At 40.9% G+C, this 57,671-nt stretch carries 55 protein-coding genes (2 of these 55 cut by a window edge); 22 read left to right on the top strand and 33 right to left on the bottom strand.

Annotation, left to right across the window (positions count from 1 at the left end; all coding sequences use genetic code 11):
• Positions 1-184: the 5' portion of a hypothetical protein gene (locus tag BLQ87_RS28560; protein WP_074612312.1), read on the bottom strand. 56 nt of this gene lie to the left of the window's left edge; only the first 184 of its 240 coding nucleotides appear in the window; it begins with the start codon at positions 182-184; the stop codon falls past the left edge of the window.
• A 127-nt stretch (positions 185-311) separates the two neighbouring features.
• Here BLQ87_RS28560 and BLQ87_RS28555 point away from each other — a divergent pair, with 127 nt between their 5' ends.
• The 3 genes from BLQ87_RS28555 to BLQ87_RS28545 all read left to right on the top strand — a co-directional run bounded on the left by BLQ87_RS28555 (position 312) and on the right by BLQ87_RS28545 (position 2,844).
• Positions 312-947: an ABC transporter ATP-binding protein gene (locus tag BLQ87_RS28555; RefSeq protein WP_074612311.1), complete on the top strand. Its 636-nt coding sequence runs from the start codon at positions 312-314 to the stop codon at positions 945-947.
• Positions 947-2,059, top strand: coding sequence for a hypothetical protein (locus BLQ87_RS28550; RefSeq protein ID WP_074612310.1), 1,113 nt, complete (start codon positions 947-949; stop codon positions 2,057-2,059). The genes BLQ87_RS28555 and BLQ87_RS28550 overlap by 1 nt, the downstream gene beginning before the upstream one ends.
• 164 nt (positions 2,060-2,223) lie before the next feature.
• Positions 2,224-2,844 (top strand): hypothetical protein, encoded by a 621-nt coding sequence (locus BLQ87_RS28545; RefSeq protein ID WP_074612309.1) that lies wholly within the window; start codon positions 2,224-2,226, stop codon positions 2,842-2,844.
• On the opposite strand, the gene BLQ87_RS28540 is transcribed toward BLQ87_RS28545, so the two are convergent.
• The 3 genes from BLQ87_RS28540 to BLQ87_RS28530 form a co-directional block, all read right to left on the bottom strand.
• Entirely contained in the window at positions 2,792-3,265 is a 474-nt protein-coding gene (locus tag BLQ87_RS28540) for a hypothetical protein (protein ID WP_074612404.1), read from the bottom strand. The genes BLQ87_RS28545 and BLQ87_RS28540 overlap by 53 nt on opposite strands.
• Positions 3,266-3,341: 76 nt before the next feature.
• Positions 3,342-4,655 (bottom strand): gluconate:H+ symporter, encoded by a 1,314-nt coding sequence (locus BLQ87_RS28535; protein ID WP_074612308.1) that lies wholly within the window; start codon positions 4,653-4,655, stop codon positions 3,342-3,344.
• Positions 4,656-4,661: 6 nt separating this feature from the next.
• Complete coding sequence (locus BLQ87_RS28530; RefSeq protein WP_245723948.1) at positions 4,662-6,980, bottom strand: beta-N-acetylhexosaminidase; 2,319 nt, start codon at positions 6,978-6,980, stop codon at positions 4,662-4,664.
• 143 nt (positions 6,981-7,123) lie between these two features.
• On the opposite strand from BLQ87_RS28530, the gene BLQ87_RS28525 reads away from it, so the two are divergent.
• Positions 7,124-9,721 (top strand): family 20 glycosylhydrolase, encoded by a 2,598-nt coding sequence (locus BLQ87_RS28525; protein WP_074612307.1) that lies wholly within the window; start codon positions 7,124-7,126, stop codon positions 9,719-9,721.
• Between the two features lie 59 nt (positions 9,722-9,780).
• Positions 9,781-10,557 (top strand): DeoR/GlpR family DNA-binding transcription regulator, encoded by a 777-nt coding sequence (locus tag BLQ87_RS28520; RefSeq protein WP_074612306.1) that lies wholly within the window; start codon positions 9,781-9,783, stop codon positions 10,555-10,557.
• Here BLQ87_RS28520 and BLQ87_RS28515 read toward each other — a convergent pair.
• The 3 genes from BLQ87_RS28515 to BLQ87_RS28505 all read right to left on the bottom strand — a co-directional run bounded on the left by BLQ87_RS28515 (position 10,554) and on the right by BLQ87_RS28505 (position 13,949).
• Positions 10,554-11,666 (bottom strand): D-TA family PLP-dependent enzyme, encoded by a 1,113-nt coding sequence (locus BLQ87_RS28515; protein WP_074612305.1) that lies wholly within the window; start codon positions 11,664-11,666, stop codon positions 10,554-10,556. The two genes, BLQ87_RS28520 and BLQ87_RS28515, sit on opposite strands and share 4 nt — an antisense overlap.
• A gap of 41 nt (positions 11,667-11,707) precedes the next feature.
• Positions 11,708-12,730, bottom strand: coding sequence for a sugar kinase (locus tag BLQ87_RS28510; protein WP_074612304.1), 1,023 nt, complete (start codon positions 12,728-12,730; stop codon positions 11,708-11,710).
• A gap of 397 nt (positions 12,731-13,127) precedes the next feature.
• The gene (locus tag BLQ87_RS28505) at positions 13,128-13,949 is read right to left on the bottom strand and encodes a universal stress protein (RefSeq protein WP_074612402.1); all 822 of its coding nucleotides are present in this window, start codon (positions 13,947-13,949) and stop codon (positions 13,128-13,130) included.
• A 166-nt stretch (positions 13,950-14,115) separates the two neighbouring features.
• Between BLQ87_RS28505 and BLQ87_RS28500 the strand changes: the two genes are divergently transcribed.
• The 4 genes from BLQ87_RS28500 to BLQ87_RS28485 are packed head-to-tail and all read left to right on the top strand — an operon-like array spanning position 14,116 to position 16,967.
• On the top strand, positions 14,116-14,805 hold the full coding sequence (locus BLQ87_RS28500; RefSeq protein ID WP_074612303.1) for an HAD family hydrolase: 690 nt from the start codon (positions 14,116-14,118) through the stop codon (positions 14,803-14,805).
• Positions 14,805-15,431 (top strand): chloramphenicol acetyltransferase, encoded by a 627-nt coding sequence (locus BLQ87_RS28495; RefSeq protein WP_074612302.1) that lies wholly within the window; start codon positions 14,805-14,807, stop codon positions 15,429-15,431. Before BLQ87_RS28500 ends, BLQ87_RS28495 begins: the two co-directional genes overlap by 1 nt.
• 3 nt (positions 15,432-15,434) lie before the next feature.
• Positions 15,435-16,004, top strand: a complete 570-nt coding sequence (locus BLQ87_RS28490) for a Crp/Fnr family transcriptional regulator (protein ID WP_074612301.1) — start codon at positions 15,435-15,437, stop codon at positions 16,002-16,004.
• Positions 16,005-16,061: 57 nt separating this feature from the next.
• Entirely contained in the window at positions 16,062-16,967 is a 906-nt protein-coding gene (locus BLQ87_RS28485; RefSeq protein ID WP_074612300.1) for a DMT family transporter, read from the top strand.
• A 1-nt stretch (position 16,968) separates the two neighbouring features.
• On the opposite strand, the gene BLQ87_RS28480 is transcribed toward BLQ87_RS28485, so the two are convergent.
• Entirely contained in the window at positions 16,969-17,733 is a 765-nt protein-coding gene (locus BLQ87_RS28480) for a DUF1269 domain-containing protein (protein WP_074612299.1), read from the bottom strand.
• Between the two features lie 139 nt (positions 17,734-17,872).
• On the opposite strand from BLQ87_RS28480, the gene BLQ87_RS33910 reads away from it, so the two are divergent.
• The 3 genes from BLQ87_RS33910 (at position 17,873) to BLQ87_RS28465 (ending at position 18,900) form a co-directional block, all read left to right on the top strand.
• Complete coding sequence (locus BLQ87_RS33910) at positions 17,873-18,013, top strand: hypothetical protein (protein ID WP_172664983.1); 141 nt, start codon at positions 17,873-17,875, stop codon at positions 18,011-18,013.
• A 211-nt stretch (positions 18,014-18,224) separates the two neighbouring features.
• Positions 18,225-18,422 (top strand): DUF5808 domain-containing protein, encoded by a 198-nt coding sequence (locus tag BLQ87_RS28470; RefSeq protein WP_074612297.1) that lies wholly within the window; start codon positions 18,225-18,227, stop codon positions 18,420-18,422.
• Positions 18,423-18,429: 7 nt separating this feature from the next.
• Positions 18,430-18,900 carry a GNAT family N-acetyltransferase gene (locus tag BLQ87_RS28465; RefSeq protein ID WP_074612296.1) on the top strand — a complete coding sequence of 157 codons (471 nt, stop codon included), beginning with the start codon at positions 18,430-18,432 and terminating at the stop codon, positions 18,898-18,900.
• Here BLQ87_RS28465 and BLQ87_RS28460 read toward each other — a convergent pair whose 3' ends face one another.
• Complete coding sequence (locus BLQ87_RS28460; protein ID WP_074612295.1) at positions 18,901-19,482, bottom strand: helix-turn-helix domain-containing protein; 582 nt, start codon at positions 19,480-19,482, stop codon at positions 18,901-18,903.
• A gap of 58 nt (positions 19,483-19,540) precedes the next feature.
• Positions 19,541-21,004: an APC family permease gene (locus tag BLQ87_RS28455; protein WP_074612294.1), complete on the bottom strand. Its 1,464-nt coding sequence runs from the start codon at positions 21,002-21,004 to the stop codon at positions 19,541-19,543.
• A gap of 417 nt (positions 21,005-21,421) precedes the next feature.
• On the opposite strand from BLQ87_RS28455, the gene BLQ87_RS28450 reads away from it, so the two are divergent.
• The 3 genes from BLQ87_RS28450 to BLQ87_RS28440 all read left to right on the top strand — a co-directional run bounded on the left by BLQ87_RS28450 (position 21,422) and on the right by BLQ87_RS28440 (position 26,274).
• Positions 21,422-23,716: a sodium-translocating pyrophosphatase gene (locus BLQ87_RS28450; protein WP_074612293.1), complete on the top strand. Its 2,295-nt coding sequence runs from the start codon at positions 21,422-21,424 to the stop codon at positions 23,714-23,716.
• Positions 23,717-23,846: 130 nt separating this feature from the next.
• Positions 23,847-25,550: an amino acid permease gene (locus BLQ87_RS28445; protein WP_074612292.1), complete on the top strand. Its 1,704-nt coding sequence runs from the start codon at positions 23,847-23,849 to the stop codon at positions 25,548-25,550.
• 157 nt (positions 25,551-25,707) lie between these two features.
• Positions 25,708-26,274: a MarC family protein gene (locus BLQ87_RS28440; protein WP_074612401.1), complete on the top strand. Its 567-nt coding sequence runs from the start codon at positions 25,708-25,710 to the stop codon at positions 26,272-26,274.
• 157 nt (positions 26,275-26,431) lie between these two features.
• Here BLQ87_RS28440 and BLQ87_RS28435 read toward each other — a convergent pair whose 3' ends face one another.
• The 5 genes from BLQ87_RS28435 to BLQ87_RS28415 form a co-directional block, all read right to left on the bottom strand.
• The gene (locus tag BLQ87_RS28435; protein ID WP_074612291.1) at positions 26,432-27,595 is read right to left on the bottom strand and encodes an RsmB/NOP family class I SAM-dependent RNA methyltransferase; all 1,164 of its coding nucleotides are present in this window, start codon (positions 27,593-27,595) and stop codon (positions 26,432-26,434) included.
• A complete protein-coding gene (locus tag BLQ87_RS28430; RefSeq protein ID WP_074612290.1) occupies positions 27,592-28,821 on the bottom strand; it encodes an ABC transporter substrate-binding protein in 1,230 nt (409 codons plus the stop codon). The genes BLQ87_RS28435 and BLQ87_RS28430 overlap by 4 nt, the downstream gene beginning before the upstream one ends.
• Positions 28,778-30,307 (bottom strand): glutamine-hydrolyzing GMP synthase, encoded by a 1,530-nt coding sequence (guaA, locus tag BLQ87_RS28425; protein WP_074612289.1) that lies wholly within the window; start codon positions 30,305-30,307, stop codon positions 28,778-28,780. The genes BLQ87_RS28430 and guaA overlap by 44 nt, the downstream gene beginning before the upstream one ends.
• Positions 30,308-30,350: 43 nt before the next feature.
• Positions 30,351-30,815 (bottom strand): deoxycytidylate deaminase, encoded by a 465-nt coding sequence (locus BLQ87_RS28420; protein ID WP_074612288.1) that lies wholly within the window; start codon positions 30,813-30,815, stop codon positions 30,351-30,353.
• Positions 30,816-30,880: 65 nt separating this feature from the next.
• Positions 30,881-32,311, bottom strand: a complete 1,431-nt coding sequence (locus BLQ87_RS28415) for an MFS transporter (protein ID WP_074612287.1) — start codon at positions 32,309-32,311, stop codon at positions 30,881-30,883.
• A gap of 250 nt (positions 32,312-32,561) precedes the next feature.
• Here BLQ87_RS28415 and BLQ87_RS28410 point away from each other — a divergent pair, with 250 nt between their 5' ends.
• Positions 32,562-33,188 (top strand): LysE family translocator, encoded by a 627-nt coding sequence (locus BLQ87_RS28410; protein WP_074612286.1) that lies wholly within the window; start codon positions 32,562-32,564, stop codon positions 33,186-33,188.
• Between the two features lie 77 nt (positions 33,189-33,265).
• Here the strand turns inward: BLQ87_RS28410 and BLQ87_RS28405 are convergent, their stop codons facing one another.
• From BLQ87_RS28405 to ubiE, 15 genes are all read right to left on the bottom strand, one after another.
• On the bottom strand, positions 33,266-35,167 hold the full coding sequence (locus tag BLQ87_RS28405) for an amidophosphoribosyltransferase (protein WP_074612285.1): 1,902 nt from the start codon (positions 35,165-35,167) through the stop codon (positions 33,266-33,268).
• 219 nt (positions 35,168-35,386) lie between these two features.
• On the bottom strand, positions 35,387-35,929 hold the full coding sequence (locus BLQ87_RS28400) for a GIN domain-containing protein (protein ID WP_074612284.1): 543 nt from the start codon (positions 35,927-35,929) through the stop codon (positions 35,387-35,389).
• Positions 35,930-36,123: 194 nt separating this feature from the next.
• Positions 36,124-36,954: a glutamate racemase gene (gene murI / locus BLQ87_RS28395; protein ID WP_074612283.1), complete on the bottom strand. Its 831-nt coding sequence runs from the start codon at positions 36,952-36,954 to the stop codon at positions 36,124-36,126.
• A gap of 63 nt (positions 36,955-37,017) precedes the next feature.
• Entirely contained in the window at positions 37,018-37,572 is a 555-nt protein-coding gene (locus tag BLQ87_RS28390) for an OmpH/Skp family outer membrane protein (protein ID WP_074612282.1), read from the bottom strand.
• 41 nt (positions 37,573-37,613) lie between these two features.
• Positions 37,614-38,144 (bottom strand): OmpH/Skp family outer membrane protein, encoded by a 531-nt coding sequence (locus BLQ87_RS28385; RefSeq protein WP_074612281.1) that lies wholly within the window; start codon positions 38,142-38,144, stop codon positions 37,614-37,616.
• A gap of 13 nt (positions 38,145-38,157) precedes the next feature.
• Positions 38,158-40,707: an outer membrane protein assembly factor BamA gene (gene bamA / locus BLQ87_RS28380; protein ID WP_074612280.1), complete on the bottom strand. Its 2,550-nt coding sequence runs from the start codon at positions 40,705-40,707 to the stop codon at positions 38,158-38,160.
• 62 nt (positions 40,708-40,769) lie between these two features.
• Positions 40,770-41,510, bottom strand: a complete 741-nt coding sequence (locus BLQ87_RS28375; protein ID WP_074612279.1) for an isoprenyl transferase — start codon at positions 41,508-41,510, stop codon at positions 40,770-40,772.
• An 18-nt stretch (positions 41,511-41,528) separates the two neighbouring features.
• Positions 41,529-42,359, bottom strand: a complete 831-nt coding sequence (gene porG, locus BLQ87_RS28370) for a type IX secretion system protein PorG (RefSeq protein ID WP_074612278.1) — start codon at positions 42,357-42,359, stop codon at positions 41,529-41,531.
• Between the two features lies 1 nt (position 42,360).
• Positions 42,361-43,242 carry an NAD kinase gene (locus BLQ87_RS28365; RefSeq protein WP_074612277.1) on the bottom strand — a complete coding sequence of 294 codons (882 nt, stop codon included), beginning with the start codon at positions 43,240-43,242 and terminating at the stop codon, positions 42,361-42,363.
• Positions 43,243-43,251: 9 nt separating this feature from the next.
• The gene (locus tag BLQ87_RS28360; RefSeq protein WP_073232545.1) at positions 43,252-43,914 is read right to left on the bottom strand and encodes a CBS domain-containing protein; all 663 of its coding nucleotides are present in this window, start codon (positions 43,912-43,914) and stop codon (positions 43,252-43,254) included.
• Positions 43,914-44,678 (bottom strand): alpha/beta fold hydrolase, encoded by a 765-nt coding sequence (locus BLQ87_RS28355; protein ID WP_074612276.1) that lies wholly within the window; start codon positions 44,676-44,678, stop codon positions 43,914-43,916. The genes BLQ87_RS28360 and BLQ87_RS28355 overlap by 1 nt, the downstream gene beginning before the upstream one ends.
• A gap of 115 nt (positions 44,679-44,793) precedes the next feature.
• Positions 44,794-45,240: a GatB/YqeY domain-containing protein gene (locus tag BLQ87_RS28350; protein ID WP_074612275.1), complete on the bottom strand. Its 447-nt coding sequence runs from the start codon at positions 45,238-45,240 to the stop codon at positions 44,794-44,796.
• A 19-nt stretch (positions 45,241-45,259) separates the two neighbouring features.
• A complete protein-coding gene (locus tag BLQ87_RS28345) occupies positions 45,260-46,015 on the bottom strand; it encodes an SDR family NAD(P)-dependent oxidoreductase (RefSeq protein WP_074612274.1) in 756 nt (251 codons plus the stop codon).
• 123 nt (positions 46,016-46,138) lie between these two features.
• Positions 46,139-46,900, bottom strand: a complete 762-nt coding sequence (gene porT, locus BLQ87_RS28340) for a type IX secretion/gliding motility protein PorT/SprT (RefSeq protein WP_074612273.1) — start codon at positions 46,898-46,900, stop codon at positions 46,139-46,141.
• A gap of 37 nt (positions 46,901-46,937) precedes the next feature.
• Positions 46,938-47,669 carry a bifunctional demethylmenaquinone methyltransferase/2-methoxy-6-polyprenyl-1,4-benzoquinol methylase UbiE gene (gene ubiE / locus BLQ87_RS28335; protein ID WP_074612272.1) on the bottom strand — a complete coding sequence of 244 codons (732 nt, stop codon included), beginning with the start codon at positions 47,667-47,669 and terminating at the stop codon, positions 46,938-46,940.
• A 52-nt stretch (positions 47,670-47,721) separates the two neighbouring features.
• Here ubiE and yihA point away from each other — a divergent pair, with 52 nt between their 5' ends.
• From yihA to BLQ87_RS28315, 4 genes are all read left to right on the top strand, one after another.
• A complete protein-coding gene (yihA, locus tag BLQ87_RS28330; protein WP_074612271.1) occupies positions 47,722-48,351 on the top strand; it encodes a ribosome biogenesis GTP-binding protein YihA/YsxC in 630 nt (209 codons plus the stop codon).
• A gap of 10 nt (positions 48,352-48,361) precedes the next feature.
• Positions 48,362-49,231, top strand: a complete 870-nt coding sequence (locus tag BLQ87_RS28325; protein WP_074612270.1) for a UbiA-like polyprenyltransferase — start codon at positions 48,362-48,364, stop codon at positions 49,229-49,231.
• A 169-nt stretch (positions 49,232-49,400) separates the two neighbouring features.
• Complete coding sequence (locus tag BLQ87_RS28320; RefSeq protein WP_074612269.1) at positions 49,401-51,116, top strand: M3 family oligoendopeptidase; 1,716 nt, start codon at positions 49,401-49,403, stop codon at positions 51,114-51,116.
• Positions 51,117-51,173: 57 nt separating this feature from the next.
• Positions 51,174-53,129, top strand: coding sequence for an amino acid permease (locus BLQ87_RS28315; protein ID WP_074612268.1), 1,956 nt, complete (start codon positions 51,174-51,176; stop codon positions 53,127-53,129).
• Between the two features lie 597 nt (positions 53,130-53,726).
• Here BLQ87_RS28315 and BLQ87_RS28310 read toward each other — a convergent pair.
• On the bottom strand, positions 53,727-54,476 hold the full coding sequence (locus BLQ87_RS28310; RefSeq protein ID WP_074612267.1) for a DUF1223 domain-containing protein: 750 nt from the start codon (positions 54,474-54,476) through the stop codon (positions 53,727-53,729).
• A gap of 10 nt (positions 54,477-54,486) precedes the next feature.
• Positions 54,487-54,987: a hypothetical protein gene (locus tag BLQ87_RS28305; protein WP_083362095.1), complete on the bottom strand. Its 501-nt coding sequence runs from the start codon at positions 54,985-54,987 to the stop codon at positions 54,487-54,489.
• Between the two features lie 221 nt (positions 54,988-55,208).
• Between BLQ87_RS28305 and BLQ87_RS28300 the strand changes: the two genes are divergently transcribed.
• Together BLQ87_RS28300 and BLQ87_RS28295 are read left to right on the top strand one after the other, a co-directional pair.
• On the top strand, positions 55,209-56,276 hold the full coding sequence (locus tag BLQ87_RS28300; RefSeq protein WP_172664982.1) for a sensor histidine kinase: 1,068 nt from the start codon (positions 55,209-55,211) through the stop codon (positions 56,274-56,276).
• The gene (locus tag BLQ87_RS28295) at positions 56,263-56,973 is read left to right on the top strand and encodes a LytR/AlgR family response regulator transcription factor (RefSeq protein WP_074612265.1); all 711 of its coding nucleotides are present in this window, start codon (positions 56,263-56,265) and stop codon (positions 56,971-56,973) included. Before BLQ87_RS28300 ends, BLQ87_RS28295 begins: the two co-directional genes overlap by 14 nt.
• Before the next feature lie 25 nt (positions 56,974-56,998).
• Here the strand turns inward: BLQ87_RS28295 and bamA (BLQ87_RS28290) are convergent, their stop codons facing one another.
• Positions 56,999-57,671 carry the 3' portion of an outer membrane protein assembly factor BamA gene (gene bamA, locus BLQ87_RS28290; protein WP_074612264.1) on the bottom strand. 1,871 nt of this gene lie beyond the right edge of the window, so the window shows 673 of its 2,544 coding nt (coding positions 1,872-2,544); the start codon falls outside the window, past its right edge — the gene reads right to left on this strand; it ends in the stop codon at positions 56,999-57,001.

Below are 57,671 nucleotides of genomic sequence, written 5' to 3'. Positions count from 1 at the left end.
AATTCCCAGCTTCAATTTCTGCATCGGCCTGGTCGATCTCCTTATTGTATTGATCAAGGAAAGCCTTATTAATTTGCTCGGCTTTATCACCCACATCAGATTGGTATTTATAACGCAAGCTGTCCAGAAAAGCCAATAAAACTTTTTCTTCCTGTTCATTCTGTGTGTTTACTAATACGCTCATACTTCAAATTTAAATATTATTTTCTACAAAGATCTCATGGAAGCGTAAATCATTTACTGTAACAAGACTCCGGAATTTCTATCTTAAATTCAATAAATGCTTTACCTCATCAGCAACCAAAGCCTTCATGTTACAATTCCAGCAATTCAAAAAATCATACGCCGGGCACCTTGCTCTTGAAATAGATAAAATGACCATTGACCCCGGAATTTATTGGCTGAAAGGTACAAACGGATCAGGAAAAAGCACGCTGTTAAAAGCCATAGCTGGTCTCCTCTCTTTTGAAGGACAGATCAGCCTCAATCCTGGAATCGACTTGAAAAAGCAAAGTGTGGCTTACCGTAAGGTGGTCAACTTTGCAGAGGCAGAGCCGATCTTCCCTGAATTCCTGACCGGACAGGAAATGATCCGGATGTTTGTAACGGCCAAAGAAGCCAGCCCTGGTCAAGAACAATACTACCTCGAAAGCATGCAGATGCAGCATTATATAGGCCTGCCAATCAGCACCTACTCCAGCGGAATGCTAAAGAAACTATCCCTCCTTCTTGCCTTCATTGGCCAGCCCAAACTGATCTTATTGGATGAGCCCTTAATCACCATTGACAGTGATTCCCTACAGGTCCTTTACTCCTGGATCGTAGAAAAGTATCAAAACGATGGAACAAGTTTCTTACTGGCCTCTCATCAGGCACTGGAGCATAAAATCCTTTCCAAAGCACAGGTGTTTTGGGTAGAAAACCGGACTTTAAAAGCAATCGTCTGATGACCGGCTCTTTAACGCAATTGCTGATAAAAACTTTCTCAAGAGGGTTCTTTCGAGTACATTCGGGAATGCTGCTGTTTTTATTCGCAGCGGTTTTCAGCTATTGTTTCTTTATCCTGACGGCAGGCACGATCACGCCGGACAAAGCACTGGTATTCAATATTATTTTCATGCTCAGTTTTGCAAGTGCCCCGATTATGATGATCCTCGTTTTCATCGTCTGGCTGGTCTATACCGTCAAAAGCTGGCAATATGTAGCTGCACAACTAAAAATGGATCAATACCAGTTCCTCTATTACAGCAGTACGTCACTGAGTAAAACCAAACAGTTTAAAAGCTGGTTTTTCGCTCAGTTATTTATTTCGGTACCACTAATCGTTTATGGATTGTTCAGTGTAATTGCGGGTGCCATTTACGGACATTACCTCATCCCAGTTCTAATCGTCATTTACCTGTTGTTTTTAAATAGCATCAGTGCCTTTCTTTATCTTCAACTGATCAACCGCATCATGCGGAACGAAGAATCAACCACACTAAACAAACTCATAAACAGCTGGAAAAAGCCGTTCTCGATTTTGTTTCTTTATGATATTATTCACCGGAAAAAACTAGCTTTTTTAATCACCAAAATACTTTGCTGGGCAATTCTATCGGGTGTATTTTTGCTTTTTGCTGATTTAAGAAACGACCTCAGAATTGCGGGAATGGCAATATTGGGTGTTGCGGTTGCCCATACATTTCTGATCTATCAGGGCCAACGTTTTGAGCTTCAATATCTGAGTTTTTCCAAAAACTTCCCCTATTCCAGAAACAAACTTTATGTGCAACTCCTGCAGTTATATGTTTTGCTTTTATTACCCGAAGGAATTTGGTTGTTCATTCGTTTTGATGCGGTAACAGCATCGGGTTTATTTCTTCTGATGCTGAGCATTACCCTATTGTTCCGGAGCTTATTGTATTGGCTGGGACTCCATATGAACAGTTACCTGCCCTGGGTATTTGGGCTTTTTATTCTGTTCTTCTGGATCATTATGTTTCAATGGATCTGGTTCCTTATTCCCATAAACCTTATTTTATCCTACCTGTTGTTTTACAAGAACTACTACCGGTAAAATATTGGATTGAAGGATGCGTTCCCTGCCTAAACGATAACGTTCTTTATTGCCATGCCGATACTTCTAACTCATAAAAACCTTGCAACTTATTGATTTGGAAGTGCTTTGCAATTAATGTAATTTTGCGACCTGCTAAAGGGGAAATAAAAAACAACACATACATGAGGAGTAGGAAAGAGAAAATGCCTGTATTTATACAGGCGATGTACGGTACTGTGATCGGTTTAAGCTTTTTCCAACTGGCGCTTAAAACTCCTGCCGAACTGGATATGATTGGTTCCGGTCATATCTTAACCAATTTCCTAACCAGTTCTTCTTTCTTCCGTTTGCTGTTTCTGATATTAACCATCCTCATGGTTGCCCAGGAATGGGTTGCTCAAGAGCAGACAAAAAAAGCGAAGCGGCCGCTTTACTGGCACTATATCCCACAATTTCTTGCCCTGTTCTGTCTCTCCCAGATGTTTGCAGCCCTGGAAACACTTCAGCTTAAATACTGGTATGCCAATGCACTGGGCTATACGCTATGTAATGTGCTCGGCTTTTTCCTCAGCAACAAGGAGGCTCATAAAACAACTAACACCCTTCAATATTTACGATACCTTATTCAGGTATTCCTGCTGGAAATCTTCTTTTTTATTATTCCAGCCGATTTCATCTGGCCCTTCCACCTGATTGCTTTTTTAGTAAGCGCTTATGTACTCGTCTTTATCTGGTGGTTATGCAAGGTCCTTACTTTGTATTTTCAGCTAAAGGATAGCCCTTATCAATCCAATCCGTCTTAACATTTACAGGCAATTCCAATAGCCTGGCATTCTTAAACTTCAGGTCATTGAGCAGCTGGAATGCGGGCCTGATATTCGGACATTTATCCATCGGGCAACAGCCACAATAAACGACCAATGTCGTATTCGCAGGAACTCCTTTTAATACTTGCGCGAATTTCTTCAGATTTTCTTTTTCACCCGCAGCCCCCATATTGACTGCTCCTTTAATGTTTTGCACTACTCCGATATTGTAGATTTTCACTTTCTGACCAGTGCGGATCATTTTAACCAGAGTCTCAGGCTTCATCAGCTGACTGGTTGTCCAGGTGTTTTTCTGTAAAGTAGCTCCGGTAGAAGGAAGCACCTGTGCCCGTGAAAAGGTCAATATGCAGACCATTAACAGGGTCAGGAACATAGTTTGGAAGATCGTATTTTTCATGTTTTTTTTTAAAATAATTCTGTTGAGGAGCAAGTTAAACATAACCCGGAAAACTCCGGAAAGATCAATACATTCTTTACACAATCTGATCTAAGATCAACACTCCTATTAAGCCGATCACCGCTACCAGTGTTTCCATGATAGACCAGGACCGGATCGTGTCTTTAATCCCGAGGTTAAAGTACTCTTTGAACATCCAGAATCCGGGGTCATTGACATGGGAAAACATCAAACTACCTGCTCCTATGGAAAGTACCATCAGCTCTGGATTTACGTTGGAATTGACCATCAGTGGTGCAATAATACCAGCAGCAGTTAAGCCTGCAACAGTTGCAGACCCCAGACAAACGCGGATTACCGCAGCAATCAACCAGCCCAGAAATAAAGGCTCAATAGACAAGCCTGCCAAAACATCCCCGATTTCTTTACTCACTCCACTATCTGAAAGCACCTGTTTTAAAGCACCTGATCCGCCAATAATAAGCAGGATCATGGCAATGTCCTTTACGGCATCTCCATAGATGGACATCACTTCCTTCATGCTCTTTCCCATTTTTATTCCAAGGGTGAACGTGGTCAGACATAAAGTAAGAAACATCACAATCGAAGGCTCTGCCAGGAAACCGGCAAATCCCGTTACAGAAGGATTGTCCTTAAACAGCAATACGCAGATGGTGGTCAGGGCCATGACGATTACCGGCAACAGTGCAGAGATGAAACTATTCCAGGTACCTGGTAATTTTTCCCCGGGTAAATCGTCCGACTGAAAAGTTTTAAGTGGCACGGCAACAATATTCTTTAGCGTTTTTGAATAAACAGGCCCTGCGATAATGATCGCTGGAATAGCAAGCATGATGCCGTAAAACATGGTTAAACCCATATTTGCATGGAACTGTAACACTAAAGCAGCAGGCGAAGGATGTGGCGGCAGGAAACCATGCGTAACCGATAAAGCAGCCAGCATTGGAAGTCCCAGGTATACCGCAGGCAATTTGTATTTGTAGACCACAGAAAAAATAAGCGGTACCATGAGTACAAAACCGACATTATAGAACAAGGGAATCCCAATGATAAAACCAGTGGTCATTAATCCCCATTGAATGTATTTACGCCCAAAGATCTTCATCATTACGGAAGCGATTTTCTGCGCCGCACCGCTGGCAGCAACGAGCTTGCCGAGCATAGCCCCAAATACGATCACAATAATCAAAGAGCCCAGGATGTCCCCTACTCCTTTTTGCACAGATTTAGTAATGCCTGTTAAAGGAACACCCAATAATAAACCTGCAAGGATAGACACAAAAAGAAAAGCAATAAAGGCATTGATCTTGCCCCAGGTGGTGAGCAAAACAAGCAACAGGATGCAACCGACAACGATAAGTACAGTCATGGATTTTTAGTTTATAATGATTTCATCTGCCATCAGCCAGGCCTTTTCTCCTTCTCCATATCCTCCGACAGGTACTCTGCCGATATTTTCTCCAATTATTTTAAGGTATCGAACATTTAGCAAAGGGAACTTTGCCCGCACTTTATTGATCCCATTAAGATCGAAATTTCCTCCGGAATACACTTCTTTAAATTCCTTTCCATCAACAGACACCAGAAAGCTCAGTTTCTTCGGCGCCCACATTCTTTGCCAGGGATAATGGAGCACATTGATGCCGATGTGAGAGACAGGTGTTAAGGCACCTAAATCGATCAGGGCTTCCAAATTCTCCCCGCTAAAGCCCAGCCATTGCGAATCGTTAAAACGATGGTGCCCTTCAATTCCATTGAGCAATAAGCCAGCTGGGAAATTGTATTTGCCTGCAGGAGCATGCGCCAGACTGATCTTTTTCTGGATTGCGGAGTGATACAAGAACGCCTGATTAAAAACCTTCCCTGAACGTTTATTTCCAACAAAGAGCCCGGCGTTCAAGACCATGGAACGGTTCAATAAAACAGGCCCCTGATACAGCTTGCTTTTTAGGCCAGGAACTGAGCCGTCCAGGGTATACCTGATCTGTCCTTTGGGAAATGTTGTTTTTAAGGTCAAAACAGGAGTCCCATTAGCTCCGGGTTTTATTTCCGAGGTAATCTCATCAAAATAAGGATAATAGTTCACCTTCATCCGGTTCATGAAATCCCTATGGTGCCTCAGTTTCTCCAGAAACCATGGGTAATTCTTCCCTTTTTTGTCCGACCATGCAATTTCTGATAAAGCCAAAGCGCGTGGAAATACCATGTATTCCAAATGTTTTTCGTCCTTCATATACTCCGTCCAGATGCCGCCCTGAACTCCTTTAATGTAGGCGGCCTGCTCAGGACTTAAAGAATCCGGCACTGGTTCATAGCCATAAACTTTTGATAAAGGCGTGTAATTTCCTGCGGCAACAGGCTCATTTTTATCCAGCGACTGGTAATAGTCGAAATAAAGCATGTTCTCCGGCGTCATGATGACTTCGTACTTTTCCTTTGCCGCAGCAATTCCACTCTGCTCTCCCCTCCAATTCATAATCGTGGTATTCCGGGAAACCCCACCTTCCAGTACTTCATCCCAGCCTACGGCCTTTCTATTTTTACTGTTCAGGTATTTCTCTATCCTTTTCATAAAATACCCCTGAAGTTCCTGCTCATCTTTAAGCCCGTTTTCTTTGATCTTTTGCTGGCATTTGACACAATGTTTCCATTTCAGCTTAGGACATTCATCTCCGCCAATATGGACATAAGCATAAGGAAACAAACCAATTACTTCGTCCAGTACATCTTCCATAAACTGATAAACTTCCTCATTACCCGCACAAAAGACATCATCAAAGACGCCCCAGAACTGAGCGGTTTTGTAAGGGCCACCAGTACAACCCAATTGAGGATAGGCCGCAAGTGCCGCTAAAGCATGTCCGGGCATTTCAATCTCAGGAAGTATATTGACATATTTCGAAGCGGCATAACGCACTACTTCCCGGATCTGATCCTGGGTATAATAACCTCCATATTTTACACTGTCAAAAGTATGAGGCGCTTCTTTTTTATGACCGATGATCGTGCCATCCCTCCAGGCAGACACCGACTGAAGCTTTGGGTATTTTTTTATTTCTATCCGCCAGCCCTGGTCTTCCGTAAGGTGCCAGTGAAAAACGTTGAACTTATAAACCGCAAGCAAATCGATAAACTTTTTAAGAAAAGCGACAGAATACATATGCCTGCCTACATCCAGGTGCATGCCCCGATAATTAAAACGTGGATAATCCCTGATTTCCCCTTTTTCTACACGCAATGAGTTTTTCGTATGCAGCGACCACAGCTGCATTAGCGATTGTATACCATAAAATATACCTGCCTGGTCATGCCCCATGATCAGAATCTGATCATCTTCGATCAACAAATGATAACCTTCCTTTTCTTTTACGACTACTGAATCCAGTTTTAACAGGAGCTGATTTGCCTGGGGCCTGGTATTTACAGCAAGCAAAGTTCCGGTATAAGAACGGATGGCTTCATTCAGCAGTTCTCCGCTGGCCTTCAGTTCATCAGGATAATTGATCGTCGTAGCTGGAGATATATTGACTCCCCCATTCCCTTTTTTGATATAAACCGGTTCCGGGATTACAGAGAACGAAGTCTGCTGAGCATACAAAGCGGGGCTTATAAACAGTAAAGTGATCCGTAAAAACAATCGGAGGGTTTTATTCAGGGCATTCCGGAAGATCATACAGCTTGGTTTAGTTTGCATATTTTTTGCAATAAATTGCATATTTCAAACATAAGGATTAAAATATTAATTTTCATTGCATGACTAAAATTATTAACAACAAGTTATTTCCTATTGCAAATTAATTATAATAAACCTACCTTGGGCTACTTTAATATGTAAACATGAGACGATTACTCTTTCAATTGCCAATGCTCTTATTGGGATTAATTTCTACTGCACAAGTAAAAAAAGACGCCGTAAATGCAAAAAAAATTGCAATTAATTGGCAAATAATAGAAAATAGTCATGCAGGTGGCGGACAATTTCTATCCAGCCTGAATGTTCAAAACAATGACCCTTTGGCATTGTCCAACAAAAACTGGAAGCTGTATTTTAACTTTGCAAGAAGGATTGTTCCGGGAACAACGACAGGAAATGTAGAAATTGTACATGTTAACGGAGACTTATATTATATCCGTCCGACAGAAAAATTCAAGCCTATTCACAATGGAACATCCGCTACGACTGAATTTGCATCCAAAGATTGGGCAGTAAATGCGACGGATGCACCGGAAGGATTTTACCTGATCTATGATGATGCACCAAAACAAGCCATTCCCATCAAAAATGTGAAGGCTATCCCTTCTACACGTGCAACACAATTTGCCAGGAACAAGCAGGACCGTGTTCCTGCAATCACTCCTCAACTCATTTATGAGCAGAATAAAAATAGCATAGATATTCCTGAAAAAGATTTGCAAAAGGTCTTTCCCAGCCCTGCACAATACACGGAAAAAGCAGGAGAATTTATCCTGGACCAGGGTGTAAAATTCAGTGCTGATCCGGCTTTTAAAGCAGAAGGCACCTTCCTTCAGGAAAAATTAAATCGTGTCCTGAGCCCGGGAAAAGGAACTCAAAGCGGAAAGACCATTCAGCTGAACCTGGATAAATCCTTAGGGGCCGAAGCTTATCAGCTGGAAATTAACAGTAAACAAATCCGGATCACCGCATCAGCGAAGGCCGGTGTTTTTTATGGCATTCAATCCTTGCTCAGTACCTTTCCCTTACAAAAAAAGGGGCATAAAGTTGCCGCTATAAAATTGCAAAACGCTTCGGTAACTGATCAGCCGCGCTTTCCATTTAGAGGACTGATGATAGATGTAGCAAGAAACTTTCAAACAAAAGAAGAAATCCTGAAAGTACTCGACCTGATGAGCATGTATAAATTAAACGTACTGCATTTTCATTTAAATGACGATGAAGGCTGGAGGTTGGAAATTCAGGATTTGCCGGAGTTAACGGCAGTGGGTTCCAGAAGGGGACATTTTTCTGATACTACGCTTAGCCACCTCCCTCCTTCTTTTGGATCGGGTCCTTTCTTAAACGAGCATCATGGAACAGGTCATTACAGCAAAGCTGATTTCATTGAAATCTTAAAATATGCCAATGCACGCCACATCCGGGTGATTCCGGAGATAGAAGCACCGGGACATGCCAGAGCAGCAGTCCGCTCGATGCATGCACGCTATAACAGGCTGATGAAAGAAGGCAAGCCGGAAGAAGCAAAACGCTACCTCCTCCATGACCTTAATGACCGTTCCATTTACCGTTCTGTACAAAACTGGAACGACAATGTGATGGATGTGTCTATTCCTTCTACCTATAACTTTATAGAAAAAATCAGCGACGAGATCATCGCCATGTATAAAACCGCAAGTGCACCTTTACAAACCATACATTTTGGAGGAGACGAAGTTCCCGATGGTGCCTGGGAAGGTTCCCCCAACAGCCTGAAATTCGTAAAAGAACATCCGGAACTAAAAGATGTAAATGGCCTTTGGGCTTACTTTTACGGCAATATAGACCGCATTTTAAAAAGCAGAAACTTATACCTTTCTGGATGGGAAGAGGTGGGCATGCAGCCGGTTGTTGCAGATGGAAAGAAATCTTATGTGATCAATCCTGCATTGGGTGATAAAAATATCCGCCTCAATGTATGGAACAACATCATAGGCTGGGGTGCAGAAGATCTGGCTTATCGACTGGCCAACACCGGTTACAAAGTCATTCTTGGCGGCGTAAGTAACCTGTACTTCGATATGGCTTATCAGAAATCATTTGATGAGCCCGGCTATTACTGGGGTGAATACGCAGATATCGATAAGGCATTTAATTTCATTCCTTTCAATTCCTTTCTCAATTCCAACGTGGATAAATTTGGCAATGCCTTAAAACCCGGCTTCTATGACAGCAAAGAACGCTTAACTGCAAAAGGAAAAGCAAATATTGTGGGTCTGCAGGGATTGTTATGGAGCGAAACGATTAAAGGAGGAAAAGATCTGGAATACATGATCATGCCTAAACTTCTGGGCCTTGCAGAAAGGGCATGGGCGACGGATCCGGAATGGGCCAATGAGCCGGATTCCATCAAAAGAAAAGAAATGTATGATAAAGCCTGGGCCAGGTTTGCCAACAGGCTTGGAAAAAAAGAACTGCCGAGGATAGATGCTGCATTTGGAGAACTGAATTACAGGCTCCCCCCTGCCGGCGCGATTGTAAAAGACGGACAGGTCCATTTGAACAATCAGTTCCCAGGGATAACAGTCCGCTACACTACTGATCAGACTGTACCAACAGCAAAGAGCCCGGTATATACCAAACCGATTACCACCAAGGGACTCATTAGATTCCGTACATTCGATAGTCAGGGACGCGGAGGAAGGTCCACATCCATTGTAAACGAAGTGGAATGGAACGTGACTCCTAAGGAGTTACCATAAATACAAAATTGTATGGAGTTTTATAATTAAGCCGTATTATTGTAATTATATACTAATTAATGACTACCGATCAACTACCAGCCACCCTAACAAAAGCGCAACGCAAGCAGCTGATTGTTAAAGAGATTAACATCCATACCCGTGCTACATTTGAGCATTTGGCATTGATTGTCAACGTTTCTGAAGACACCATCAGAAGGGACATCAATGAACTGGAAAAAGAAAACCTGGTGATCAAGGTAAAAGGAGGTGCGATGGCAAGCGCTTACCATCATACCTCCGAACAAAAAGCTTATTCACAGGATGATAAGATTACCATCGCGCAGAAATTGCTTCCCCTATTGAGGAAGGACATGCTATTGCTGCTGGGCGGAGGGACGACGATCAGAGAGTTTATCAAGCTGATTCCGGGAAACCTGAGAATCACCATTGTGACTGCCAGCGTTTTATCGGCAGTAGAATTATTGGATAAGCCCAATATCAGAACGATCATGCTTGGCGGGCAGATTTCTACTTATAGCCAGATGAGCTTTAGCGGCGATGTATTTAACCAACTCTCGCACCTTAAAACTGACCTATGCATTCTAGGTACCAATGCACTGGATATTGAAGGAGGTTTTTCTGATTCCGACTGGGATACGGTTCAGGTAAAGAAGGCAATGCTGGCCTCTTCTGAGAAGGTAGCTATTGTTTCCATCTCTGAGAAATTAAACTCCACGATGAAAATCAAAATTGCCAACTTATCTGAAGTAGATTATATCGTCACCGAGCTTTCGCCAGATGCAGAATTACTAAGCCCTTATAAAAAAGCCAATCCAAATCTGACTTTCCTTTAGATAGAAATCTTTTTGTCTCTGGCTTTAATCTTCCAGCTGGTTTCAATCTGTTTCTCCCTCACGACCTGGGCTTCTTCATAAAGGGCGCAGGTTGGACAAACATGATAGGGCATTCCATAAATGCGGTCGCCAACCTGGTATTTTATAGATTCATTATGCTTTAAGGTCAGATGTTCTTCAGAATGACCGTAAGGGATTAAATCCGCATTCCATGGAAAGAGCACCCGTTTCTCCAAAGGATTTTCCGAAGACACAGACTTATAGCCGAGGTCTACACAGATCAGGTCATCGGCAGGCAGAGAAATCACGGTACAAATCAACAACGCTGCGGGCTGAAACTGCAATTCAGGCAAATGCCTCGTATAATTATCATCCCAGAAAACAAAAGTTCCTGGACTACATTCCACACGGTCCTGACCAGCGTAATAAGCAAAGGTATTGGACCCGCCTGCAACAATCTTCAAATCAGTAAGGCCAAGTTTAGCCAGTTCATCCGCATCTGAGAACACCTTTTCCAATGCCGGTTTTGCTTTTTCCGCACGGACATCAGGATCTAAATCATGAAGATGACCATCATAAGCATGCAGGCCTTGCAATTTCAGTCCTTTGATCCGGCTTAATTCCAGACAGAATGCAACCACCTCTCCGGCTACCGGAAAGCCTGTTCTGTTCATCCCGGTATTCAAATCTGCATATACCGCTATTTCCAACTGATGCGCCAGCGCCAGCGCCGCAATTTGACAGGCAGTATTCAGGTTATCTACTAAACAGGAGAACGAGCATTGCGGAAAAGCAGCGATCAATTCCATCAATCTGTTGATTTTAAAACCTACAGGCTGATAAGCAATCAATACATCAGCCATTCCATTTGCAGCAGCGAGTTCAGCTTCTGCAATGGTAGCACACTTAATCTTACTGATGCCATATCCTGAAAAAAGTTGGATGATTTCGCCGATTTTATGGGTTTTAATATGGGGCCTGAACCGATTCACATTCCCGGAAAGCATGTCCAGCGCGATTTCTATATTAGATTTAATACGCGCTTCATAGACCACAAATAAGGGGGTATCATACGCATTCAGGTTTGTGATTTCCGGCCAGTTTTCCATACTATATTATAATTAGGACGTGATTATGAAGTTTCCCCTTGTTATCTGTTTATTTTACTCGAGATGCCGCTTTGCATAAAAGCTTCGATCTCGTCTTTACTCGTTAAGGCCCAGTCGCCATGAATACTTTGCTTCAGTACACCGCATGCTGCCGCCCAGTTGACCATCTTTTGAGGATCAAAACCGGAAGATATTCCATATAATAGTCCAGCAGTAAAGGCATCTCCTGTTCCGATCTGGTCTGTAACCATCGGAAGGGTATGTACGGTGGAGTAATAAAAATTGCCTTCATGCGCCAGTCCGGCAAAATATTCATGATTGAGGCCTTCTACCCTCCTGAAGCTCATAGCAAAGGTTTTAAGAAGGGGCATTTTTGTTTTCAGGAAAGAGAAACAGTATTCAAACCGATCTCTTAAAGACATTCCTTCTTTGGTCTTTATACCGAAATAAATGGCAGCACTATCCAGATCGGCGACCGCTACCTGACAATACCTCAATAAACCAGGCATGATTTCCTGCGCTTCTTTTCCATACTTCCATAGTTTTTTACGGTAGTTAAAATCTGCAGAGATAACGATTCCTTTCTGGTGAGCAATTTCTATCGCCTCTTTGCATACTTCTGCAGCACTCTCTGAAAGTGCGGCAGCAACGCCAGACCAATGGAATAAAGAAGATGATTTCAGTAGCTGCTGCCAGTCGGCCATTCCCGGCTGAAGTTGTGAAAAAGATGAACCCGAGCGGTCATAGATGACTTGTGTAGGCCGGATATGGTTTCCGTTTTCCACGTAATATGTTCCTAACCGCTCTCCTCCTTTAAGAATTCCAGTCGTATCTACTCCATATTTCCTGAGCTCCGCAATGGCCATATCTGCCAGATCATTGTCGGGCACCCTGGTTACTATTTTACTGGCCAGACCTAGCCTCGCCAATAGTACCGCCACATTTGCTTCTGCACCTGCAACATGAACATTAAATGCGTTGGACTGCACAAAGCGCAAGCCCAACTGGGTATTAAAACGCAACAACAGTTCACCGAAACAGGTGATATTAGGAGTAGAATTCATAGGCAATAACCTGTGATATTTGGTTTGGTAGGCTAATTTATCAAATATATAACTGTTAAGCTAATATGCGTAAAAATTGCATAAATAGTTTGCAAAATATTTGCAACGAAGTGCATTTGAAGAGATACATCTCAGAGACACTGTACGGATAGTGTTATAGTAGTGTTGTACCGTTCTATATATTCCGGTCAAATATCCTGCAATTCTTTTCGATTCTTCTTCGACCCGGACTCGAAGAAGAGTCTAGTGAAACATAGAGAAGAGTAGACCAGTATCACAACACTATCCGAACAATGTCCTTCCGATAAAATATTGTTTCATAAAAATGCCTGAATGAACAGCTCCTGCAGTTGTGTATTCAGGCATATCTTACTATTTTGAAACAGCAAATATTCAATTAAATAGGAATAGAGAATAAAGGAATGTCCAATCCGGAGGCCATGACCCTTGTTTTACTGCGGTGCACCAGTGAAGCCCAGAAACCATATTTATTAGGGATCATGATCAACAGATCTGCTTTAAACTCTTTGATCTCTTTTTCGATCTCTTTGATTACCTGATTAGACTTTACATTTTTATAATAATAGCTCACGCCGGATAGCCCACTACCAATTCCGTCTTTTGAAGATAGTGCAGGATCATCCGCTTTCAGTTCTTCGATCGCATTATTTACATGAAAGACTTCTACTTCAGCATTCAGACTTGTAGCCAATTCTTTAATTCGCTTCAGAATCTTTTTAGGAACACCTCTCAATACATCGCATGCAAACAAGATCTTTTTAATCTCTCCAAACTTGGCTCCGATTGGCACCGCAAGAACAGGGAATTTTAGCTTTTTAATCGCCGCAGTAGTGGTATTTCCCATCAGGTCCTGCTCCAGTGTCCTCGCTTTCATTCCCAAAACCAGCAAATCCGCTTTATGCCTGTCGATCAGGTCGCTCAATTCATCTTCTACGAATGAAAAACGGGCTTCGAAACCGACTTTGATGTGATAGGTTTTAGAAAGATAAAGTGCTCTTTCCTGTAATCGGTTTTCGTTTTCATCCATCAGCTTCTGAATACTGGAAGCTGGTAAAATCGTGTTGGCGGCATGAACGGGAAGGACGTAAGAGTTGAATAAAACCAGTCTTGCATTACCATGTTTTGCAGCTGCTGCAGCATATTCTACTGCATTTTCAGCCACTTCGGAAAAATCTGTTGCGACAATTATAGTTACCATAAGAATTCTGTATTGGTTATCCGTAAATTTAACCAATAGTTTCCTCTGCCTTTCTGATTTAACGCAGTCAGAAAATAATTTTACAATAAACAAACTGAAAGGTCAATCTAATATGACAAATCGAATGGTAGAAAAAAAACGATCTTTGTGCTGCTAACATTTGATCATGAAGAATATAAAAGTAATCGCCTTTGATGCAGACGACACACTTTGGGTAAATGAACCTTATTTTTTAGAAGCAGAGCAGAAGTTCTGCGCTTTACTCGAAGATTATCTCCCACACCACAGTGTGTCTCAGGAGCTCTTTAAAACGGAAATGCAAAACCTTTCTTTGTACGGATATGGGGTAAAAAGTTTTATGCTCTGTATGATAGAAACCGTGTTAAGAGTAACAAACAACACCGCAAACCCCGAAATCTTACATAAAACGATTCAATATGGACAGGAATTACTGAATAAGCCGATTGAACTGCTGGACGATGTAAAGGAAGTTTTGGAAGCTTTAAAAGGAAAATACCGGCTGGTGGTAGCTACCAAAGGCGATCTTTTGGATCAGGAACGGAAGTTGTCGAAGTCGGGATTAGCTACTTATTTCCATCATATTGAAATCATGAGCGACAAGAAAGAGAAGGATTATGAGAAATTGTTGAAACACCTGGACTGTAAACCGGAACACTTCCTGATGCTGGGTAATTCCTTAAAATCAGATGTGATGCCTGTTCTTGAAATCGGAGGACATGCCGTGCATATTCCCTACCATACCACCTGGGCACATGAGCAGATTGACCATACCCTGGAACATGACAATTTTTATCAGGTCAAAGCATTAGCCGAGATCTTACCACAATTACTATAATGAAACAAATTTTAGATTTAAACGGCTGGGCAAGAACAGCGCATTTTCATTTCTTTAAACAATTTGATGAACCTTTTTTTGGCGTCACCGTGAATATAGATTGTACCCTTGCTTATGCAGCTGCAAAGGCAAAAGGCAACCCTTTTTTCCTATACTATCTGCACAAATCACTGAGCGCAGCAAACCAGATCCCTGCTTTTCGTTACCGGATTGTGGAAGATCAGGTTTGGGTTTACGACCAGGTAAATGCTTCCCCGACGGTAGACCGTCCGGATGGGACGTTTGGTTTTTCCTATATCGAGTTCGAGGAAGACTTTCAGGCATTTAAAACAGGGGCAGATCAAGAAATAGCAGAAGTTCGAAACAGCAGCGAACTTTTTCCGGCAAAATTGGGAGAATGTGTGATTCATTATTCTGCACTTCCGTGGATCAATTTCAGCTCCGTGTCGCATGCAAGAAGTTTTTCATTTCCCGACAGCAGTCCGAAAATATCATTTGGAAAAATAACAGAGCTGGACGGAAAGAAAAGTATGCCGGTATCGATCCACGTACACCATGCTTTAATGGATGGGCTCCATGTAGGGCAATTTATCGACTGCTTTCAACAACTCATGAACGAGGAATAATAAATGGAAGCGTTCTGGCAATACATCAAAAGCTACACTTCGATTTCTGAGGCTGCACAAAATGCCTGGCAACAGCTATTGCTGGAAAAAACCATCAAAAAAGGAGAATATTTCCTGATGGAAGGGAGTATCCCTAAAAAGGTGGCTTTTGTCAGCAAAGGACTTTTCTCTTATTACTATACCGACGAAGATGGTGCCACGGTGATCAAAAAATTTTTTCCTGAACGAACATTGGTGGCCTCTACCAGTGCAATGTTATTGCAGCAGCCCAGCTTATTTACCATACAGGCACTGGAAGAAACGGAAATCATCAGTTATGGTTTTGACGGATTCCGGGAGTTAACGCTGGAGTACCCAGATATTGCCCGGTTTTACATCCATTATATGGAACGGCATTGGATCATAGAGAAGGAAATCGGTGAGATCAGCCTTAAATACCAAACCGCCAAGCAACGGTATCTGGATTTCAAGGAAAATAATGCCGCGTTGTTTGCCCGGTTAAAGCAACACCATATGGCTTCCTATCTGGGGGTTACCCCCACACAATTGAGTCGGATCAGGGCAGAGTTATAAATTATATCAACATATGTAAAGGGGAAGCTCATAAATATGACCTTTCTTTGCAGACGAATGAAAAACAATATTATCAAAGGCAGTATTCTGGTTGCCCTGGGATCTTCCAGTTATGGCATGCTGGCCACGTTTGTAAAGATGGCCTATAAAGAACATTACACCACCGCTGAAGTCACCATTTCTCAATTCACTTTAGGCGTAATCGGCTTGTTACTTTTGAGCCTGTTTTCTGGAAACAAGCCCCAGGCTATAGATACAGCTCCCAAATGGAAAAGCATTACCAAACTAATGGTGGCCGGAACCTCGATGGGGCTAACCAGTGTTTGTTATTACCTGTCTGTACAGTATATTCCCGTAAGCGTGGGTATTGTTTTGTTAATGCAAACGGTATGGATGGGCGTCATTATGGAAATGATCATGCATAAGAAACTTCCCGGAGCACGAAAGATTATTGCCGTGCTGATCATTCTGGCGGGAACTGTGCTGGCGACCAATCTTTGGGGCGCAGAAATTAGCATAGACTGGCGTGGAATTGGCTGGGGTATGCTGGCCGCAATGGCCTATACGGTAGCAGTGTATGCCTCCAATGGAATCGCCCTGCATTTACCTTCAATCAAGAGAAGTCTGTACCTTGTTCTGGGCGGATTGATCATCATTTTATGTATTTTCCATTCTTCTTTAAATGCAGATTTCGGCTTTAGTATCTTTTGGCGATGGGCGATTGTACTTTCTTTATTTGGCACCATATTACCCCCACTTCTATTTACAATGGGAATGCCGCTTACCGGAGTGGGATTAGGGACCATTATTGCCGCAGTAGAAATTCCGGTATCTGTAATGATGGCGCACCTCCTCTTAAAGGAACCTGTTAACGTGTTCCAATGGCTGGGAATTACGCTAATTCTGGCTGCAGTGGTGCTCATGAACATCGAGAAACCAAAGCAGGCAGAAATAGCGGTATAGCTTATCTGTTTTTCTTTAACTGATCCAAACGGGCCTTTTGCTCATTAATTCTGTTTTCCAGGTATCGACGTCTTTCTGCATCATGCGTTTCATCGGCAGAAGGGTGTTCATCCACCCAGATCTGATATTGTTGTTCCTGGTGATCCGTATGGATTTTCAGTTTATTTTCAAGGACTTCCCTTTTGGCATTCAGATCGGCAAGCGTAATTACCCAATCTTGTTTTTCCGGAGCAGATGCAGATGCGACACTGATTTCCGCCATTTTAATGTCAGCATTTAGCTTGTCGAGCTCTGTCTTTGCAGGCACAAAAACCTTTTCTTCCAGACTAAACCGCTTCAGATCTGTGCTAAGAGGTAACAATACCGTATCTACAGGGGTTTCCCAATTCTCCCAGACATGGGCAATCAGAACCGACTTCCCGTTAGGTATATTTGCAGAAACCTGATCCAGATAATCCGACACCCCTTCAGCCTTTAGTGTTTCTCCTGCGGAGCCGGCAATCATCCCTCCTGCCAGTCCGACTATAAAGCCCAATGGTCCGGCTAAAAGGCCAACCAGTCCGCCGATCAATCCTCCACCAATTACTGCCGTCCCTTCTGATTCATTTTTGGCCGAACGGATATTTACTTTTCCATCTCCATCCCGGGTCAAAACATAAGTTTCTCCTACAGAAACATCTTTTGTACGGTGAAGTTCCTGTAATGCCTGTAGTCCTTTGAATGCCTCAACTTCAGAATTGAATAAGGCCTGAATCATTTTTTCCATGAGTGTCGTTTTTTTGGTATTGAACTTTTCTATACTACAAACCAGCGGATATTTTGTTTTCAGCGGTGGTAGGGGTACCCGCGTTAAACTTATTTGTTCCTGGGTTGTTTACACTTCAGATCAATTAAATACTATCGTTATGAAAAGTCAAAGAAACAGAACCGAACAAAAAGAGATCAGTGAAGGCACAAAGAAGGCAAAGGGCGCTGAACCGGAAAATGCAACTTCTGCAAAAGATGCGAAGAAAGTAGTCACCAATAAAAAGAAAAGTGCGAAATAGTCTTCAGTCATTGTCAAAATACTCATCAGAAAAAACTGCTACTAAATCGAGTTAGAATTAAGCAGATCGAAATATCGATCCATTTAATTACCTAAGTCCGGTTTCGAATTAGGAATTCTTACATTTCGTATTGTTTCTTTCACAATCTTTCTTAAATTGACTAATAATTATATTTTTATAAGAGTTCTGGTGAGGAGTAATTTTTTTAACGATGGATATAGACCCTGTAGACAATATTGTCAATTATAAAGTAGGCATCATTTATTGGAATCCCGGTGATTCGAGACTAATCGTACCTAAACGCGAAAGATCAATGGGTTATACCCTAAATTTCGCCCATAGGCTGAACATTCTGATCTTAGTGGTCATTACAGCGCTTGTTATTTATACGGCGATGTACCTTCAATAAACAGGAAATGAAAATCATTCAGTCCAGCACAATTAATCCGGTTCAAAAGAAAGCGATCCACGACCTGTGGAATCAAGAATATCCGGCGAAATTGAAACATGGGGAGCTAAACGACCTGGATGATTACCTGAGTGGCCTTGCTGATGTGGAATACCATCTGCTCACAAGCCCCTCCGAAGAAGTGGTGGGCTGGGCTTTAAGGTTTACCAGGAATAACCAACCCTGGTTTGCCGTTGTAATAGACAGCAATTTACATGGACAAGGCCATGGCCGTCGTCTGTTGGACGAGATGAAGAAACACACAGCCGAACTGAATGGCTGGGTGATCGATCATAACAAAGACCTGAAAGAAAACGGAGAATACTACCGGTCCCCGTTAGGTTTTTACCTTAAAAATGAATTCATTATCCTTCCTGAAACCAGACTTGAGCTGGAAAAAATGTCAGCGGTAGCCATCCGTTGGGTCAATAAGAAATAATTACGCTCTGGTTTCTTCAAAGAAATAAATGATCAGCATCATTGCTTTATCTTTTCCTATATTCCTTGGCGTATGAGACAGGCGTCCATCAAAAAGAAGGGAATCTCCTGCTGATAACTCGATCTCCTGGTCGTCAAAGATGTATTTGATATTTCCGGCCAGGATATATTTATACTCAAAAGCTTCGGTCGTTACCATTGGTCTGGTTGCATCAGGTTCCAGCTCCAGCAAGACAATATCTACTGTAGAATTCTTTATCGACTTGGTCAGAATCCGCTGGTATAAAAATCCCAATGCCTGCTCCTTTTCAAAGGATTCGTATTCTGCCTTTCTTTTCACCACCACAGGGGCTTTGTTGGAACTCGCAGAGATGTCTTTAAAAAACTGGTTCAAGTCGACATCCAACGACTTAATGATGTCTATCAAAACCATCAGCGAAGGCACGGTACGGTTGTTTTCAATTTGTGAAATCAAGCCTTTACTTACACCAGCCCGATCCGCCAATTCCTGAATGGTGATGCCTCTTTCTTTTCTTATTTCTTTTATCCGGTAACTGATCTTCAGGATTACATCCTCTTCCATAGTTTTTTTTCTTGTCCAAAAATAATCAATTTACAGCCGCATCACCATTCTATTTAAACTAATTTGTGTTAGCAGTATCCGGTTCCTTTTGTTTTGTCAGATAGTAAACAGGGATTCCGGCCAGCATGATCACGACACCCCAGCCGCAGGTGCTGATTCTGGTGATCAACAAAGACACACAGAATATGGTTGCAAAGATGATGTATAACAATGGCAATATTGGGTATCCGAAAGCTTTGTACGGACGTACGGCATTCGGCATTTTCTTTCTCAGGATAAAAATTCCGACAATGGTCAGGATGTAGAATATCATTACAATGATCATCACAAAATCCAGTAAAGCACCATATTTACCGGTAAGGCATAAGGCCGATGCCCAGAAACACTGAATCCATAAGGCCCAGGCCGGAACACTTGCTTTGTTTAGATTAGCCGCTTTCTTAAAGAAAAGGCCATCCTTTGCCATGGTGTAATATACCCTTGCCCCTGCCATGATCAATCCGTTATTACAGGCGAAAGTAGAGATCATGATCATGACTGCGATAATAATCGTTCCCGCATTTCCGAAAATATGCTGGGCAGCAACTACCGCAACCCGGTCGGACTTTGCTGTAGCAATATCATTTAAGGGGATCACCGCGATGTACATTAAGTTGGCAAGGATATAGATTACACTTACGATGAAAGTTCCAAGGAACAGGCTAAGCCCTACGTTACGTTCCGGTTTCTTGATTTCCCCGGCAATGAATGTGACGCCATTCCAGGCATCACTGGAAAATAAAGAGCCCACAAGGGAAGCGGAAACCGCTGCGAAAAGTACAGAACCTCCGACAGTCATCCAGGAGCCGCTTTCGACATTAAAAGATCTGGTACTCCATGCATCTGCCCAGTTGGCATTCCATATTTCTGATTTGGCACCCAGGGTAAAGCCAAATATGATCAAGCCAAAAAGGGATAATATTTTGATAATGGTTAGAAAAGTCTGTAAGGTCTTGCTGTCTTTCACACCACGACTATTGATATAGCTGAGCAGGATAATGGTCAGGATAGACACAATTTGTGCTGCACTTAAAGAGAAAAACTCCGGTGCTCCGGCGGCATCCGTACCGATCTTCAGCTGCCAAAGGATGTTCGTTTCACTCAGAGGTTCATAAAGATAAGCGGCAAATTTAGAGAACGCCACACCTACCGCGGCGATGGTTCCGGTTTGAATGACCGCAAAAAAGCTCCATCCATATAGAAAAGCGATGAGCTTATTATAAGATTCTTTCAGGTATACATATTGACCACCTGCTTTAGGAAACATGGCACTCAGCTCCCCATAACTCACCGCAGCGATTACCGTAACCAGTCCGGTGATGACCCAGATTAAAGTCAACCAACCTGCCGATCCTACCTGCCGGGTAATATCGGCGCTGACAATAAAGATTCCGGAACCGATCATAGAACCTACGACCAGCATTGTACCATCTAATAACCCAAGTTCTCTTTTGAAAGAGCCATCTTGATTTTCTTTTTCCATTTAGTTTGTTTTAGTTTTCAGCCCTGAATATTTCAATTGTTGCATTTGTGGTTCCTGCAATGCCTGAAACATTCATAGACCCGGTTTTGGTTTTTCAAAATGAAACTATCCTGTCAGCACTGATCCGTACAATTAATTGCCGTTCAATTTGATGGTTTCATTTTGTTTGGTTAGTTTGTGCTAATATATTTAAAATAATTAAAATCAGATTGCCCCGATCGGCATTCGGAATATTAAATTAATATTTCTCGAAAAAAGCTTAACAATCAATCCATTAAAAATTTGCTTTTTAAAAGAACACCCTTATTTTTACGTTGCTCTACCTTTAATAATCAGCGCTCTAACCACTCATGATTATGAAGGGGCCGCCCTAAACCGCGAAAACCAAATAAAGAACCAAATAAACAGAAATTAAGTATGGAGTTTTTACAAAACAATCTAATCTATTTTATTCCCGTCCTGGGATTAATTGGCATTATCGTGATGGCTATTAAAAGTGCCTGGGTAAACAAGCAGGATCCCGGTGATGCAAAAATGCAAGAGTTGGCCGGCTATATTGCCGATGGGGCGATGGCCTTTTTAAAAGCAGAGTGGAAAGTATTGAGCATTTTTGTGGTTTTTACCGCCGCTTTACTTGCCTATTCCGGAACCGTCCATGAAGTCAACGGAGTGGAATTACATTCCAGCTGGATCATTGCCATAGCCTTTGTGATTGGTGCTGTATTTTCTGCTACTGCAGGATATATCGGGATGAAAGCTGCTACAAAAGCCAACGTACGTACCACTCAGGCTGCAAGAACGAGTTTATCCAAAGCCTTAAAAGTTTCCTTCACGGGAGGAACGGTAATGGGACTGGGTGTAGCGGGACTGGCGATCTTGGGATTAGGAGGTTTGTTTATTGTCTTCATGCAGGTATTTAATGTCGTAGAAGCCAACAGTACGGAAATGAAAACTGCGATAGAGGTACTGACAGGTTTCTCCCTGGGTGCAGAATCTATCGCCTTATTTGCCCGTGTTGGTGGAGGTATTTATACTAAAGCAGCCGATGTGGGTGCCGATCTGGTAGGTAAAGTAGAAGCCGGAATTCCGGAAGATGACGTAAGAAATCCGGCAACAATTGCCGATAACGTAGGTGATAATGTGGGTGATGTGGCTGGAATGGGCGCCGATTTATTCGGTTCTTATGTAGCAACGATACTCGCGACTATGGTACTGGGACAAGAGATCGTGGTAGATAAATTAAATGGCATAGCGGTAGATAACCTGAATGGTTTCTCACCGGTATTGCTACCGATGGTAATTTGCGGCCTGGGAATTTTGTTCTCCATCGTAGGAACCTGGTTTGTCCGCATTAAAGGAGAAGATTCCAATGTACAAACTGCCCTGAACTTAGGAAACTGGAGTTCTATCGTGCTTACTGCTGTAGCTTCTTACTTTATTGTTATGTTCATGCTTCCTCCTCATTTGCATTTACGTGGGGTTAGCTTTACCAGCCTGGATGTATTTTTTGCCATCATCATCGGTTTAATCGTTGGTACTTTGATGAGTATCATTACAGAATATTATACTGCTATGGGCAAAGGCCCTGTGAATTCGATCATTCAGCAATCAGGAACCGGTCATGCGACAAATATCATTGGTGGTTTATCTGTAGGGATGAAATCTACAGTTGCACCAATTCTGGTACTGGCAGCCGGAATTATCTTTTCTTATTCCTTTGCAGGTTTATATGGTGTAGCCATTGCCGCAGCAGGAATGATGGCCACGACAGCGATGCAACTGGCCATTGACGCTTTCGGTCCTATTGCAGATAATGCAGGCGGAATTGCCGAAATGAGTCAGCTTCCACCAGAAGTTCGTGAACGTACAGACAATTTAGATGCGGTAGGAAACACTACAGCAGCGACGGGCAAGGGTTTTGCCATTGCTTCTGCAGCCCTAACCTCACTGGCTTTATTTGCGGCCTTTGTTGGCGTTGCGGGAATTGATGCGATCGATATTTATAAGGCCCCTGTTTTGGCGGGCTTATTTGTAGGGGCAATGATTCCTTTTATTTTCTCTGCTTTATGTATTGCTGCTGTTGGTAAGGCTGCGATGGATATGGTTCAGGAGGTTCGTCGTCAGTTCCGCGAGATTCCTGGAATTATGGAATACAAAGCGAAACCAGAATACGAGAAATGTGTGGCCATCTCTACAGAAGCCTCTATCCGCGAAATGATGTTACCAGGTGCAATTGCTTTACTGGTTCCGATCATTGTTGGATTTGGCCTTAAAGGCGTATTTCCTCATGTAAGTTCAGCGGAGATCTTAGGTGGTCTCCTTGCCGGCGTTACCGTATCAGGTGTATTGATGGGGATTTTCCAGAGTAATGCCGGTGGTGCCTGGGACAATGCAAAAAAATCATTTGAAAAAGGTGTAGAGATCAATGGAGAAATGTTCTATAAAAAATCGGAACCACATAAAGCCTCAGTGACTGGTGATACCGTAGGTGATCCCTTCAAAGATACTTCAGGTCCATCGATGAATATCCTGATCAAACTGATGTCTATCGTTTCCCTGGTGATCGCTCCCTACATTGCTGTTGGAGTGATGACGGAAACAAAACAGGAGATAAAAAAAGAGATCAGGGTCATCAAAAGGGTCGATTCTCTGGGAAAAGAAACAATGGATACGGTAAAAAATACCATTGACACCTTGACCGTCAAGCGATAATATTATAATTGTTACTGCTAAAAGGGATTTTGAATAAGAATCCCTTTTATTTTTAAACATATTTTATTTAGGTTTGACAATCAGATTACAAACCAAAAGACTATAGAAAACTAATACTAAACCTTGAACTATGAATTTTAGAAAGTCAATCGACTTACTTACAAAAGAAGCTGCTGAGAGCGGAGAGGGTACCCTGAAGCGGACCCTTGGCCCCGTTAACCTGGTAGCTTTGGGTATTGGAGCCATTATTGGTGCTGGACTATTTTCCATCACCGGTTCTGCAGCAGCCAATAATGCCGGCCCGGCCATCACCATTTCCTTTATCATTGCAGCAATTGGTTGCGGATTTGCAGGTTTATGCTATGCAGAGTTTGCTTCCATGATACCTGTTGCAGGAAGTGCTTACACCTATTCTTATGCCACCATGGGCGAATTAGTTGCCTGGATTATTGGTTGGGATTTAGTTTTGGAATATGCACTTGGTGCGGCCACGGTTTCTATTAGCTGGAGCCGGTATCTTGTTAAGTTTCTCGCTTATTATGACGTCCACCTCCCTGCGGAAGTGACCATGTCGCCTTTTGAAACAGCACAATTGCTTGATGGAACAACCGTTCATGGAATGTTCAACCTTCCAGCGGTGTTTATCATCTGCCTGATGTCATTGGTATTGATGAGAGGTACTCAGGAGTCTGCTTTCATCAATGGTTTGATTGTGGCGATTAAGGTAGTTATCGTATTCATATTTATCTTCTTAGGTTGGAAATACATCAATGCAGACAACTATTCTCCATATTTTATTCCTGCAGATAAGCCAGGTCATGAGAGCTTCTTTACCAACGGATGGGGAGGTGTCATTCGAGCCGCCGGTATTGTGTTCTTTGCTTATATTGGTTTTGATGCGGTTTCTACTGCAGCTCAGGAAGCCAAGAATCCAAAGAAAGATATGCCTATCGGGATTCTCGTTTCCCTGTTTGTATGTACCGTTCTTTATATCTTATTTGCACACGTGATGACGGGTGTTGCCAACTACGACTTGTTTAAAGGTCAGGATGGTATTGCACCGGTTGCTGTTGCGATCGATAATATGGGTGCTAAAGATGCGGCCGGTGTAGTGACGCCTGCATTCCCATGGTTAAACAAATTGATTATCCTTGCGATTTTGGGTGGTTATGCTTCTGTAATTCTGGTGATGTTACTGGGACAATCAAGGGTATTCTTCTCGATGAGTAAAGATGGTTTACTACCTAAAGTGTTCTCCAGCGTTCATCCTAAATTCAGCACTCCTGTGAAAAGCAATTTACTTTTCATGGTGTTCGTGAGTTTATTTGCAGCATTTGTTCCGGCAGGAGTAGTTGGTGAGATGACCAGTATCGGTACCCTACTTGCATTTATCCTGGTATGTATCGGAATTGTGATCCTTAGAAAACGCATGCCAGATCTACCAAGAGCATTTAAAGTGCCATTGGTACCACTAATCCCGATCTTAGGTGTAGTGGTATGTTTAGGAATGATGGTATTCCTTCCTTTAGATACCTGGGTTCGTTTATTGGTATGGATGATCCTTGGTATGGATGTTTACCTGTTCTATGGTATCAAAAACAGTCTGTTATCTGACAATAACCCGGTTACACTGGCAAGAAGTAATAAAGTAGTTTCCTTAATCGGACTTGCTTTAGCTGCATTATTGGTTGCTGTTGCCTTTATTCACCATAGCATCACGGATGGAACAGATACAGGTTTGTATTATTTCTCTCTGGTTTATGCTGCGGTACATTTACTATTATACGCCTATCGTCTTTCTACGTCTAAAAACGTGAAAGCCAAGATAAACTAAGCACCGTTTAAAAGGATTTCGATTCCTTATGACGTTACAAGGCCTGATGTTAATCCTAACATCAGGCCTTGTTGTTTCTCTATATTCTGCATTCAACAGCAAAACTGTCTCATTTTTATTACAATTTAAATTACCTTTGCTGCATAAATTAACTGCTATGGAATTCAATTTCAGTCAAATCTTGTCGTGTTCGATGGTTATTTTTGCCATCATCGATATCCTGGGCTCCATCCCTGTGGTGATAGAACTCAGAAAAAAAGCCGGTCATATTCAGTCTGAGAAAGCAACCATAGTAGCAACAGTACTGATGATTATCTTCCTTTTTGCGGGAGAAACCCTGTTAAAAGTCATTGGCCTTGATGTTGAATCTTTCGCCATTGCAGGTTCTTTTGTGATTTTCTTTATTGCAATGGAGATGATACTTGGTTTAACCATTTTTAAAGAAGAGGTTCCCGAAACCGTATCCATTGTACCACTCGCCTTTCCTTTAATTGCAGGTGCAGGAACAATGACCACCCTGTTATCGTTAAAAACAGAATATGCCACACAAAATATTATTGTGGGCATCCTGATCAATATGAGCTTTGTGTACTTTGTATTGAAGAATACAAACAGACTGGAAAGACTATTCGGAAAGTCCGGACTGAACGTATTAAGAAAGGCGTTTGGAATCATCCTACTTGCGATTGCCATCAAACTCTTCCGTAACAATACCGGGCTGTAACATATCTTGTTCAGGAGCGTCTTATAGGAAGAAACCAATATAAGAAGATGAACAACTTCGAGCAATTTACCTTCATCATTGGCGCTTTAGCCATTTTTTTTGAAGCCCTAAGGCATGCAAAGGAAAAGATCAGGCATTGGTTTAGTACGCAAAAGCACTAAACCTTTATCAAACGGGCTACAAACATAGTATCTGCTTTGTCTTGATAGCCTTTGATTACTTCCATTTTTTCCAGTTTCAGCGAAAGGTTTTCTTCCAGATAGCCGACTACCTCCTCATTCTCCTGCTTAAAAACAGAACAGGTGATGTAGATGAGCGGTTTACCCGGCTTCAGGTATTTCACAACATTCGTTGCAATGGCCTTTTGCAACCTGGTATAATGGCTGATTTTATGTTCATCGAAGAAATACAACATTTCTGGTGTACGTCCCCAGGTTCCTGAACCAGAGCAAGGCGCATCCAGAATAATCCCATCAAATTCATAATGATGTAAATCCGGATCGTTGTTTTGCAACAGGTCCAGTACTTTCTTTTGATACTTTTTAATTCCCGCTTCGTGAAAACGATCATCGAGGTTGTTTAAGCTGTTTTCTCTGACATCGCTCACCAATAACTGAACGCTAGGCTCAAGATCGTGTAGAAGCAGGGATTTACCGCCTGAGGCAGCACAGCAATCCCACCAGTAATCCCAGGTTTTGGGTTCAAAGAACATTCCTGTCTTTTGAGAAGAAAGGTCCTGCACCTGATAGAACTTCTGGTTGGGGAATACATTTTCCAGCTTTGTGCCATTCGGCAGGACCAGTGTAGTTTCACTCAGCTCCTGAACGGGCACTTCATGTTCTTTCAAGGCTTCCAGAAGTGGTTTTAAATGACCAGTAGTAATTCTTAAAAACAAGTCTGGTTGTGTAAAGAAGGATACAAAGAAATCTTCCTTCTCTACTGCTGCTGAAAGGTTTTGATGAAAAGAAAAGACATCCGCCAATTTAAAATCAGCAAATGCCTGTTGTACCAATTCCAGTTTCGTTTTTACCGGCTGTTCCATCTGTGCTGCTAAAGCAGGCAAATGGGTTTCTACCACAAGGCTAGGCGTCGTATTACATAAGAAATCGGCTACCGCAAGGCGAACAACCTGCTGCTCCTTAATCAGGGCTTTTCCCAGCCTAAAAAAGCTATAGATATAGCGACTGGACCACCTTCTGTCTGAAGAGCCCATTTTTTTATTCTGCTTGAAATAGATAAACAAAAAACGATGCAAAGGCAATAAGCCATCATAGTTTTTAAAGATCTGTTCAAATGCCCTGATTTGGTGTTCTATTCTCATTCTATAACGTTTAGCGCAAAATTCTTATATCGTAAAAGCATTAAACTGGTATTGATATAGCCCAGTTTCTCATTATGATAGAACGTGAAGGAATTATGCAACCCCTTATATCTTTCTTTCGTCAGATATTTCAGGTAATTAGCTCCATGTTCTGCAAACAATTTACCAAAATAGAAACCAATATCAAAGCCTTTAAAAGAATATTCACCGGGTTCAAAATTGAATTTAGTCCGGTATTTCTTAATAAAGGTGATCGTTTCCCCATTTTGGTAATCGACTTTGTAAGAAGAAGTAATGCTGGTATTTAAAGCCTGAAGCCTGTCGATATTATAATTTTGTTTTACCCAGTCCGGATGACCAAACAGGTTTACATTAAATCCTTTGTTTTTGACCTTTACCAGCCTATCCAGCGTAGGCACCACGAACTTACGGTCGGAAGAAGTCACAATCACCACGTATTGTTTATTCTTCGCCATTTTAGTTTCGAAACTGAATACTGAAGGATATTCCTGCATCAGATAGACCTTTTTATTATAATGGAAATACTGACGCAAGGGCGCAGCCATAATTTCATCGCTGGCCGTCTTTGGATTGATGAGCACAATCACTGTATTGTCCGGATTATAATTTTTAGTGATATAATTTCCAATCTTCTCTGCATGCAAATCAATATTATTGACGATAGAGATCAGATTAGGATTGGAAAACTCTTCAGGATGTGAGGCAGCCAAAGGAGATACCACAGGAATATTTTTAGCAATAGAATATGCGGTGATATACTTTACTCCTTGTGGAAATACCGGGCCAATAATTAGGTTACTGGATAGCAAACCACCATTATTGATCAACCCTTCCAATTGAGTGTTGTTATCACGGGTATCGTAAACGTTTACTTTAAAGTTCAGACCTAAAGATGCTGCAGAGTCTATCCCGAGCTTAAAGCCCTGATAAAAATCGATGGCCATAGCAGATTTCTCTACTTCGGCTTTGGTCGCTGTCTTTAACTTAATTTCGTTTAAACGAAAAGGGATAAGCAGGGAAATATTGGCTTCGCTAAAGCGTTCTACCGGTTTTTCTACTTCTTTTTCTTTGGTGGGAGTATCAGGTTTTTTATCTGTATTGGGCCGTGTTTTCGGCGAACATGCCGAAAACAACAAGCCAATACAAAGGATCAGCCAATATTTATTCCCACTCAATTGTAGCTGGGGGTTTTGAGCTGATATCATATACAACGCGGTTTATTCCTTTTACTTTGTTAATAATTTCATTAGAAATTTTGGCGAGTACATTGTACGGTAAATGACACCAATCTGCGGTCATTCCATCTACAGATTCTACTGCACGAAGGCAAATGGCATTCTCGTAAGTACGCTCATCACCCATTACTCCTACGGATTGTACCGGAAGGAAGATGGCGCCTGCCTGCCATACTTTATCGTATAAACCTGCTTCTTTTAAATTGTTAATATAAATGGCATCCGCTTCCTGTAAGATCGCTACTTTCTCCGGAGTCACTTCGCCAAGGATCCTGATTGCTAAACCTGGTCCCGGGAAAGGGTGACGACCGATAATGAAATGCTCTAATCCTAATGAAGTACCTACCCTTCTCACTTCGTCTTTAAACAAAGTATTCAGTGGTTCTACTACCTGCAGCTTCATGAAGTCGGGTAAGCCACCTACGTTATGATGAGATTTGATGGTTGCTGATGGACCGTTTACAGAGATAGACTCAATTACATCAGGATAAATTGTTCCTTGTGCAAGCCATTTTACATCTTGTACCTGGTGTGCTTCATCGTCAAAAACTTCGATAAATACACGACCGATCGCCTTACGTTTCAATTCAGGATCCGTAACACCGGCAAGCTGGCTCAGGAAACGTTCTTTAGCATCCACTCCCTTGATGTTTAAACCAAGGTGTTTATATTGTTCTAATACGCCTTCATATTCATCTTTACGAAGCAAACCGTTGTCAACAAAAATACAATGAAGGTTCTTGCCGATTGCTTTATGTAAAAGGATGGCAGCAACACTGGAGTCTACTCCTCCTGAAAGCGCCAGAACAACTTTATCATTACCTAATTTTGCTTGTAAATCTGCAATTGTAGTCTCTACAAAAGCCTCTGAAGTCCATTCCTGGCTACATCCGCAGATGTCTACGAGGAAGTTTTCTAAAAGCTGCTTTCCATCGGTACTATGGGTCACCTCAGGGTGGAACTGAATGGCATAAGTTTCGGTATCTTTGATCTGATAAGCCGCAACTTTTACGCTGTCTGTACTTGCAATCAGTTCAAAATTTTCAGGGATTTTAGTGATAGTATCTCCATGAGACATCCATACCTGAGAATCCAGGTTGATATTTTTAAATAATTTATTTCCGCTAGCAACGAAATTCAGGTTAGCCCTGCCGTATTCACGTGTCGAAGAGGCCTGAACTTCACCTCCTAATTGTTGAGCCATATATTGCGCACCATAACAAACTCCCAAAACCGGAAATTTAAGGTGGAATTTGGTTAAGTCTATCTGAGGAGCATCTTCCTGACGAACTGAATATGGACTTCCTGAAAAGATGATACCTTTAACATCAGGTGAGATCTCAGGAATGTTGTTGAATGGATGAATTTCGCAATACACATTTAATTCGCGTACCCTGCGGGCAATTAGCTGTGTGTATTGGGAACCAAAATCGAGAATAATGATTTTTTCTAGCATGGCCAAAGTTAAGAAAACTTAGCTGCTGCTACAAGACAGATTATCAATTAACCTCGATTTGATACTTATTCACTTCTACACCGAACCTGCGCAGAAAATCAACACCTTCATCACTCGGTAATCCTTTGTATTCCGCATAAGAATCCATGTACAACACTTTCTTTATTCCGGACGACAAGATCAGCCTTGCACAGGCAATACAAGGGGAAAGCGTGGTGTATAAAGTCGAGCCTTCAATCTTAGATCCGTTTTTTGAGGCATATAATATGGCATTTTCTTCTGCATGTAAAGCAAGGGAGCAGCTTCCTCTGGAATCTCTTTCGCAACCTGTCTCCGGCCATTCTTCATCACAATTGTGTGTTCCCGGTGGCGGTCCGTTATAACCGATGGAAATAATCCTGGTATCTTTTGTCAGCACCGCCCCTACCTGTGCCCTTACGCAATGCGAACGTGCGGCCAGATCAGCGGCCAGGTGCATGTAAATATGATCAAAACTTTTCTTACTCATTATCGATATAAATTAAAAGGCTTCTCATTAAATAAATGAGAAGCCTTTTTTATTTTCTAATAGGATTAATGGCCTCCTGAAATCTTCTTATCAAAAGAGATGCCCTGTGCCCTAAGAATTCCACTCACTTTCCAGGCATAAAATACCAGGTAGGCAAAACAAAGAATTCCGATGATATAACTGTTTTGAATGCCAATAAATTCTGACACATATCCCTGAACCCAGCTCATGATACCGCCACCCATAATCATCATGATTAAGAAGCTGCTACCCTGACTGGTATTCTTACCCAGTCCGCTCACGGCCAGGGTAAAGATACAAGGCCATAATGTACTGCAGAATAAACCAACACTGGTGATGGCATAAACGCTGACCATACCTGTGGTAAACATACCGATCAATAAAGCAACGATACCAATAGTGGCAAAGATCAACAACATACGTGCAGGATTTCCTTTACTCAGCATATCCGCAACGATTAATACAAGAATAATCCAGCCATATACATAAAAAGGAGCTAAATCATGTTTTGCAATCGCATTTACGCCTAAGAAAATACCAAAAGCCAAATAAGGGGCAACAAATCTCAGAATTTTCTGAACCTGTACATTATCAGTAAAAGCTTCTACTGCACCTGTCCAGCGACCAATCATCATACTTGCCCAATATAGAGAAATGTATGGGGCTACATCTTTCAACGCAAAACCCAATTCTTTTTCCATATAAGCAGGTAAGTTACTTGCAGTAGACACCTCAACACCCACGTAAACGAAGATGGCAATCATACCCAACACCAACTGAGGGTATTTAAGTGCAGAACTTCTGGAAGCTCCGGCATCATCTGCAGATTCCTCTACCAGGGCAGGTCTGTCTGGAAGTGGGGATAATTTTAAGAAGATCGCCACTGCAAGGAAAGCTACACCCAGGATCAGATAAGGTATTTTAACACTTTCAATACTGATGTCACTGCTACCTGCAGATCCAAAAATTGCAAAACTTACAATTAGCGGTCCGATGGTCGTTCCAAAGTTATTGATCCCGCCAGCAAGCGTTAAACGCTGAGAGCCGGTTTTAATAGGACCTAATGCGATGGCCAGGGGATTTGCGACCGTTTGCTGTAAGGAAAATCCCAATGCAACAATAAATAAACCAGACAACATTAATGGAAAGGAACCATAATTTGCTGCGGGATAAAACAATAAGGTTCCAACTGCAGAAATACATAAGCCCAATGCAAGGCCGTTTTTGTATCCGATTTTATTGACAAGGTCTTTTTTGATTAAAATAGAGACCCCCATATAGATCAATGAACCCACGGTATAAGCGATATAAAAAGCTAAGGATACCCATTGACTTTGACTTTGTGTTAAATGAAAAGCTTTTTGAAATACAGGAATCAGGATATCATTACTCGCCGCCACAAAGCCCCAAAAAAAGAACACGGTAACTAAAGGAATGAACTGTCCCCACTTGGTTTGAGAATTTTCTGCAGTCATATTTATAATTGGTTTATACTGGGGTTAAACATAAATAAAAAAAACTGTTTTGTAAAGTGTATAATTTACACAATGATGTTCCGTCATTTTCAAATTGGTATGGTCATCACAGACACAAATTTGAGAATCAGCGATAAACAAAATTAAAGCTGGCCTTGTAATTGAAGTAACCTGTAAAATAAACTAATTATAATAGGGTCGATTTTATTCATAAAATCGCATATTAGCGTAATTTTATATGTTTAGGTGAATGTTTGAAGCAATATTACAAGGAATAGGTGCAGGTATTTTATTCTCCTTTTTAACGGGACCTGTTTTCTTTTCCATGATAAAAACCAGCATTGAGAAAGGTTTTAAAGCGGGATTTTCGCTAGCTGTGGGGGTGATTTTTAGTGACATCATATTTATTACGCTCACCATCTTCAGTGCTCAGTTTGTAGATTATAAATCGGAGTATTTTCAATATATAGGTATCGTTGGAGGCCTCTTTTTATTTGGGATAGGCTTGTATTACCTGTTCAATAAGGTAAAAGTGAGCTATGACATCTCCGAGATCGCCAAAGTCAGGAAGCGCGGCTATATTTTAAAGGGTTTTCTAATGTGTCTCTTATCCCCTACCACGCTGATGTTTTGGATCATGGTTGGAGGCATTATATCGGTGCAGCTTCATTATACGATGGCAGAAAAGATTGTCTTTTTCATCATTGCCATGGCCACTCAGCTTTCCGTAGATGGGATCAAGACTTATTATGCGGCCAAGTTAAGGTATAGGATCAAAGAGAAGACCATTCAGAACCTGAACAGGATCGCCGGTGCGGTGATCATCATCTTTGCGATCCGGTTATTTGTAGAAGTCATCCTGAAGCATTACAAATAATCATAAAAACATCTAAACAAAAAAATCCCCGCTACAGTTAAACTATAGCGGGGATTATATTTTATGAGCTGCTTATTCTAGTAAGCCCTCTGGTTGCTTCCTTCTTTCCAGTTTACAAAAGCTTTGATCACAACTTTGTTTCCTCCTGGAGTTGGGTAGTTTCCTGAGAAATACCAATCGCCGGTATGATCCGGACAAGCCACATGTAAGTTATCTAATGTCTGGTAGATCACCTCTACTTCTGCGTTAATGTTTGCAGGAGTAATAATTTTGGTAATCTGAGCAGAGATTTCTTCCTGAGTAAAAGGTCTGTAAATGTCCTTCACGTGATTTACAATCTCTTCTTTAGGTAACAACAGGGAAGCTTTACATTTCTGGTAAACTTCTTCAATGATGTGTTCCATTCCACGTTCCTTTAACAATTGGATGGCCGCTTCGAAAGCAACAAACTGTCCCATTTTAGACATATCAATACCATAGCAATCCGGGTAACGAATCTGAGGAGCAGAAGAAACAATAATGATCTTTTTAGGGTGTAACCTGTCAATGATCTTAATGATACTTTGCTTTAAAGTTGTTCCCCTTACAATAGAATCATCTATTGCCACCAAGGTATCTGTATTGTTCTTGATGATGCCGTAAGTAGTGTCATAAACATGCGCTACCATATCCTGCCTGTCGGCATCCTGGGTAATGAATGTTCTTAATTTCACATCTTTAATCGCCAGTTTTTCAACCCTTGGGTTCATAGAAAGCAATTCATCCAGCTCCTGATCGTTCAGTTGTTCTTTACGGTTCAGTAAGGTATCTTTTTGCACCCCTCTGATATAACTGTGCAATCCTTCTACCATTCCGTAGAAAGATACTTCAGCTGTATTCGGGATAAAAGAGAATACCGTATTTTTAAGGTCTGCGCTTACTGCTTTCAGGATCTGATCGCACAACAAGGCACCTAATTGTTTTCTTTCTTTATAAATATCAGCATCACTTCCTCTGGAGAAGTAAATGCGTTCAAATGAGCAAGCTCTTTTTTCCTGAGGATCTCTGAATACTTCCTGAGTAACTTTACCGCTTTTCTTAACGATTAAAGCATGCCCTGGTTCGATTTCTTTCACATCTTTGAATGGAATGTTGAAAGCAGTCTGAATCGCTGGTCTTTCTGAAGCAGCAACTACGATTTCATCATCAGCATAGTAAAATGCAGGACGTATTCCTGAAGGATCACGAAGTACAAAAGCATCACCATTACCAACGATTCCGGAGATCGCATATCCGCCATCCCAGTTTTTAGCAGAGCGACGCAAAATTTTAGCGATGTCTAAACCTTCAGAGATTTTATGGGTAATTTCTACATTATCCAGTCCTTCTTTCTTGTAAGCATCAAAAAGCTCCTGATTTTCATCGTCAAGGAAATGACCAATCTTTTCCAGGACAGTAACAGTATCCGCTTTTTCTTTTGGATGTTGTCCAAGCTCATATAATTGCTCCAATAGCTCTTCTACATTCGTCATGTTGAAGTTACCTGCGATCACAAGGTTACGGGTCATCCAGTTGTTCTGGCGCAAAAATGGATGGCAGTTTTCAATGCTGTTCTGACCATGGGTACCATATCTAAGGTGACCTAGTAAAACTTCCCCGATAAAACTAACATTGTTCTTTAACCATTCGGCATCCTGCATTAATTCAGGTGTTTCATTCTGGATGTCTACAAATTTACTTTGTACATATCCAAAAATATCTGCAACTGCATTTTGTGCCATAGACCGGTACCTGCTGATGTAGCGGTGTCCTGGTTTAACATCAAGTTTAATGGTGGCAATACCCGCTCCATCTTGTCCGCGGTTGTGTTGCTTTTCCATCAAAAGATAAAGCTTATTCAGTCCCCAGAGTGCTGTACCGTATTTTTCCTGGTAGTATGAGAGAGGTTTTAAAAGACGGATAAAGGCTATTCCGCATTCATGCTTGATCGAGTCGCTCATTGGTGTGTGATTTGAGCCGCAAATTTACCGTTAATAATAATTAGAACCTAGAAAGAAATGGAATCTTTCATAAAGATTATATTCAAATGTTCAAACATCATTTAAACCGTTTAGCAGTATAAAAACCGACAATTAAAGACAAAAAAAACCGCACATCTGGATGAGCGGTTTCCTGCAGAAAGGATTTTTGTCCCTTCCCTATGGATGACTTAGTGTCTTTTATAGTTTGGCAATCACGAAATCGGTTATGTTTAATTTAGAAACATCATTTCTAACCAGGTTATGTTCTGCTGATGAACCGCTTAATTTCAAATCTGACTGGTCTTTCATGTCGGTATAAAGGCTACCTACTTTTGCATTTACGTTTGCTTTAGCACCATCTTTTAAAAAGATCTGAAGAACGGCAAGGTCAAAGTTACCACGGGTTTTTACCTCAGCTGCATTTGAAGCATCAATTCTTTGCAGGTCTTTTACAGAGATATAGATCGTTGCAGGGCTTTGCTCAGTAGAGTTGATGTATAAAGTATATCCTTTTTGTTGAACGGTAGTATTTGCAGTTAGTTCATCATTTGTAGTGATGCTTTCTGAATGTGCCTGTACCAATACCACTTTAGCATTTCCGGTTACGACTACTTTATTGAACTTTACATTCGCAGATGCGCTTACAGGCGTAGTGTCTTTAGCGAAAGTAGTGAAGGCCGAAGAAGTTAAAACGATAGCAGTTAAAGCTGAAGCGAATAGGGTTTTGATGGCAGTTTTCATATCTTTTATATTTTAAGTTTTTAATTATTTAATTGTTGTTTTGTAGATAAGACGCCATCCTACAGGAAACGTTTCAGCGTTTTTTGGCGCATTAGACCATGCCGCAGTAACAGTCGACCAACTGCCATTGCTATTCGACCAACAGACAAAAAATAATAGAGAAAAAAAAAAGCTCCTGACAGGAGCTGGAAGTATTAAACTTGAAGATGCATTTGTTCAGATTCGATTTCCTCCCCAAAGAAGATGGAAGCATGCTGATCAAACACTTCCCGGTCGCCGGAAGTATAGAAGTTTTTTTCGCCTTCCTGCGCAATCTTTATGGCCATCTCCGGATGTTTTTTCAGATAGGCATCCAGGCTATCGGCAACAATCTCTGCCTGTCCCAATAACTGAATACCTTCGGGCAGTATTGCTTTAATCTTTGGAATCAGCAATGGATAATGGGTACAGGCTAACAGAATGCAATCAATCTCAGCATCCTTTTCCAACAGTTCTTTCAGGTACTTGTCCACGAAATAATCTGCGCCTGGATTCAGGTGTTCATTATTCTCAATCAGCGGCACCCACATCGGGCAGCTTTGCTGCAAGACCTTTAATTCAGGGAAAAACTTAGCGATCTCCATGGGGTACGACAAGGAATTTACCGTCCCCCTTGTCCCCATTACACCAATGGTTTTGCTGCTGCTAAAATCCCCTACTACTTCTGCCGTAGGCCTGATTACACCCAGCACCCGATGGTTCGGGTACTTTACCGGAAGCACCTTCTGCTGGATGCTGCGTAAAGCTTTTGCAGAAGCCGTATTACAGGCAAGGATCACCAATGGACAACCCTGTGCAAAGAGCCATTCCACACAGTCCAGCGTATACTGATAAATAGTTTCGTAAGAATGATCTCCATAGGGAGATCGGGCGTTATCGCCGAGGTAGATATAATTGTATTGAGGTAACTTTTCAGCAATAGATTTAAACACTGTTAAACCACCATAACCAGAATCAAAAACGCCAATAGACTGTCCAATATTCATTATAAAAAAAAGCGGGATTGAGTTTTATCACTCAATCCCGCAATTTAAATATTTTAATTCTAATTATTTCTTAGGAGCTGCAGTTGCAGAGATACCCAATTTAGTTTTAACAGCAGCAGTGATGTCATCACCACCATCCCAATATACTAAAGCCTGGTTTGCAGTATCAAATACATAAGCAAAACCTTTTTCTTTAGAAACTGCTTTAATTGCTGCATCAGCTTTTACCTGGATAGGATTAAACAATTCAGCATTTTTAGCTTCCATTTCCTGTTGAGCTTTCGCTCTTGCATCTTCGATACGTTTTTGAAGATCCTGCAAGTCAGCACCCATAGCTTGTAACTCTTTACCTACTGTTTCTTTGTTTGCTTCGCTCAGCGACTTTTGTTTATCTTCTGCTGCTTTCAGTTTAACCTGGTACTCAGAGATCATTTTCTCAACATCAGCTTGTTTGGTTTTTCCAAAAGCTTCCAATGTTGTTCTTGCTGCTTTAACTTCCGGCATTGCTTCGATGATCACTGCTGAATTTAAATGTGCGAATTTTTGTTGTGCATTTGCAATGTTAGCAGTAAACAATAACCCCGCTGCTACAAAAAATGCGTTAATTGACTTTCTCATTTCTATTTATCTTAATAATTGTTTTTACTTATTTGTGTGTATTATTTTAAAGTTGAGCCTGGTTTAAATCCAAGTAGCCTGATGACATCGTTGCTTACATCATAGTTGCTGCTGGCATAAATCATCATGGTTGACTCACTGCTTTTATCAAAGATGAAATCAAAAAGTTTAGCTTTTGCTACTTCGCCAATCGTCTTCGTTACTTTTTCCTGAATCGGGCTCAATAGTTTAGTGCGCGATTTGAAAAGCTCACCATCAGGACCAAAGATATTACGTTGAAAATCTTTTGCTGCTTTCTCTTTTTCGATGATATCGTTTTCTCTTCTTTTACGCATGTCTGCTGTTAACAAAACCTGATCGGCCTGATACGCTTTGTACATCTTGTCGATCTCTACAAAGTTTTGATCTACCTGTCCCTGCCATTGATTAGATAAGGCAGTCAGCTGAGTTAAGGCTGATTTGTATTCCGGAAGGTGTTTCAAGATATATTCAGTATCCACATATGCAAATTTCTGAGCAAAGGCTCCCATACATGTAAAACTCAGGAAGCATATTAAAAGATATTTTTTCATTCGTCTGTTTTTATTAGTTAAATCCACCTAACTGTTGTGCAATACTGAAAGTAAAGTTCTGCTTTCCACCATTCTCAACTCCAGGAATCTTATCAAAAGGAATCGCGTAATCAATTCCCAATAATCCAAATATCGGTAAAAATATCTTTGCACCAAAACCTGCAGACCGTCTAACGTTAAAAGGATTATATTCAGAGAACTTGTTCCAGGTATTACCACCTTCGGCAAAAGCCACAAGGAAGGCAGTAGCCGACTGACTGGCAATAACCGGGTATCTTAATTCCAACATATACTTGGTGAAAATCGGACTTCCTGATTGTTGTGCAATCCTTACATTCGAACCATTAGGAATCACCGCACTATTAGAGTAACCACGCATCGCAATTAACTCTGATCCCTGAAGGAAATCAAATCCTTGCATTCCATCACCACCTAGTTTGAAACGCTCAAATGCCGGATCTCCAACTGCTTTGTTATATGAGCCAAGGAAACCAAATTGTGCCTGTGCTTTCACGACAAACTTACCAGCTAACCTGTGGAACCATTGAGATTCAAATTTCCATTTATGGTATTCCGTGAATTTATAGAATTCTTTATCTGATGCAGTAGCATAGTTCAACTTATTCAACAAGGAATAAGGAGGTGTTGCCTGAATCGTAAACTTAAAGAAGGAACCTCCTGTAGGGAAGATTGGGGAATCTCTTGAATCCCTGCTCAACTCCTGCGCTAAACTGATGTTGTAAGAAGTACCCGTGCTAAACTTATATCCGGAATAATTGTTCAGAACATATTGCTGGAAACTTAAAGCATGGCTCAACTGGAAATAGTTATCCGGGAAGTTTAACTTTCTACCCAAACTTACCGTTACCCCATTTAAACGAATTCTTTGTTGTTGTCCACGGCTATCATTTTCTTTTAGTCCGTTAGACTGTAATGAGGTAAATGCACTCACTCCAAAACTGACCGGCTTTTTACCACCTAACCATGGCTCAGAGAAAGAGAAACTATACGACTGATAGTATTTACCGTTGGTCTGTCCACGTAAGCTCAGCTTCTGGCCGTCACCTTTTGGCAATGGTTTATAAGCACTTCCGTTAAACAGATTTTTCAAAGAGAAGTTATTGAAGGTAAGACCTAAAGTACCGATGATGTTACCACCACCAAAACCGCCTGACAATTCGATCTGATCCGAAGGTTTTTCTTCTACTGCATATTCAATATCTACGGTTCCATCTGCCGGATTTGGTTTAGGTGTAGGTACTGTTTTCGACTCATCGAAGTTACCCATCTGTCCGATCTCACGAACGGTACGGATCAATAGATCTTTAGAGAATTTATCTCCAGGTTTAGTACGGACATCACGCAATACCACTCTATCATTCGTGATGGTATTTCCTTTAACCGTAATTCTGTTATTCGTGTACTGAGGGCCTTCATAGATGCGAATTTCCACATCAACAGTATCGCCATAGATTTTAGTCTGAACCGGATCTACGTTAAAAGTTAAATAACCATCATTCAGGTATAAACTCGATACGTCATCACTGTTAGGGCTACCTCTTAATTTCTTTTCAAGTTTCTCCTCACTAAACACCTCTCCTTTTTCAATGCCAAGGATTCTTCCCAGATCTTTTCCTGCATATTTAGCATTACCTGCCCAGGTAATATTTCCCATGTAATATTTAGGTCCTTCAAACAGGTCCAGCTTAATGCCTACTGCTTTCTCACTAAACTGATATACACTGTCTTTAAGAATCACCGCATCACGGTAACCTTTATCCTGCATTTTGGCGATCAATGTTTTCTTATCTTCTTCGTATTTCTCTTTATTGAATTTACCCGAACCAAAGATTTTATAGAATGCCTGTTGCTTTGTCTTTTTCAAAAACTTACGCAGCTTCGCATCAGAAAAGGCCTGATTTCCGGTAAAGTTAATTTCATGGACTTTTACCTTACGGCCTTTGTCTACACTAACTTCGAGGATGACATGGTTTTCCTGATTGGGATCAACCTTGGTTTTATACGTTACCGCAGTAAAGAAATACCCTTTTTCCAACAGGTACTTTTTGATCGTACTTGTGGTGGTATTGTAAAGGTTATCGTTGATGATCGTCTTGGTCGCTTTCGCATTCAGCTTTTCCAGAATGTCTGTTTTCTGAGATTTACTGACCCCCTGAATATCAAAAGAGCTCAAACGCGGACGTTCCACTACTTCAATATCGAAGAAAACGGAATCGCCTTCGATTTTAACAATATCCAACTGAACGTCATCAAATAAACCTTGTTCCCAAAGGATTTTAATGGCATTGGCAGTAGCCTCACCAGGAAGCACGATACGTTCTCCTTTGATCAGTTTTGAAAGGGTAATGATCACATCTTTGTCTAAAAATTTCGCTCCTGTAAGCGTCACATCTGCGATGGTATACTCTTTGGGATTAAAATAATCCAGATCCAGGCCATTAACTTTTAATGTAGGAGTTGCAGGATTGGACTGGGGACGGATCTGTGCCATTGTTGGTAAACCAATCAATAACAACAATATGAGTTGATATATTCTTTTCATTTAAATCTAAAAATCGATGCTAAGTTAATTTAAACACATGTTAAAAAGTGTTAAAAGTAAAATTAGTTCAACTGTTCACTAATTTTACCGAAGCGGCGTTCGCGCTTTTGGTAGTCTACAATTGCTTCAAAAAGGTCTTCCCTTCTAAAGTCAGGCCACAAAGTATCGGTAAAATACAGTTCGGTATAAGCCATCTGCCACAACAGAAAATTGCTGATCCTATGTTCGCCGCTCGTCCTGATCATGAGTTCAGGATCGGGAATATTCGTGGTTGTCAGCTGGGCTGAAAAAGTATTTTCATCGATTTCATCAACATTAATCTCCTGATCTTTAACTTTTTGGGCCAGTTTCTTTGCCGCCTCAATGATTTCCCATTTCGCGCTATAGCTCAAAGCAAGTGTCAGGGTACAACGCGTATTTTTCGCGGTATTATCCATCGCACTTTTCAGATCGTCAATACATTTTTGTGGAAGGGAAGAGATGTCCCCGATGGCGTTAAGTCTGATGTTATTCTTATTAAGCGTTGCGGTTTCCTGATTAATGGTTGAGATCAGCAGCTCCATTAAAGCATTTACTTCTTCTATGGGCCTATTCCAGTTTTCGGTAGAAAAAGCATATACAGTCAGGTATTTAATACCTATATCTGCGCAACCTTCTACGATATCTTTTACAGATAACACCCCACTTTCATGGCCAAAGTGCCTGAATTTGCCTTGATTTTTTGCCCATCTCCCATTTCCATCCATGATGATTGCGATGTGCTCAGGCAGGCGTGTAACGTCAATTTGTTCTTTAAATCCCATTTATAATTGCAAATATGCTTAAAATGTATAACATTTTTGGGACACAAAGGTATAAGATATGCCAATACCTACAAACATATAGGTATCTCTTTTTCTAAAATCGCCTCTTTGGGTCCCGGAAAGAGTTCTTCGGGGAATGCCTGATACTAAGGGACCTCTGTTAGGATCTGAAAGCATTAAGCCCCTATCTCCATCGGCAGGTGGATTATTGGCATCTGGGTATTTCCCACTTACGTCATCCAGATAATCTGTAAACGCGGTCCTATATCCAATCTGAGAAAACAAGCCCCAGTTTTCCTTCAATCTAACTTTAAAACCTACTCCATAAGGAACAGTAAGTGCGTAATTTTTATAAGGTTCTTTTTGTCCTTCTGTTCTGTAAAATCTCAGGTTATATTCCTGATCTCCCAACTCGGCCACATGCGGATAATATCCTTTTGGGCTAAAGAAGACCCCTCCTATTCCTGTGAATATATAAGGCGTAAATCCTTTCGTTCCTCCCCCGGCAAAATAATCCAGGAAGTTAAAATCAACCTGCAGACTGATTTCATTCAAAGAAGTCTTAAAATTAAGGCCTCTATCTCTAAACTGAGCATTGTCAGAACTCAGGTCGTTTGCCTTGATTTTACCGAAATTATAATGGATACCAAGGCCCCAGTAAGGATCAAAATTCATCTTTACATAAGCTCCGGCAGATATCCCGCTAATTTTCAAAGGTTTTGTCTGATTCAGGTCCCCCATGTATCCTGCACCCCCACCGACCACACCGAGCTCCATTGTTTGAGCAGCAGCATTAAATCCAATGAAAGAGATCACAAAAAAACAGAAAAGCCTTGTTCCGTATCGCATCTTAATAGTTACGGGTATCAATACCCCAAAGTAGTTTATTTCTTAACGTGGTCAGGTAACTTTCATTGTTCAGCCTGATCAGATTTACATGAAAGGCGGCTTTATTTAAGGTCAGCTTTACAGAGCGGTCTACCGTTTCCGTTCTTGAATCGCAGGAAACCAGGAACTTTGCACTTCTGGCTTCTACTTCAAATGTAAGTGAAACATCATCAGGAATGATGACAGGTCTTACATTCAGGTTATGTGGCGCAATTGGGGTGATCACAAAATTTTGTGAACTTGGGTAAATGATCGGGCCACCGCAGCTTAAAGAATAAGCCGTTGAGCCTGTAGGTGTGGCAATGATCAAACCATCCGCCCAATAAGAATTCACGAATTCATTATTCATATAAGCATGAATAATCATCATCGCTGATTTATCCCTTCTATGAATCGTGATGTCATTTAAGGCGAAGTTTTCCTCACCAAACAGGTCAAATTTTGACTCCAGACTCAGTAAAGTCCTTTTATCCAGAGAATATTCTTTATTGTGGAGTGCTTTGATCGCGATTCTGATTTCATCTTTATTGATGCTCGCTAAAAATCCCAGTCGGCCGAAGTTAATTCCGATCACCGGGATTCCCGAATCGCGGATCAGCGATAGCGTATCCAGTAATGTTCCGTCCCCACCCAGGCTAATCAGGACGTCTGCCTGACCAACCAATTCGGTATGGTTACTAAAAACAACAATGCCCTCAGGCAGCTTGATTTTATCTTTTATAAAGTCAAGGTAATCTTTGGAAACAAGAATGGGCGCTTTTGATTCGCCCAGAACATTGAATACTTCCTGTACATATGGTAAAACGCTATTATTGAACTCTCTACCGTAAATTGCAGTTCTCATTTATGGGTTTTATACGTTTAAATAATTCATGAATGAATTATATCTGTCTTCGGTACCATTATCTGAAATGGTGCTGTTAAACACAGCCTTGACCTGGTAATTATATCGCTCAAAGGAGGCGATAATTCCCGACAATTCAGTTTTATTGATTTTTAGAGTGACTTCCAGTTTTGTAGAATCGGGAAAAGACTGCACATAAGAAGAAAGAATCTGCGCATTATCGGCTTCCACAATCTGTGCCATGTGAGAAAGGGAGTTATTGCGGTTACTAATTTCCAGTACAATAATCCCCCCCGGTTCTTTTACCGCATAAATATCGGCTGTATAATCTAACAGATTATTTATAGAGATTAGTCCCAAATAGTTTTTTTTATAATCCAGAACAGGAACTACCGATAAGTGCAATTGATGAAAAAGTCTGATGATATCATAGATGTGCGCATCCTCATAAACAAAAGGGTTTAAAATAGACAAAGGCAAACTGCCGATTGCCTGTTCTGTGTCCCTAACTTCAATCAACTCTTCTTCTGCCAGCAACCCCAGAAACTGGGTTTCATTTACAATGGGTAAATGGTATAGCTTGAACTCAGTCATCCGCTCCAAAGCTTTCTGAACCGAGTCAGAAGTCTTTAGCGGGGGAATTGAATTTGATATGAGTTCAGATGCAAACATTATTTAAGTAATATTCTATTTAAAAATTTCTCCAGATATTCATTAAACGCTTCCGGGCGCTCCATCATCGGTGCATGTCCGCATTTATCCACCCAATTCAATTCTGAGTTAGGCAATAGTTCGTGAAATTCTTCCGCAACCTCAGGAGGAGTTACCTTATCCTGCTTTCCCCAGATTAAAGAAACAGGAATCGTAATCCTGGACAGGTCTTTCGACATGTTATGGCGGATAGCCGATTTAGCTAAAGCCAGAATCCGGATTACCCTGGAACGGTCATTCACACTTTTATATACATCATCTACCAACTCCTTGGTAGCAACTGCAGGGTCATAGAAAGTAAACTCTACCTTTTCCCTAATATAATCATAACTTTCTCTTCTTGGAAATGATCCGCCAAAAGCATTTTCATATAAGCCAGAGCTTCCTGTTAATACCAGCGCTTTTACATTTTCCTGATGGGAAGTCGTAAATACAAGACCTACATGTCCGCCCAATGAATTCCCAATTAAAACGACCTGACTAAGTTTCTTATATTTTAAAAATCTGTTTACATATTTTGACAAGCTCTTTACACCTAAAGTAAGTATCGGGAGCTCATAAATTGGTAAAATAGGTACCATAACATGATAATTGGCCTTAAAATGATCAATTACCCCTTCCCAGTTGCTCAACTCTCCCATTAAACCATGAAGTAATACCAGGGGTTCTCCTTTTCCAGCCTCTATATATTTAAACCCGTCTTCGTCTATTACTTCGTATTTCATATTTTGTGTTAAGTAAGGTAATGCTACTAAGTTAGTAGAGTAAATTAAATTTAATGTAATTTAAAAGATTAATTTTTTGAAAAAAGGTTTAAACACATAAATTTTCAAGCATATTTTATGCCAATTGCGCTTTCACAATCTCAGCGATCAGTTTTCCGTCTGCTTTACCTGCAAGTTCCTTGTTTGCAAGGCCAATTACTTTACCCATTTCTTTTACTGAAGCCGCACCGGAATCTTTGATGATCTGAGCGATGATGCTTTCAATTTCTGCCTGCTCCAATTGCTTAGGCATAAAGCGGCTGATTACTTCGATTTCTTCTTCTTCAATAACGCTCAGGTCTTCACGTCCCTGTTGCTTATAGATATCAGCAGATTCGCGACGTTGTTTTACCAGCTTTTGTAAGATCTTTGATTCCACTTCTTCTGTAATCTCTTCGCTTGACCCTTTTTCTGTTTTAGCCAGCAATAAAGCCGCTTTAATTGCTCTCAAACCTCGTAACTGTGCCTGATCTTTAGCCAGCATCGCTTTTTTAATCTCCTGATCTATTGTACTTGATATCATATCTGTTTCGATTAATATTTTAATTTCTTTTAATAATGGCACCCGTCGCCTGAGCAGCAGGCATAATGAGCATATCGTTGATATTTACGTGTGCGGGTCTGCTTACTGCAAACCAAATTGCCTCTGCAATATCATTGGCAACCAGTGGTTCCAATCCATCATATACCTTCTTTGCCCTTCCTTCATCTCCTTTAAAACGGACTTTCGAAAACTCTGTTTCTACCATTCCCGGATTGATGGCTGTTACTTTTATTCCATGAGGTAATAAGTCTATGCGCATACCTTTATTCAGCGCATCGACTGCATGTTTTGTAGCACAGTAAACATTTCCGTTAGGATATACTTCTTGTCCGGCAATAGAACCTATGTTAATGATATGGCCTGACTTTTGGCTGATCATCCAGTTGGAAACAATCTTGGTTACATAAAGCAATCCTTTAACATTGGTATCAATCATAGTATCCCAATCAGAAATATTTCCTTTATCAATAGGATCTAACCCCTGACTTAGTCCGGCATTATTGATCAGCACATCCACCTGTTTCCATTGGGCAGGTAACGTTTCCAGCGCATAAGATAAATCGTCGTGAATTCTCACATCGGCAACAAGAGTTTTTGTTTCAATGGCATATTTATCTTCCAGGCGTTTGGCCACCTCTTTTAATAAATTCTCTCTTCTTGCCACCAAAATTAAGCGATAGCCCTGTGCAGCAAATAAGTCTGCGCAGGCTTCTCCGATTCCTGAAGTTGCTCCTGTAATTAATGCAGTTTTCATCTGTATATATTTAATATTTTATCGGTTATGAAACCATTGTTTATTTCTGGTTTCATTAGTACTCTGATTATTCTTTTTTGAAGGATATTGTCTTAACAAAATTAAACTTTTTTTCCAGCCACATCATTCAAAAAATAAACTGAATGTCACATGTCGTAACATGAGCTTATCAATCGGAGTGGAAAACACATGCGGAGCTTCGTTTTTCTTCACACTATCAAAAGAATAAGACAATTTGATCTCCGGTGACATTTTGAAATATTCAAAGTACAGGTCCATCCCTAGCCCGGCTTCATAGGAAAGGAAGTTACGACGGTTATTCACAAACTTCTCCAGGGGATCGGTAACGTTATTGTTATCAGACTTTTTCTTGGAAGATATATCTGCAGTATACTTAACCCCTCCCATCATATAAGCCCGGAAATTGTTCCTTCTGTTAGACTTGATTTTCAAACTCAGGGGAAAGTCCACGAAAGTGGTCTCCAGTTTTTTTTGCACATCTATAGGCGCCTGCCCGGAACCAGTTCCTGGTGGTTCTTCAAAACGATAATTTAAAATCCTGTCGTTAAAAACCAATATCGGAGTTAACCGAACGTCTACGTTATCATGGATCTTTTGGTTCACCACAAAGCCAATTCCGAATCCGGCAGAAGGTTTTGAAGAGATAGAACTGAATCCGCCAGGCACATCACTTCTCAGCTCCCAACGCTGCACGTCAACATCCTTCCAATCTACTTTCTTTAGAATCTTATATTCCGAAGAGACATACTGAAAGGTAAATCCAAAATGAAGGTTATTGTCATCGATCCCGCCACCCCAGTTCTGAGCCTTTACTGTCGCAACAGAAAGCAGGCACATCAAAGAAAGGAGCAGTTTCATTTTCATATAGATGACTGAGCTATGTGGCCCGTTATTTTAAATTTTATTTTGTTCCCGTATAAATCGCGCAAATGCCAAACGTCAACCTGATATCTTTTGCGTTTTTAAAACCAACCTTTGTCAACATTGCATTAAATGTATCTCCATCAGGAAATGCCGCAACTGACTCTGGTAAATAAGTATAGGCACTGGCATCTTTAGAAAATGCTCTCCCAAAGAACGGAGTTACATAATTAAAGTAAAAATTATAGCCCTGTTTAACGGGGAACTTCCTTGGTTTTGAAAACTCAAGAATGACTATTTTCCCACCTGGTTTAAGCACGCGGTACATATCTTTTATCCCTTTCTCCAGGTTTTCATAATTCCTGACACCAAAGGCCACGGTTACGGCATCAAAATGATTGTCGTCGAAATGTAAACCTTCTGAATCTCCCATTTGAACAGAGAAAACAGGGTGTAAATTCCGCTCATTGATCTTTTTACGGGCCACTTCCAGCATTCCTTCAGAAATATCTACCCCGATTACCTTCTCAGGATTCAGAATTTTAATCGCCTCAAAAGCAAAATCTCCGGTTCCTGTTGCGACATCAAGCATCAAGCGCGGCTTGATCGACTTGAGCTCAGCAATTGCCCTTTTACGCCATAGAATATCAATTCCGAGCGACATAAAGTGGTTTAAAAAATCATAAGTTCCTGATATCTTATCAAACATTGAGGCTACTTGTTCCTTTTTGGGAGCCGTTGCAGAGTGGGAGGTGGAGATCTTTTCGTTCATAGTAAGGCGCAAAGATAAGTATTGTTGAAAACTAATTTTCTACCTTTGTCAAATGATTATAAAATCAGCAACATTTATTTGTAGTAATACAAAGGTTTCGGCTCTACCTGTAGCCAATATGCCCGAATATGCATTCATCGGACGTTCCAACGTTGGAAAATCCTCATTAATTAATATGCTGGTGAACCAGCATGGTTTAGCAAAAACATCTCAAAGACCCGGAAAAACCCAGTTGATCAACCATTTTCTCATCAACGAAAAATGGTATATTGTAGATTTACCCGGATATGGATATGCGAAAGTTTCAAAAAACAGCAGAGAAAACTGGGAGAAATTTATTCGCAACTACATCACGAAAAGAGAAAGTTTACAATGCGTCTTCGTATTGATAGATAGCCGTTTAGAACCTCAAAAAATAGATCTTGAGTTTTGCTGCTGGATGGGAGAAATTCAGATTCCTTTCGTATTGGCTTTCACAAAAGCAGATAAGCAGTCGACGGCAAAAACAAATCAAAACGTTGCTGCCTTCAAAAAAGCATTGGGTGGGTGGTTTGAAGAGATTCCTCCATGCTTCGTGACTTCTTCAGAAAAAAGCGTAGGAAGAGAGGAGATCCTAGAGTTTATAGATCAGACAAACCTTGATTTTGCCATGCCTATTTTAACACCGGATACAGATTTTTAAATTGTCTTTCATGAAGAAGTATTTTTCTCTGGTCCTGTTTGCCCATTCCATCTTTGCGCTTCCTTTTGCAATGATTGGATTTTTCCTGGGAGTAACGACAACAGATCATCCTTTCAACTGGTTATTACTGGTGGCGGTCCTGCTATGTATGGTCTTTGCCCGCAATGCCGCAATGGCATTTAACAGGTATCTGGACAGAAATATTGATGCAAAGAATCCACGCACTCAGATGCGCGACATTCCGGCAGGAAAAGTTTCCGCAAATGAAGCCCTCATCTTTGTCATCATTAACTGCATTTTATTTGTTGCAACCACTGCATTCATCAACACGCTTTGTCTTTATCTATCGCCTGTTGCCTTATTTGTGGTTTTATTCTATAGCTATACCAAAAGGTTTACAGCATTATGCCACCTGGTACTCGGCCTTGGTCTGTCTCTGGCTCCCATTGGTGCATACATCGCCGTAACCGGAGCATTTAGTATCGTTCCGGTATTGTATTCTTTTGCCGTATTGTTTTGGGTGAGTGGTTTCGACATCATCTATGCCCTGCAGGATGAAGATTTTGACAGGGAAGAAAAACTGCATTCTATCCCCGCAGCTTTAGGAATTAAAAATGCGCTGAGACTTTCCGTGGTATTACATGTTTTCTCTGCACTATGTGTGATTCTGCCGATTTTCTTTACGCCACATAACTTCAGCTGGTTTTACTATGTAGGCGTTGCATTTTTCTGCTTTATGTTGATTTATCAGCATTTACTGGTAAAACCAAACGATATCAGTAAAGTAAACAAAGCTTTTGCAACCACTAATGGTTTTGCTTCTGTAGTCTTTGCGGTCTGCTTTCTGGCAGATGTGCTTTTCAGAACGATATTACACTAAAATATTATTCGACCAGGGGGACCATTTTCAACGTTAAGCTGGAAATGGTCCCTTTATATTTCCAAAGGAAAACTACCGCTTTTCTGCGCATTAGAATTCAATTGTCTTTTCCAATTGCCGAGGACCTCTCCGTTCCTTATATTTGCCTTATCTTAATTTTTAAAAACCTATGATTAATCTCAATATACCTGCAAAACAAAGAGCCTATATCCCTCAAAACCTGGAAATGAAATGGGACAACCTGGAGCCTATTCTTAATGATTTACTCGCACGTCCCATAGCAGATGTTTCCGGTCTGGAGCAATGGCTGAAAGACAAGAGTGAGCTCGAAGCTGCACTTGAGGAAGATTTTGCATGGAGGTATATCAAAATGAGTTGCGATACGGCAAATGAAGAACTGCTGCAATCTTTTCAATATTTTGCAACAGAGATCGAACCAAAGATCTCCCCTATCGCCAATCAGCTGAACCAAAAGTTCAACGACAGCCCTTTTATCGATGAACTGGATCAGGAGAAATATTTCGTTTACATCAGGGCCATCAGAAAAGCGATTGAAATCTATAGGGAAGAAAACGTGGAGCTATTGACCAAATTACAGGTTACCCAGCAGAAATATCAGGGCGTTACAGGAGCAATGAGTGTAGAGATAGGTGGACAGGAATATACATTGGAACAAGCGGCAAATTTCATTAAAGATACCGATAGAAGCATCAGACAACAAGCATGGGAAACGATTCAGCAACGTCGTCTGGTAGACAAAGATGATTTAAACATACTGTTTGATGAACTCGTAGCCATGCGTCACCAGGTTGCGTTAAATGCGGGCTTTGAGAATTACAGAGATTATATGTTCCAGGCACTGGGCAGATTTGACTACACTCCACAGGATTGTTATCATTTCCACGAAGCAATTGAAAAACAAGTGGTTCCGATCTTAAAAGAACAGGCACAAAAACGTGCAGATGCTTTAGGGATTGAAGTCCTGAAACCCTGGGATATGGAGGTGAGTACGACTGGAAAAGCGGCTTTAAAACCCTTCAAAAATGGGGCAGAACTGATCGATAAGAGCATTGAATGTTTTAATGCTATAGATCCGAAACTGGGACAAATGCTGGCTACAATGAAATTAAATAACCTGTTTGATGTGGAAAGCAGGAAAGGTAAAGCACCTGGTGGATACAACTACCCACTTGCAGAAACCGGAGCGCCTTTTATTTTCATGAACTCCGCAAATTCCCTGAGAGATTTAACGACGATGGTTCATGAAGGTGGTCATGCGATCCATACCTTCCTTACAGCTCATCTGGAACTGAACGATTTCAAACATTGTCCTTCTGAGGTCGCGGAACTCGCTTCAATGAGCATGGAGCTCATCTCTATGGACAACTGGAACATCTATTTTGACAATGAAGAAGACCTTCTTCGTGCAAAAAGAGAACAATTACAGGATGTATTGAAAACCCTTCCATGGGTAGCGGTAATTGACCAGTTTCAACATTGGATCTATACCAACCCAAGTCACAATGCGGCCGATAGAGAAGAGACTTTCAAGCAAATATACACCCGTTTCGGTGCCGGATTCTCCAACTGGGAAGGACAGGAAGCCGAATTTGGCAATCTTTGGCAAAAACAACTTCATCTTTTTGAAGTTCCTTTTTATTATATAGAATATGCAATCGCACAATTGGGTGCTATTGCCATTTGGAAAAACTACAAGGAGCATCCACAAAAGGCCATGGAACAATACCTGGAGGCACTTTCTTTGGGGTATACGAAACCGATCAATGAAATTTATGAAACTGCAGGGATCAAATTTGACTTCAGTTTAAGCTATATTCAAGAGCTGGCCTCCTTTGTAAAAGACGAATTACAGAAATTAGGTTAATAGTTTAGAAGTAAATTTATAAGTTTGAATAATACAAACTAAACTAACCAATATTCTATGTTTGAAAAACTCTTCAGAAAGAAATCTATTACCAAAATATTAGAAGATGCAGAAAAAGGCTATGGAGAACATGGAACTTCTTTACATAAAACACTGGGGGTAAGAGATCTTACCGCCTTTGGGATTGCAGCAATCATTGGTGCAGGAATTTTTAGTACGATTGGAAAAGCGAGTGCCGATGGAGGACCTGCTGTAATATTTCTATTCATTTTTACCGCCGTTGCCTGTAGCTTTGCTGCCTTTGCCTACGCAGAATTCGCATCAATGGTCCCGGTATCGGGGAGTGCTTACACCTATTCTTATGTAGCATTCGGCGAATTGGTGGCCTGGATTATTGGATGGTCACTCATTATGGAATATTCCATTGGAAATATAACGGTGGCCATTTCCTGGTCAGATTATTTTACAGGGCTCCTCTCTTCCATAAAGATTCCCGCCTTAGGTATTAAAGGCATTCACGTACCTGATTGGGCAACTATGGATTACCTTTCCGCTTACAATGGGCACAAACATGCTGAAGCGTTAGTGAATGCAGGAAAAAGCTTTGCCAATCTTGATGATGCTACCAGAATTGCCAATAATGCCTGGATTACCGCACCAAAAATCGGAGGTTTTCATATTGTAGCCGACTTACCGGCATTAGGAATTATCATCTTCATTACCTGGCTGATCTACAGAGGAATGAAAGAATCGAGAAATGCGAGTAATGCGATGGTCGTTGTGAAGCTTGCCGTGATCCTGTTGGTACTTGCAGTGGGTATTTTCTATGTAGATACTGCTAACTGGAATCCTTTTGCACCTAATGGTGTTTCAGGAGTTCTAAAAGGCGTTTCAGCAGTATTCTTTGCTTACATCGGATTTGATGCCATTTCCACTACTGCAGAAGAGTGTAAGAATCCGCAGCGCGATCTTCCAAAGGGAATGATGTGGGCAATTATTATCTGTACAATCTTATATGTAGCCATAGCGCTGGTCCTTACCGGTATCGTAAATTACAGTCTTTTGGCTGTGGGAGATCCCCTGGCATTTGTATTTGACCACATCAATCTTAAGCTGATGAGTGGAATCATTGCAGTGAGTGCCGTATTTGCAATGGCAAGCGTATTATTGGTTTTCCAAATGGGACAACCCAGAATCTGGATGAGCATGAGCCGTGATGGCTTATTACCGAAATCATTTTCTAAGATCCACCCTAAATACCAAACCCCATCTTTTGCAACCATAGTGGTTGGTTTTGTCGTAGCCATCCCTTCTTTATTTATGAACCTCACTATCGTAACCGATCTTTGTTCCATAGGAACATTATTCGCCTTCGTATTGGTATGCGCAGGAGTTCTGGTATTGCAAAACAAACCAAATATTCAAAGAGGAAAATTCAAAACCCCTTATGTCAATTCGAAATACATTGTTCCTGTTGTTTTTATAGCAGTGCTGATCCTTGGGTTTACCAATTATAAAAAGGAAACAAATGCGTTTATTTTCAATACGCCAAGAGTATACGAGCCTGTACATTTTATTACTTCACTTAATCCGTCAGAACTCGAACTAGTTAAAGGGGAAATCAAAAACTCATCGGTAAAAATAAATACTGCAGAAAACCAGGATGCTACGGCTTACCTTAACGGCTTATCCGAAGATCAGTACCAAAACTTTATGGACCAATCTACGGTGAACGTGGAGAAAAAATACGAATCAGGGTGGGGCTTGTTTAAGCATAAGATTCCCATGTGGATCTTCCTGATCATCTGTCTGGTGATTATTTATTATTGTATCACCAAAAATCTGTCCCTGATTCCGGTCCTTGGTTTAATCAGCTGTTTATACATGATGTGTGAGCTTGGTATTTCCAACTGGATTGGCTTTGGCATCTGGCTGATTATAGGTCTTGTCGTGTACTTCCTATATGGCTACAGACATAGCAAGCTGGGGAAACAAAATAGTCCCGCGGTATAACTTTTAAACCTACTTCATTTTCAAGCCTCTGAATATAAATTCAGGGGCTTTTTTACAAATCACCCATTCCAGCGTTTATTTTAAACCCAATTGATTCGGTATCGCTTGAATACAAGCAGATAATTCGAATGTTCAAAAGACATTGAGCAGATATATGAGAAACTTTTTTGGGTACAGATAGACGTTCCTGAGCATCCATGCTACGTTCAAAGGACGTTCCAATTAACTATTGTGACCGAACGACAACCGAACATGGATCGAAGGGAGTCAGTACCAATTCTCCTAATACCGACACCGCCAAATTTCAATATACCGATTTAGTACGCAGAAATAAAAATTTCAGAATGTAAATTCGAGAATATTTCTCAATATATTATTTTTTTAGAAAATATATTTATACATTAGATTTATTAGAAATAATAAGATTAAAACGATGTCTCACAAAATCAACAATAAAGAGACTGGACATCCCTAAATTGCCCTCCTATAATTATCCCTATAATTGTTTGGTTAGACGACCAGCAATAAAGGCTCCTCCCCGGAGCCTTTTTTATTTGATCAAAATCCAACAAAAAAAGAGAAAAGCCTTTGGCTTTATTAAAGAGAAAGCTCAACGGCAGAAATGACGTTAAAGTTTTTTTGATTTTGCAAATAAACAAGAACATGAAGTCCTTTTGGATCCAGGCCTTCTGGAACACCCAAACTTATGCTCCCCGAATGTTCCAGTGCAGTCGCAGAATAAAAGCTGCGAACCACATTCAGGTGCTCCAACAATTTACCTTTATTTTCCCCCGCATTAACCTGAACGGATTCCTGTCTTTGCAACAAGGCAACCGATATCAGATTCCCTTTCAATTTTTGATCCAAGGTATAATCCAATAGTACTTGCCCATCTTTTATATTCACTTTATATTGTGGTTGCTGTAATTTGACCTTCTTTTTAAGGGCATTATTGATCGCGCCATGCATTTTTTCGGTATCCGATCCAATGAAGGCTTCTTTGCCATTGACAATTGCCTGAGGCGTGTAAACCTGCCCCAGGAAAAATGCACTATATTTATATTGCCTTTCGGTAAACTCAGGCCGGCTAAATTTATCTGTCCAACCTAGTTTATTCCAGTAATCTACATGAAAAGCCAACACATAAACCGGTCTACCCTGATATTCCTGGTCAATCTCTTTTAAAAGCTTTTCCGCAGCCGGACAACTGGAACATCCTTCGGAAGTAAACAATTCGACAACCGCAAAACCAGTATCGTTAGTCGTACTTTTTTGTGTCGCCTTTTCCGGGCCTCCATTGACCACAGCCCAGGTGATCAGAGACGTGAGTAACAATAAATGTTTCATATGAGTATGTTTATGACGTTTTTTTAGCGCGATAAATTTCCTTCACTCCTATTGCTATTGGCAAAGCTACGAAAAACACAAGAATAGCCCAGCTCTTTACAATTCCATTGAGCGTATAATGTTGAGCGCTGATCCTCGTTAGTGGCACTACGCAAAGATTCATCACCGCCCAGACAAAAGAACCATACAGCAAGCTGCTAAGGACAATATTTTTGCGAAGCAAAGGTAAATGAGGATAGATAAAAAAATAGAATATGGTAAATGCAAAGGCATTAAAATAATGAAATCCTATTCCCAAAACGACTGTACCCATTCCACCACGAAAAGCTTCCGGCCCAAGAACTGCACTCGAAATATATTTAAATACAATCGTTGCATTACCGTTTGCAGATAAAAAAATGGCCGCAAGACCATCCAGTGTTCCTGCGATCAAGCCCAGAAAGAAGATTTTAAGAAAGCCCTCTGAAGGCTTCTCTTTTGAATAATTGTGCTGTGTAGTATAGGTTTCCATGATTACGTTTGGTTAGTTTCTAATGTTTAGTAATTTTCTAAATTCTCAGGCATAAATACAAACCTCATCAACATACAGCATCTTCTGAACTACCGATCACCATAACTGAACGCTGAATGTGATTTAATACGATAATATGCCAAAAGCAGCTATTTATACCCATCAGGATGTCGTTGATATTATTTTCAATTATTTGGCTTAAAAATTCCGAACTTCCGATAGTGAAGCACAAAATTTACCGACATCTCTTATTCTGGTTTACTTACAGTATCCAGGGAACGTTATTAGAATACGCCTGGATACATGATTTATTCCCACCGGAACGGGAAGCTTACGTCGTCACACTCGCCATTCTGTTTAATCTCCTGCTCGTCTCCGTGAAAATGCCCTTTTCTTATTATGTGATGCAGTTTCCAATTAATCATCTTCTGGTCCAAAAAACAGCTATTTTCAAAATCATCATTCAAATATTATTAGCCTTGGTTATCGCAATCTTTTTTTATCGGATTGCAAACGTTTATGTGATTAGCCCTTTACTCAAACCTGAAAAAACAATAGGTATGACAGATGTTTTTAATCCTTCCGGTCTGTTTATCGCCCTATTGGATATTGGTTACATCTGTGGCATTGCAGTGGCTTTAAAACTTTTCAGAATGCAGGCTTCAAAGCTTAAAACAGAAAAATTTCTGATTAAAGATAAATTAGAGACGGAATTGAAATTCTTAAAAAATCAGATCAACCCACATTTCCTGTTTAATACCCTGAATAACATTTACGGCCTGGCAAGAAAAAAATCTGATCAGGCTCCGGAGGTAGTTCTCCGGTTATCTAAACTACTTCGTTTTATGCTTTATGAATCCCACAGGGAATCTATTACAATTGCCGAAGAGATTCGTATCCTGGAAGACTACCTGGAGCTGGAGAAAATCCGATACGATCATCGTTTGAAAATATCTTTTGAAAAGGAAATCGACGACAGTACTCAAATGATTACCCCACTTATTCTGCTTCCGTTCATAGAAAATGCATTTAAACACGGATTAAATGAGACTACCGGCGACAACAGTATTCAGATCAGGATTAAGCTACAAAATGGAAGCCTCTTTTTTCAGGCGAGCAACACACAGGATTATAGTGGTGAAAATAACGTCACTGAAAAGATTGGGCTGAGTAATATCCGTCGGCAGCTGGAGCTGATGTACAAAGACTTTTCTCTTCAGTTGGATAACCTTCCGAAAACTTTCAATGTATCTCTAAAAATCAACCTGAACAGTCATGGAACCTTATAAATGTATCATCATTGAAGATGAACCTTTAGCCGCCGAAATCCTGCAGGACTATATTGCAGATGTGCCATTTTTAAAATTAAAAAACACCTATGCAGATGCAATCAGTGCTTTGGACGATCTCAGCGCTAATGATATTGAGGTTATTTTCCTGGATATTAACCTGCCAAAACTTAAAGGACTGGATTTTATACAAACCTTAAAACATCCTCCCCATATCATCATCACCACTGCCTATCATGAATATGCTTTGCAGGGATATGAACTCAACATTGTTGATTATCTCTTAAAACCAATTGAATTCAGCAGATTTCTAAAAGCAGTGAATAAGCTAAACCAACTGAACCCTGCCAGGTCAATAGCTGCAGCAGTAGCTACACCATTGGGTAAAGATTATATGTTTATCAATGCCAACAAAAAGCGCATAAAAATTTATTTCAAGGACATCCTTTATATCGAAAGCTTGAAAGAATATGTACGGATCTATACAACGGATCAGGAGATCGTCGCCAAATTTCAACTGGGACAGATAGAAGAACATCTCCCCAAAGCCGATTTTTTAAGAATCCACCGCTCTTTTATGGTAGCAAAGGAAAGAATTGATGCCTATACAGGTACTGAAATCGAAATCCGGAACAAGCAACTGCCAATAGGAAGAAGCTATAAAGACCAGGTTAATGAATTCTTAAATCATATTTAAGAATTCATTAACCTGGTATACAAATCTAATTAAACCCGCCAAGTTGCTGGGCAATACTGAACGAAAAGGTTTTTTGTCCGTTATTTGGAAGCCCCGGTATCTTGTCAAGGGGAAAAGCATAATCGACGCCCAGCAATCCAAGTATTGGAAGAAATATTTTTGCCCCAATGCCCACAGAACGCCTAACATTGAAAGGGTTATATTCAGAGAACTTATTCCAGGTATTTCCACCCTCTGCAAATGCCACCAGGAAAGCGGTAGCAGAGGGACTTGCAATCACAGGATATCTTAGCTCCAGCATGTACTTCGTAAAAATGGGACTTCCCGATTTTTGTGCATTATCTACATTTGAGCCGCTGGGAACAACGGCACTATTTTCATATCCACGCATAGCGATCAGCTCTGAACCTTGAAGAAAGTCAAATCCCTGCATCCCATCACCACCCAATTTGAAGCGCTCAAAGGCAGGATCTCCCACAGCTTTATTATATGATCCGAGGAAACCAAACTGCGCCTGTGCCTTTAGGACCAACTTACCCGCTACTTTATAAAACCATTGAGACTCAAATTTCCATTTGTGGTATTCTGTAAATTTATAAAACTGCTTATCTGATGCCGTAGCATAATTCAATTTATTCAACAAGGAATAAGGAGGTGTTGCCTGAATCGTAAATTTAAAAAAAGAACCTCCTGTAGGG

Origin of the sequence: Pedobacter steynii (genome assembly GCF_900103665.1) — a bacterium.
Lineage (GTDB): Bacteria > Bacteroidota > Bacteroidia > Sphingobacteriales > Sphingobacteriaceae > Pedobacter > Pedobacter steynii.
Note: the sequence above shows the minus strand (reverse complement) of the source record. Positions and strands in the feature narration are given on the sequence as shown.

Bases quoted from the DNA above. Each gene is read 5' to 3' on its own strand.
- BLQ87_RS28530 (WP_245723948.1), bottom strand. From the start codon at position 6,980: ATGCAAACTAAACCAAGCTGTATGATCTTCCGGAATGCCCTGAATAAA.
- BLQ87_RS28415 (WP_074612287.1), bottom strand. From the start codon at position 32,311: ATGACTGCAGAAAATTCTCAAACCAAGTGGGGACAGTTCATTCCTTTA.
- BLQ87_RS33910 (WP_172664983.1), top strand. From the start codon at position 17,873: ATGAAAAGTCAAAGAAACAGAACCGAACAAAAAGAGATCAGTGAAGGC.
- BLQ87_RS28355 (WP_074612276.1), bottom strand. From the start codon at position 44,678: ATGAAATACGAAGTAATAGACGAAGACGGGTTTAAATATATAGAGGCT.
- porT (WP_074612273.1), bottom strand. From the start codon at position 46,900: ATGAAAATGAAACTGCTCCTTTCTTTGATGTGCCTGCTTTCTGTTGCG.
- BLQ87_RS28360 (WP_073232545.1), bottom strand. From the start codon at position 43,914: ATGTTTGCATCTGAACTCATATCAAATTCAATTCCCCCGCTAAAGACT.
- BLQ87_RS28455 (WP_074612294.1), bottom strand. From the start codon at position 21,004: ATGGAAAAAGAAAATCAAGATGGCTCTTTCAAAAGAGAACTTGGGTTA.
- BLQ87_RS28350 (WP_074612275.1), bottom strand. From the start codon at position 45,240: ATGATATCAAGTACAATAGATCAGGAGATTAAAAAAGCGATGCTGGCT.
- BLQ87_RS28445 (WP_074612292.1), top strand. From the start codon at position 23,847: ATGAATTTTAGAAAGTCAATCGACTTACTTACAAAAGAAGCTGCTGAG.
- BLQ87_RS28305 (WP_083362095.1), bottom strand. From the start codon at position 54,987: ATGGAAACCTATACTACACAGCACAATTATTCAAAAGAGAAGCCTTCA.
- BLQ87_RS28495 (WP_074612302.1), top strand. From the start codon at position 14,805: ATGAAACAAATTTTAGATTTAAACGGCTGGGCAAGAACAGCGCATTTT.
- BLQ87_RS28430 (WP_074612290.1), bottom strand. From the start codon at position 28,821: ATGATATCAGCTCAAAACCCCCAGCTACAATTGAGTGGGAATAAATAT.
- BLQ87_RS28400 (WP_074612284.1), bottom strand. From the start codon at position 35,929: ATGAAAACTGCCATCAAAACCCTATTCGCTTCAGCTTTAACTGCTATC.
- BLQ87_RS28320 (WP_074612269.1), top strand. From the start codon at position 49,401: ATGATTAATCTCAATATACCTGCAAAACAAAGAGCCTATATCCCTCAA.
- BLQ87_RS28510 (WP_074612304.1), bottom strand. From the start codon at position 12,730: ATGAATTCTACTCCTAATATCACCTGTTTCGGTGAACTGTTGTTGCGT.
- BLQ87_RS28485 (WP_074612300.1), top strand. From the start codon at position 16,062: ATGAAAAACAATATTATCAAAGGCAGTATTCTGGTTGCCCTGGGATCT.
- bamA (WP_074612280.1), bottom strand. From the start codon at position 40,707: ATGAAAAGAATATATCAACTCATATTGTTGTTATTGATTGGTTTACCA.
- BLQ87_RS28505 (WP_074612402.1), bottom strand. From the start codon at position 13,949: ATGGTAACTATAATTGTCGCAACAGATTTTTCCGAAGTGGCTGAAAAT.
- BLQ87_RS28460 (WP_074612295.1), bottom strand. From the start codon at position 19,482: ATGGAAGAGGATGTAATCCTGAAGATCAGTTACCGGATAAAAGAAATA.
- BLQ87_RS28450 (WP_074612293.1), top strand. From the start codon at position 21,422: ATGGAGTTTTTACAAAACAATCTAATCTATTTTATTCCCGTCCTGGGA.
- BLQ87_RS28550 (WP_074612310.1), top strand. From the start codon at position 947: ATGACCGGCTCTTTAACGCAATTGCTGATAAAAACTTTCTCAAGAGGG.
- BLQ87_RS28345 (WP_074612274.1), bottom strand. From the start codon at position 46,015: ATGAAAACTGCATTAATTACAGGAGCAACTTCAGGAATCGGAGAAGCC.
- BLQ87_RS28325 (WP_074612270.1), top strand. From the start codon at position 48,362: ATGAAGAAGTATTTTTCTCTGGTCCTGTTTGCCCATTCCATCTTTGCG.
- BLQ87_RS28315 (WP_074612268.1), top strand. From the start codon at position 51,174: ATGTTTGAAAAACTCTTCAGAAAGAAATCTATTACCAAAATATTAGAA.
- guaA (WP_074612289.1), bottom strand. From the start codon at position 30,307: ATGCTAGAAAAAATCATTATTCTCGATTTTGGTTCCCAATACACACAG.
- BLQ87_RS28555 (WP_074612311.1), top strand. From the start codon at position 312: ATGTTACAATTCCAGCAATTCAAAAAATCATACGCCGGGCACCTTGCT.
- BLQ87_RS28535 (WP_074612308.1), bottom strand. From the start codon at position 4,655: ATGACTGTACTTATCGTTGTCGGTTGCATCCTGTTGCTTGTTTTGCTC.
- BLQ87_RS28435 (WP_074612291.1), bottom strand. From the start codon at position 27,595: ATGAGAATAGAACACCAAATCAGGGCATTTGAACAGATCTTTAAAAAC.
- BLQ87_RS28310 (WP_074612267.1), bottom strand. From the start codon at position 54,476: ATGAAACATTTATTGTTACTCACGTCTCTGATCACCTGGGCTGTGGTC.
- BLQ87_RS28375 (WP_074612279.1), bottom strand. From the start codon at position 41,510: ATGGGATTTAAAGAACAAATTGACGTTACACGCCTGCCTGAGCACATC.
- BLQ87_RS28540 (WP_074612404.1), bottom strand. From the start codon at position 3,265: ATGAAAAATACGATCTTCCAAACTATGTTCCTGACCCTGTTAATGGTC.
- BLQ87_RS28295 (WP_074612265.1), top strand. From the start codon at position 56,263: ATGGAACCTTATAAATGTATCATCATTGAAGATGAACCTTTAGCCGCC.
- BLQ87_RS28385 (WP_074612281.1), bottom strand. From the start codon at position 38,144: ATGAAAAAATATCTTTTAATATGCTTCCTGAGTTTTACATGTATGGGA.
- BLQ87_RS28520 (WP_074612306.1), top strand. From the start codon at position 9,781: ATGACTACCGATCAACTACCAGCCACCCTAACAAAAGCGCAACGCAAG.
- BLQ87_RS28490 (WP_074612301.1), top strand. From the start codon at position 15,435: ATGGAAGCGTTCTGGCAATACATCAAAAGCTACACTTCGATTTCTGAG.
- yihA (WP_074612271.1), top strand. From the start codon at position 47,722: ATGATTATAAAATCAGCAACATTTATTTGTAGTAATACAAAGGTTTCG.
- BLQ87_RS28440 (WP_074612401.1), top strand. From the start codon at position 25,708: ATGGAATTCAATTTCAGTCAAATCTTGTCGTGTTCGATGGTTATTTTT.
- BLQ87_RS28470 (WP_074612297.1), top strand. From the start codon at position 18,225: ATGGATATAGACCCTGTAGACAATATTGTCAATTATAAAGTAGGCATC.
- murI (WP_074612283.1), bottom strand. From the start codon at position 36,954: ATGAATATTGGACAGTCTATTGGCGTTTTTGATTCTGGTTATGGTGGT.
- BLQ87_RS28420 (WP_074612288.1), bottom strand. From the start codon at position 30,815: ATGAGTAAGAAAAGTTTTGATCATATTTACATGCACCTGGCCGCTGAT.
- BLQ87_RS28515 (WP_074612305.1), bottom strand. From the start codon at position 11,666: ATGGAAAACTGGCCGGAAATCACAAACCTGAATGCGTATGATACCCCC.
- BLQ87_RS28525 (WP_074612307.1), top strand. From the start codon at position 7,124: ATGAGACGATTACTCTTTCAATTGCCAATGCTCTTATTGGGATTAATT.
- BLQ87_RS28465 (WP_074612296.1), top strand. From the start codon at position 18,430: ATGAAAATCATTCAGTCCAGCACAATTAATCCGGTTCAAAAGAAAGCG.
- BLQ87_RS28410 (WP_074612286.1), top strand. From the start codon at position 32,562: ATGTTTGAAGCAATATTACAAGGAATAGGTGCAGGTATTTTATTCTCC.
- porG (WP_074612278.1), bottom strand. From the start codon at position 42,359: ATGCGATACGGAACAAGGCTTTTCTGTTTTTTTGTGATCTCTTTCATT.
- BLQ87_RS28365 (WP_074612277.1), bottom strand. From the start codon at position 43,242: ATGAGAACTGCAATTTACGGTAGAGAGTTCAATAATAGCGTTTTACCA.
- BLQ87_RS28405 (WP_074612285.1), bottom strand. From the start codon at position 35,167: ATGAGCGACTCGATCAAGCATGAATGCGGAATAGCCTTTATCCGTCTT.
- BLQ87_RS28480 (WP_074612299.1), bottom strand. From the start codon at position 17,733: ATGGAAAAAATGATTCAGGCCTTATTCAATTCTGAAGTTGAGGCATTC.
- ubiE (WP_074612272.1), bottom strand. From the start codon at position 47,669: ATGAACGAAAAGATCTCCACCTCCCACTCTGCAACGGCTCCCAAAAAG.
- BLQ87_RS28545 (WP_074612309.1), top strand. From the start codon at position 2,224: ATGAGGAGTAGGAAAGAGAAAATGCCTGTATTTATACAGGCGATGTAC.
- BLQ87_RS28500 (WP_074612303.1), top strand. From the start codon at position 14,116: ATGAAGAATATAAAAGTAATCGCCTTTGATGCAGACGACACACTTTGG.
- BLQ87_RS28390 (WP_074612282.1), bottom strand. From the start codon at position 37,572: ATGAGAAAGTCAATTAACGCATTTTTTGTAGCAGCGGGGTTATTGTTT.